47 protein-coding genes and 1 tRNA gene are annotated in these 46,317 nt (G+C 67.0%); 27 read left to right on the top strand and 21 right to left on the bottom strand.

What is annotated here, in order from left to right; all coding sequences use genetic code 11:
- Positions 1–52 precede the first annotated feature (52 nt).
- The 7 genes from AC13GF_RS20740 to AC13GF_RS20710 all read right to left on the bottom strand — a co-directional run bounded on the left by AC13GF_RS20740 (position 53) and on the right by AC13GF_RS20710 (position 5,638).
- A complete protein-coding gene (locus AC13GF_RS20740; protein WP_483005830.1) occupies positions 53–979 on the bottom strand; it encodes an alpha/beta hydrolase family protein in 927 nt (308 codons plus the stop codon).
- A complete protein-coding gene (gene thiD, locus AC13GF_RS20735; protein ID WP_483005829.1) occupies positions 976–1,785 on the bottom strand; it encodes a bifunctional hydroxymethylpyrimidine kinase/phosphomethylpyrimidine kinase in 810 nt (269 codons plus the stop codon). The genes AC13GF_RS20740 and thiD overlap by 4 nt, the downstream gene beginning before the upstream one ends.
- 64 nt (positions 1,786–1,849) lie before the next feature.
- Positions 1,850–2,518, bottom strand: a complete 669-nt coding sequence (locus tag AC13GF_RS20730) for a YoaK family protein (protein ID WP_012479756.1) — start codon at positions 2,516–2,518, stop codon at positions 1,850–1,852.
- A gap of 12 nt (positions 2,519–2,530) precedes the next feature.
- A complete protein-coding gene (locus tag AC13GF_RS20725) occupies positions 2,531–3,037 on the bottom strand; it encodes a hypothetical protein (RefSeq protein ID WP_483005828.1) in 507 nt (168 codons plus the stop codon).
- Complete coding sequence (locus AC13GF_RS20720) at positions 3,034–4,434, bottom strand: PhoH family protein (RefSeq protein WP_010484287.1); 1,401 nt, start codon at positions 4,432–4,434, stop codon at positions 3,034–3,036. The genes AC13GF_RS20725 and AC13GF_RS20720 overlap by 4 nt, the downstream gene beginning before the upstream one ends.
- A gap of 84 nt (positions 4,435–4,518) precedes the next feature.
- Positions 4,519–4,998, bottom strand: coding sequence for a peroxiredoxin (locus AC13GF_RS20715; protein ID WP_049445310.1), 480 nt, complete (start codon positions 4,996–4,998; stop codon positions 4,519–4,521).
- A 79-nt stretch (positions 4,999–5,077) separates the two neighbouring features.
- Entirely contained in the window at positions 5,078–5,638 is a 561-nt protein-coding gene (locus tag AC13GF_RS20710; protein WP_005409051.1) for a glycine cleavage system transcriptional repressor, read from the bottom strand.
- 164 nt (positions 5,639–5,802) lie between these two features.
- Between AC13GF_RS20710 and dapA the strand changes: the two genes are divergently transcribed.
- Positions 5,803–6,696 carry a 4-hydroxy-tetrahydrodipicolinate synthase gene (gene dapA, locus AC13GF_RS20705; RefSeq protein WP_126929215.1) on the top strand — a complete coding sequence of 298 codons (894 nt, stop codon included), beginning with the start codon at positions 5,803–5,805 and terminating at the stop codon, positions 6,694–6,696.
- Between the two features lie 32 nt (positions 6,697–6,728).
- Complete coding sequence (locus AC13GF_RS20700; RefSeq protein ID WP_006432432.1) at positions 6,729–7,244, top strand: hypothetical protein; 516 nt, start codon at positions 6,729–6,731, stop codon at positions 7,242–7,244.
- 218 nt (positions 7,245–7,462) lie between these two features.
- Here the strand turns inward: AC13GF_RS20700 and fdxA are convergent, their stop codons facing one another.
- Positions 7,463–7,786, bottom strand: coding sequence for a ferredoxin FdxA (gene fdxA, locus AC13GF_RS20695; RefSeq protein WP_004153066.1), 324 nt, complete (start codon positions 7,784–7,786; stop codon positions 7,463–7,465).
- A 192-nt stretch (positions 7,787–7,978) separates the two neighbouring features.
- Between fdxA and AC13GF_RS20690 the strand changes: the two genes are divergently transcribed.
- Complete coding sequence (locus tag AC13GF_RS20690) at positions 7,979–9,403, top strand: sugar porter family MFS transporter (protein WP_483005827.1); 1,425 nt, start codon at positions 7,979–7,981, stop codon at positions 9,401–9,403.
- A 531-nt stretch (positions 9,404–9,934) separates the two neighbouring features.
- Here AC13GF_RS20690 and AC13GF_RS20685 read toward each other — a convergent pair.
- Positions 9,935–10,009: transfer RNA gene (locus tag AC13GF_RS20685), tRNA-Glu, on the bottom strand.
- 52 nt (positions 10,010–10,061) lie between these two features.
- On the opposite strand from AC13GF_RS20685, the gene pcnB reads away from it, so the two are divergent.
- From pcnB to AC13GF_RS20640, 9 genes are all read left to right on the top strand, one after another.
- Positions 10,062–11,441, top strand: coding sequence for a polynucleotide adenylyltransferase PcnB (pcnB, locus tag AC13GF_RS20680; RefSeq protein WP_483005831.1), 1,380 nt, complete (start codon positions 10,062–10,064; stop codon positions 11,439–11,441).
- 3 nt (positions 11,442–11,444) lie between these two features.
- The gene (gene folK / locus AC13GF_RS20675) at positions 11,445–11,930 is read left to right on the top strand and encodes a 2-amino-4-hydroxy-6-hydroxymethyldihydropteridine diphosphokinase (protein WP_483005826.1); all 486 of its coding nucleotides are present in this window, start codon (positions 11,445–11,447) and stop codon (positions 11,928–11,930) included.
- Between the two features lie 34 nt (positions 11,931–11,964).
- Positions 11,965–12,780 (top strand): 3-methyl-2-oxobutanoate hydroxymethyltransferase, encoded by an 816-nt coding sequence (panB, locus tag AC13GF_RS20670; RefSeq protein WP_033833063.1) that lies wholly within the window; start codon positions 11,965–11,967, stop codon positions 12,778–12,780.
- Positions 12,777–13,616, top strand: a complete 840-nt coding sequence (gene panC / locus AC13GF_RS20665) for a pantoate--beta-alanine ligase (RefSeq protein ID WP_483005825.1) — start codon at positions 12,777–12,779, stop codon at positions 13,614–13,616. Before panB ends, panC begins: the two co-directional genes overlap by 4 nt.
- A 66-nt stretch (positions 13,617–13,682) precedes the next feature.
- Positions 13,683–14,180 carry a hypothetical protein gene (locus AC13GF_RS20660; RefSeq protein ID WP_483005824.1) on the top strand — a complete coding sequence of 166 codons (498 nt, stop codon included), beginning with the start codon at positions 13,683–13,685 and terminating at the stop codon, positions 14,178–14,180.
- Positions 14,181–14,267: 87 nt separating this feature from the next.
- Positions 14,268–14,648, top strand: coding sequence for an aspartate 1-decarboxylase (panD, locus tag AC13GF_RS20655; protein ID WP_005409061.1), 381 nt, complete (start codon positions 14,268–14,270; stop codon positions 14,646–14,648).
- Complete coding sequence (gene pgi, locus AC13GF_RS20650; RefSeq protein ID WP_483005823.1) at positions 14,645–16,159, top strand: glucose-6-phosphate isomerase; 1,515 nt, start codon at positions 14,645–14,647, stop codon at positions 16,157–16,159. Before panD ends, pgi begins: the two co-directional genes overlap by 4 nt.
- Positions 16,160–16,476: 317 nt before the next feature.
- A complete protein-coding gene (locus tag AC13GF_RS20645) occupies positions 16,477–16,683 on the top strand; it encodes a DUF6229 family protein (protein WP_049423517.1) in 207 nt (68 codons plus the stop codon).
- 82 nt (positions 16,684–16,765) lie between these two features.
- A complete protein-coding gene (locus AC13GF_RS20640; RefSeq protein WP_483005822.1) occupies positions 16,766–19,663 on the top strand; it encodes a type 2 lanthipeptide synthetase LanM family protein in 2,898 nt (965 codons plus the stop codon).
- A gap of 21 nt (positions 19,664–19,684) precedes the next feature.
- On the opposite strand, the gene AC13GF_RS20635 is transcribed toward AC13GF_RS20640, so the two are convergent.
- Together AC13GF_RS20635 and AC13GF_RS20630 are read right to left on the bottom strand one after the other, a co-directional pair.
- Entirely contained in the window at positions 19,685–20,254 is a 570-nt protein-coding gene (locus tag AC13GF_RS20635; RefSeq protein ID WP_012510702.1) for a response regulator transcription factor, read from the bottom strand.
- Positions 20,251–21,477, bottom strand: a complete 1,227-nt coding sequence (locus tag AC13GF_RS20630) for an ATP-binding protein (protein ID WP_094000016.1) — start codon at positions 21,475–21,477, stop codon at positions 20,251–20,253. Before AC13GF_RS20630 ends, AC13GF_RS20635 begins: the two co-directional genes overlap by 4 nt.
- Before the next feature lie 114 nt (positions 21,478–21,591).
- Between AC13GF_RS20630 and ispG the strand changes: the two genes are divergently transcribed.
- The 3 genes from ispG (at position 21,592) to AC13GF_RS20615 (ending at position 24,435) form a co-directional block, all read left to right on the top strand.
- Positions 21,592–22,857, top strand: a complete 1,266-nt coding sequence (gene ispG / locus AC13GF_RS20625) for a flavodoxin-dependent (E)-4-hydroxy-3-methylbut-2-enyl-diphosphate synthase (protein WP_088025645.1) — start codon at positions 21,592–21,594, stop codon at positions 22,855–22,857.
- The gene (locus AC13GF_RS20620) at positions 22,838–23,587 is read left to right on the top strand and encodes a phosphatase PAP2 family protein (RefSeq protein ID WP_032128858.1); all 750 of its coding nucleotides are present in this window, start codon (positions 22,838–22,840) and stop codon (positions 23,585–23,587) included. The genes ispG and AC13GF_RS20620 overlap by 20 nt, the downstream gene beginning before the upstream one ends.
- 200 nt (positions 23,588–23,787) lie before the next feature.
- Complete coding sequence (locus tag AC13GF_RS20615; protein ID WP_004153112.1) at positions 23,788–24,435, top strand: response regulator; 648 nt, start codon at positions 23,788–23,790, stop codon at positions 24,433–24,435.
- Positions 24,436–24,764: 329 nt separating this feature from the next.
- On the opposite strand, the gene eda is transcribed toward AC13GF_RS20615, so the two are convergent.
- The 5 genes from eda to zwf form a co-directional block, all read right to left on the bottom strand.
- Entirely contained in the window at positions 24,765–25,424 is a 660-nt protein-coding gene (gene eda / locus AC13GF_RS20610) for a bifunctional 4-hydroxy-2-oxoglutarate aldolase/2-dehydro-3-deoxy-phosphogluconate aldolase (protein WP_483005821.1), read from the bottom strand.
- 205 nt (positions 25,425–25,629) lie between these two features.
- On the bottom strand, positions 25,630–27,546 hold the full coding sequence (edd, locus tag AC13GF_RS20605; RefSeq protein ID WP_483005820.1) for a phosphogluconate dehydratase: 1,917 nt from the start codon (positions 27,544–27,546) through the stop codon (positions 25,630–25,632).
- A 58-nt stretch (positions 27,547–27,604) separates the two neighbouring features.
- Positions 27,605–28,327 carry a 6-phosphogluconolactonase gene (gene pgl / locus AC13GF_RS20600; RefSeq protein WP_483005819.1) on the bottom strand — a complete coding sequence of 241 codons (723 nt, stop codon included), beginning with the start codon at positions 28,325–28,327 and terminating at the stop codon, positions 27,605–27,607.
- Positions 28,324–29,331 carry a glucokinase gene (gene glk, locus AC13GF_RS20595; RefSeq protein ID WP_049400948.1) on the bottom strand — a complete coding sequence of 336 codons (1,008 nt, stop codon included), beginning with the start codon at positions 29,329–29,331 and terminating at the stop codon, positions 28,324–28,326. The genes pgl and glk overlap by 4 nt, the downstream gene beginning before the upstream one ends.
- Complete coding sequence (zwf, locus tag AC13GF_RS20590; protein WP_010484333.1) at positions 29,328–30,764, bottom strand: glucose-6-phosphate dehydrogenase; 1,437 nt, start codon at positions 30,762–30,764, stop codon at positions 29,328–29,330. The genes glk and zwf overlap by 4 nt, the downstream gene beginning before the upstream one ends.
- A 352-nt stretch (positions 30,765–31,116) precedes the next feature.
- Here zwf and AC13GF_RS20585 point away from each other — a divergent pair, with 352 nt between their 5' ends.
- On the top strand, positions 31,117–32,199 hold the full coding sequence (locus tag AC13GF_RS20585; RefSeq protein WP_483005818.1) for an ABC transporter ATP-binding protein: 1,083 nt from the start codon (positions 31,117–31,119) through the stop codon (positions 32,197–32,199).
- A 159-nt stretch (positions 32,200–32,358) separates the two neighbouring features.
- Here AC13GF_RS20585 and ygfZ read toward each other — a convergent pair whose 3' ends face one another.
- On the bottom strand, positions 32,359–33,234 hold the full coding sequence (gene ygfZ, locus AC13GF_RS20580) for a CAF17-like 4Fe-4S cluster assembly/insertion protein YgfZ (protein ID WP_483005817.1): 876 nt from the start codon (positions 33,232–33,234) through the stop codon (positions 32,359–32,361).
- Between the two features lie 39 nt (positions 33,235–33,273).
- Here ygfZ and AC13GF_RS20575 point away from each other — a divergent pair, with 39 nt between their 5' ends.
- From AC13GF_RS20575 to AC13GF_RS20530, 10 genes are all read left to right on the top strand, one after another.
- Complete coding sequence (locus AC13GF_RS20575) at positions 33,274–33,444, top strand: DUF1674 domain-containing protein (protein ID WP_005409075.1); 171 nt, start codon at positions 33,274–33,276, stop codon at positions 33,442–33,444.
- A gap of 56 nt (positions 33,445–33,500) precedes the next feature.
- A complete protein-coding gene (gene sdhC / locus AC13GF_RS20570) occupies positions 33,501–33,893 on the top strand; it encodes a succinate dehydrogenase, cytochrome b556 subunit (RefSeq protein ID WP_024958620.1) in 393 nt (130 codons plus the stop codon).
- Positions 33,890–34,276 (top strand): succinate dehydrogenase, hydrophobic membrane anchor protein, encoded by a 387-nt coding sequence (gene sdhD / locus AC13GF_RS20565; RefSeq protein WP_024958619.1) that lies wholly within the window; start codon positions 33,890–33,892, stop codon positions 34,274–34,276. Before sdhC ends, sdhD begins: the two co-directional genes overlap by 4 nt.
- Before the next feature lie 31 nt (positions 34,277–34,307).
- Positions 34,308–36,098: a succinate dehydrogenase flavoprotein subunit gene (sdhA, locus tag AC13GF_RS20560; protein WP_483005816.1), complete on the top strand. Its 1,791-nt coding sequence runs from the start codon at positions 34,308–34,310 to the stop codon at positions 36,096–36,098.
- A 66-nt stretch (positions 36,099–36,164) separates the two neighbouring features.
- A complete protein-coding gene (locus tag AC13GF_RS20555; RefSeq protein ID WP_005409079.1) occupies positions 36,165–36,950 on the top strand; it encodes a succinate dehydrogenase iron-sulfur subunit in 786 nt (261 codons plus the stop codon).
- A 98-nt stretch (positions 36,951–37,048) separates the two neighbouring features.
- Positions 37,049–37,297 (top strand): FAD assembly factor SdhE, encoded by a 249-nt coding sequence (locus tag AC13GF_RS20550; RefSeq protein WP_004153155.1) that lies wholly within the window; start codon positions 37,049–37,051, stop codon positions 37,295–37,297.
- Positions 37,248–37,697: a hypothetical protein gene (locus tag AC13GF_RS20545; protein ID WP_483005815.1), complete on the top strand. Its 450-nt coding sequence runs from the start codon at positions 37,248–37,250 to the stop codon at positions 37,695–37,697. The genes AC13GF_RS20550 and AC13GF_RS20545 overlap by 50 nt, the downstream gene beginning before the upstream one ends.
- A gap of 23 nt (positions 37,698–37,720) precedes the next feature.
- Entirely contained in the window at positions 37,721–38,962 is a 1,242-nt protein-coding gene (locus tag AC13GF_RS20540; RefSeq protein ID WP_010484346.1) for a lipoprotein-releasing ABC transporter permease subunit, read from the top strand.
- Positions 38,955–39,668 carry a lipoprotein-releasing ABC transporter ATP-binding protein LolD gene (gene lolD, locus AC13GF_RS20535; protein WP_024958615.1) on the top strand — a complete coding sequence of 238 codons (714 nt, stop codon included), beginning with the start codon at positions 38,955–38,957 and terminating at the stop codon, positions 39,666–39,668. The genes AC13GF_RS20540 and lolD overlap by 8 nt, the downstream gene beginning before the upstream one ends.
- Positions 39,669–39,889: 221 nt before the next feature.
- On the top strand, positions 39,890–40,339 hold the full coding sequence (locus AC13GF_RS20530; RefSeq protein WP_447385735.1) for a DUF6491 family protein: 450 nt from the start codon (positions 39,890–39,892) through the stop codon (positions 40,337–40,339).
- Positions 40,340–40,413: 74 nt separating this feature from the next.
- On the opposite strand, the gene AC13GF_RS20525 is transcribed toward AC13GF_RS20530, so the two are convergent.
- From AC13GF_RS20525 to ftsY, 3 genes are all read right to left on the bottom strand, one after another.
- Complete coding sequence (locus AC13GF_RS20525; protein WP_295559009.1) at positions 40,414–40,683, bottom strand: oxidative damage protection protein; 270 nt, start codon at positions 40,681–40,683, stop codon at positions 40,414–40,416.
- A 5-nt stretch (positions 40,684–40,688) separates the two neighbouring features.
- Positions 40,689–41,813, bottom strand: a complete 1,125-nt coding sequence (mutY, locus tag AC13GF_RS20520) for an A/G-specific adenine glycosylase (protein WP_483005814.1) — start codon at positions 41,811–41,813, stop codon at positions 40,689–40,691.
- 120 nt (positions 41,814–41,933) lie between these two features.
- Entirely contained in the window at positions 41,934–43,256 is a 1,323-nt protein-coding gene (ftsY, locus tag AC13GF_RS20515; RefSeq protein ID WP_483005813.1) for a signal recognition particle-docking protein FtsY, read from the bottom strand.
- Between the two features lie 129 nt (positions 43,257–43,385).
- Between ftsY and AC13GF_RS20510 the strand changes: the two genes are divergently transcribed.
- A complete protein-coding gene (locus AC13GF_RS20510) occupies positions 43,386–43,685 on the top strand; it encodes a hypothetical protein (protein ID WP_483005812.1) in 300 nt (99 codons plus the stop codon).
- A 186-nt stretch (positions 43,686–43,871) separates the two neighbouring features.
- Here the strand turns inward: AC13GF_RS20510 and htpG are convergent, their stop codons facing one another.
- Entirely contained in the window at positions 43,872–45,761 is a 1,890-nt protein-coding gene (gene htpG, locus AC13GF_RS20505) for a molecular chaperone HtpG (RefSeq protein WP_483005811.1), read from the bottom strand.
- Positions 45,762–46,317 lie beyond the last annotated feature (556 nt).

The raw sequence follows: 46,317 nt of genomic DNA, 5'->3' as shown, positions 1-46,317 counted from the left end.
GATTCGAACTCCCGACCGCCTGGTTCGTAGCCAGGTACTCTATCCAACTGAGCTACGGGCGCCCTGCGACAGGAGCGGAATTATGCGGATGTCGGCGCGTACCGTCAACAGTTTTGTGAAAATTTTCATCCAACTGAATGAAAAAGCTGTCAGCTACGGCCTCCGGCGCCTTCAGCCACGCGAAATGATCGGCGCGCGTGCCCAGTTCCTGCGCGGACAGCACGCGCAGCTGCGTGTCCACATTCGGCAGCTTCGCCAACAGCGTCTGCATCGATCCGGTGGGAGCCAACCAGTCGTGCTCCATCAGCACCGCCTGTGCGCTGCCATGCACGCGCGCCATCTGCGCATCGAGGTCTTCGTCCATGCCAGCCGCGGCGTAGTGGTTGTTCAGGCCCACGCGTGCCCAGTCGGCAATCAGTCCGCGCGCTTCGGTGCCACCAAAGCCGAGGCGACGGCCATGCAGCACGCCCTGGCGCTGCGCGATCCACGGCAGGAAGCGGTAGACCAGTGGCAGCAGCCAGCCACGTGGTGGCGGGAACCCGCGCCAGAACGGTGAGCCACTGGCGGCCAGCCACAGCCGATTGAAGCAGTGCGGGTTGCGGCCGGCATGCACGCAGGCCAGCTGCCCACCGAGGCTGTGTCCACCGATGACCCAGGGCAGGGCACCGGCGTCGTCGTCCGCTGCGGCCAGTACGGCCTGGCTGCCCGGCAGATCCTGATCGAGCACCTCGCGATAGCCCCAATCCTGTGTACGTGACGGACGCAGCGAACTGCTGCCATTGCCTCGCCACTCATGCAGGTACACCGCCACGCCTCTTGCTGCCAGCGCTTGTGCCAGCGGCACGTAGTGACGCGCGGCCACGCCCAGTGCCGGCAGCCACAGCAGGCGCGCGACGGGCTGTGCAGGCACGCAGGCGATCACTTCGTAGCGATGGCCGTCGTCGCACTGCACGGCGAGGACGCTCGGCGTCAGGCTCATGCGTGTGGTGCCGCGCCGAAGTGATCGAGCACCAGCACCTCGCTGCGGCCGGGGGCATAGCCCTGCTGCAGGCCGCGTGCAACGTAGTCGATACCGGCTTCGCAGGCGTTGGCCAGGCTCAGGCCGTTGCACAGCTGTGCGGCGATGGCCGAGGCCAGCGTGCAGCCGGTGCCATGTGCGTCCAGCGGCAGGCGGGCGTGGATGAATTCTTCGCTGCTGACGCCGTCGAAGTAACGATCGATCACGCGATTGCCCTCATGCAGGTGGCCGCCCTTCAGCAGCACGGCGCCGGCGCCGAGGTCGAGCAGGGTGGAGGCCGCCTGTTCGGCGTCATCGCTGTTGCCGATCTTCCGGCCGATCAGGAGTTCTGCTTCCGGCGTATTCGGTGTAACCAGCGTCGCCAGCGGCAGCAGGCGTTCACGCATGGCCTTGAGCGCACTTTCCTCCAGCAGGCGTGCGCCGCTGGTGGCGACCATCACCGGGTCCAGTACCACGTGCGGCGGGCGATGCTTTTCCAGTGCATCGGCGACGGCATGGATCACTTCGGCGTTGGCCAGCATGCCGAGTTTCACCGCATGGATGTCGAAGTCATCGAAGCAGGCTTCGATCTGTGCCTGCAGGAAGGCGATCGGTGGCACGTGCACGGCGGTGACGCCACGGGTGTTCTGTGCGGTCAGTGCGGCGAACACGGCCAGGCCGTGCACGCGGTGCGCGGCGAAGGCCTTGAGATCGGCAGGGACGCCAGCGCCGCCGCCGGAGTCGGAGCCGGCGATGGTGAGGGCGGAAACGGGAGTGGTCGGACTCATCGGTTGATTGTGCCGTGGTCCAGCAGGGGAAGGTAGATCCACGCCATGCGTGGATGCCTTTGATTCAATGCCGCCAGCGCGCCCACTGCTGGTACAGCACATAGCCCAGCCCGGTCAGGCCGGTCAGCAGGGCGGGGGCGAGCAGGGCGTCGTACTGCCAGCGCATGAACAGCCAGGCGCCGAGGATGCCGCCGGCGAGGAAGCCGCTGATGATCAGGCCGCTGAGGGTCAGCCGTCGTACCTGCAGCGGCAGCCCACGCAGCAGGTGGCCCAGGCCGATGCCGAGGTCGGTGAACATGCCGCTGAGGTGGGTGGTGCGCACGACTGCGCCACTGAAGGTGGTGGCCATCGCGTTCTGCAGGCCGCAGGCCATGGCGGCGGCCAGTGCGCCCCAGATCTGGTGCTGTTCGAACAGCGGAATGGCCACCAGCAGCAGCGCCGATTCCAGTGCCAGCGCCACGCCGTAGCGGCGGCCCAGCTGCAGGGCGCTGTCCTGGATCAACAGGCCGCTGAGCATCGCGCCCAGCGAGAACGCGATCAACAGTCCCCACAGGTGGCCGACCGCGCGCCAGTCACCCTGGGCCAGCGCCATGCCGAGCTGGCTGGTGCTGCCGGTCATGTGGCTGACGGCCTGGTGCTCGAAACCGAGGAAGCCGACCACGTTGACCATGCCGGCCACGCACGAGAGCGCGACCGCGCCGATCCAGACCCAGGTGGGCAGGCGTATTCCCATCGGCGGGGCCCTTCAGGGCCCGCCGAAGCCGCCGTTGAACTGCAGCTCGCTGAAAGTGTTGCTGGCCGGGTCGAACACCGCGCCCCAGAACTGCGTGCCGCCGTCACAGACGCGGATCGCTTCGCGTGCCGGATTGATGCCGCTGTCGTTGGGCAGGTGGAAGGCGTTGATGTAGATCAGCCGCTTGCCCGCGCTTTCGATGCCGACGTACTGGCGGTCGAAGTCCAGCACCTTTGGTACCTGTGCCTCCAGCGACGACAGCTGCGCTTCCAGCTGATCGATCTGCTGCCGGCTGGGCGCCCAGTAGCCGCTGACCCGCCCGGCCTCGCGGCCGGGACTGGCGCGCGAGCAGGTGTCGAGCACCTGCGCGGCGATGATCGGGCGGGTGACCACCCAGGACTGGCCGGTACGCTCGGCGGTCGGCACGCTGGCCGGGCCGCGCGTGGTGGTGCAGGCGCCGAGCACGGCTGCGAGTGTGATCGCAGCCGTGGGCAGCAGCAGGCGGGTGCAGCGTTTCACAACACCTCCGAAGCGTAATCGGCCAGGCGCGAGCGCTCGCCACGGCGCAGGGTGATGTGTGCGCTGTGCGGCCAGTTCTTGAAGCGATCCACCGCGTAGGTCAGGCCCGAGGTGGTCTCGGTCAGGTACGGGGTGTCGATCTGCTCGACGTTGCCCAGGCAGACGATCTTGGTGCCGGGGCCGGCACGGGTGATCAGCGTCTTCATCTGCTTGGGGGTGAGGTTCTGTGCTTCGTCCAGGATCAGGTAGCGTGACAGGAAGGTGCGGCCGCGCATGAAGTTCATCGAGCGGATCTTGATGCGGCTGGCCAGCAGGTCGTTGGTGGCCTGGCGGCCCCAGGTGCCGCCTTCCTGGTTGTGCGTGAGCACTTCCAGGTTGTCGGTCAGCGCGCCCATCCACGGCGTCATCTTCTCTTCCTCGGTGCCGGGCAGGAAACCGATGTCCTCGCCGACGCTGACCGTGGCGCGGGTCATGATGATCTCGCGGTAGCGCTGCTGGTCCATCGTCTGCGCCAGGCCGGCAGCCAGCGCCAGCAGGGTCTTGCCGGTGCCGGCGGTGCCCAGCAGCGTGACGAAGTCGATCTCCGGGTCCATCAGTGCATTGAGCGCGAAGTTCTGCTCACGGTTGCGTGCGCTGATGCCCCATACGGCATGGCTGCCATGGCGGAAATCATCGACCAGCGACAGCACCACCTTGCCGTCACCGACCACGCGGCTGACGCGCAGTTCGACTTCGTCTTCGCCGGGCAGGTAGACGTACTGGTTCGGGTACCACTCCTCGCCGTCCTGCGCCAGGATTTCGTAATGCGTGCGGCCCTTGTCGCTCCAGCTGCGCAGGTCGTCGCCGTGGCGCTTCCAGAAGTCTTCCGGCAGCTCGGTGGCGCCGGTGTAGAGCAGGCTGAAATCGTCCAGCGCGCGGTCGTTCTCGTAGTCCTCGGACACGATGCCGGCGATGGCGGCCTTGATCCGCAGGTTGATGTCCTTGGAAACGAACACCACCGGCAGGTCCGGGGTTTCTTCCTTCAGGGCCAGGATCGCGCCGAGGATGGCATTGTCGGGAATGACCTTGCCAAAGCTCTTGCCCGCGTCGAAATGGCTGGTCTGGAAGCGCAGCTTGCCGGCGCTCTGCTTGCCGCGCAGCTGCAGGCCATTGGGGCGCTGCAGCGGAATGCCGTCGGCCAGGTTGTCCAGGCCGGATTCCTGCACCAGCTCATTGAGGAAGCGGCTCACCTGGCGGGCGTTGCGGCTCGCCTCGGAAGTGCCCTTCTTGCCGTTGTCCAGCTCCTCGATCACCTGCATGGGCAGGTAGACGTCGTGCTCCTCGAATTTGAACAGCGCGGTGGGATCGTGCATCAGCACGTTGGTATCCAGCACGTAGATGCGCTTGCCTCGGGTCATCGTCGATTCCTGGTTACGGACAGGGAAAAACCACCACGGCCTGCTGCGGGGCAGGGTGATGGCAGACACAGTAGGCAGTGGGACTCACTTGGACTGGGAGGCCTTCAGTTCGGCGAGAACGGCATCGGCATGGCCGGCAACCTTGACCTTGCGCCAGGACTGCACGATGCGGCTGTCGGGGGAAATCAGGAAGGTGCTGCGTTCGATGCCACGTACCTGCTTGCCGTACATGTTCTTCATCTTGATCACGTCGAAGGCGCTGCACAGCGCTTCGTCGCCATCGCTGACCAGCGGGAAGTTGAAGCCCTGCTTGGCACAGAAGTTGTCGTGCGACTTCACCGAGTCGCGCGAGACACCGAGTACCACCGCGCCTGCCTTCTTGAACTTCGGCAGCAGTGCGTTGAAGTCGATGCCTTCGGTGGTGCAGCCGGGGGTGCTGTCCTTGGGATAGAAGTACAGCACCAGCCAGTGGCCGGCGTAGTCGCCGAGAGTGGCCTGTTCGCCACCGGACAGCGCCAGCGGCAGGGAGAGGGTGGTGCTGTCCAGGGTATCGCCGTTGTTCATGAGGTCCTTCTGTCGAGCCTGGGTTCTTTCTACGACAATTGCATGAAACGCCACGCGCCCGTGAGAGGCGCGCGAAGAATCAGAATTTCATCGGGTCCATGATCGCGTCCAGGTTCAGGTGGTCGCAGAATTCAAGGAAATCGTCGCGCAGCGCGGCGATGTGCATGTTGGCCGGCACGCCGATGGTGACCTGTGCACTGAACATCTCCGCACCGGTCTGCATGGCGCGGTAGCGCGTGCTCTGCAGGTTCTCGATGGTGATGCCCTGGCGGTCGAAGAAATCGGCCAGCTGGAACAGGATGCCCGGCTTGTCGGCGGCGATCACCTCGACGATGTACGGCAGCAGGTTGGACTGCGCCTGTTTGGCCGCGGTGCGGTACCAGACCAGCTTCAGGCCTTCCTCGCGCTCCAGCCGGGTCAGCATCGCCTCCAGCTTGGCCACCGAGTCCCACGAGCCGGTGGCCAGGGCGGTGACCGAGACATCGCGGCCGACCGTGGCCAGGCGTGCGTCCACCAGATTGCAGCCGCTGTCGGCGATGCGGCGGGTCACGGACAGCAGGGGGGACTCCGGATGCGTCGTGTAGGCGTTGATCAGGAGGTGGTTTTCGCTCGGCGCGGGGCGCGGGGTGGTGTCGGTCAAGGCGATTCCGGGTAATGCATGCGTTAGTCTGAATGCCCGCCAGAGGCGGGGATCCACCGGTGTCCAGCATACTTGCCCGTGCTTTCGCGCCGCAAGTAACATTCAGGTCAGCCCCGGCCTTTCGTGGCGGGCGTTTTCCCTTCCCAGCCAAGAGCAGCACGTCCTTGTCCCTTTCCGGCCTCATCACCGCGCTGGCGACCCCGTTCCGGGCCGACGGCGCCCTCGATCCCGACGGTTGGCAGCGCCTGCTGCACCTGCAACTGGAAGGTGGCGTCCATGGCGTTGTCGTTGCCGGCTCGACCGGCGAAGCGGCCACCCTCACCGATGCCGAGTACGACCTGCTGCTGGCCAGTGCGGTCGAGCGCATCGGCGGCCGCATCCCGGTCATGGCCGGCACCGGCCTGTCCGGTACCGCCAAAACCATCGAACAGACCCGTCGTGCGGCCGCGCTCGGCGCCAGCCACGCGCTGGTGGTCACCCCGCCGTACGTACGGCCGACCCAGGCCGGCCTGATTGCCCACTACCGCGCGGTCGCCGACCAGGGCGGGTTGCCGGTCGTGCTGTACAACGTGCCCGGCCGTACCGGTTGCGACATGCAGCCGGAGACCGTGGCCGAACTCGCCAGCCACCCCAACATCGTCGGCATCAAGGAGGCGGTGGGCGACACCGGCCGGGTGCAGGCGCTGCTCGCCCTGCGCAGCCCGCAGTTCGCCGTGCTCAGTGGCGACGACGGCACGGCGGCGCGCTCGATCCAGGCCGGTATCGATGGCCTGATCTCGGTCGGCTCCAACGTGCTGCCCGGCGCCTACCGCCGGATGTGCGAGCTGGCCGCCGCCCACGACCACGAAGCCACCGGGTCCTGGGATGCGCGCCTGCAGCCATTCCATGATTTCTGCGGTGTCGAGCCGAACCCGATTCCGGTCAAGGCGCTGCTGCGCCGCATCGGCATCGGCCACGACCTGCGCCTGCCGCTGCTGCCGCTGTCGGCGCCGCATCATCCGGCGGCCGACCACCTTGCCGGCGACATCGCCGCCCTCGAAGCCCTTTCCAGCCACTGACCTTCCGTCTTGGTCTGACCCAGGAGATTCACATGCGTCAATCCGTATCCACCGTCCGCGTGCTGTCCTACGCCCTGCTTGCGGTGGCCGTTGCCGCCGGCACCACCGGCTGCTTCAAGCGTGGCGTCAAGGGCGACTACGCCCTGGCCCCGGAAATGCGTCCGCTGGAAGTGCCGCCGGACCTGAACCTGCCCAACGCCACCAGTGACAACAAGGTGCCGACCCTTGCCTCGGCGACCAAGCCGGCGGCCCCGGTGGCTGCGGCCCCGGCCGTGGGAAACACCGGTTTCACCATCGCCGGCGGCAAGGACGAGGCTTTCGCCAAGGTCGGTACCGCGCTGGAAGGCGTGGAAGGCGTGACCATCGCCAGCCGCGCACAGCTGCTGGGCTCGTACGACGTGGCCTACGAAGGCAGCAACTTCCTGGTCCGCGTAGTCGCCGTCGATGCCGGCGCCTACATCTCCGCGGTCGACCCGCGTGGCCTGCCGGCCACCGCCGAAGCGCCGGTGAAGCTGATCGCCGCGCTGAAGGCGAAGCTGGCCCAGTAAGGGCCGGTCGGGTCGGTGGGGGCCCAGGTCCGCACCTGCCCGGGTAGAGGCCGACCTTGGTCGGCGCTTCTGTGCCAACCAAGGTTGGCACCTACCGGATCGCGCGGTTGGCAGATACCGGATCGCAAGATTGGCATACCGGATCTTGCGGTTGGCGGTTACCGGAAAACAGAAAAGGGCGCCCGTGGGCGCCCTTTCGTTGCCGCCGTCGGCGCTTCTCAGCGCTCGAGCAGCTTCAGCTTGTCCGGCTTGCCGTCCCATTCGCCGGCGTCGGCGGGCGGGTCCTTGCGCACGGTCAGCACCGGCCACTCCTTCGCCAGCTCGGCGTTGAGGGCGACGAAGCTTTCCTGGCCGGCAGGAACATCGTCCTCCGGGAAGATCGCGTTGACCGGGCATTCCGGTTCGCAGAGGGTGCAGTCGATGCACTCATCCGGGTCGATCACCAGGAAGTTCGGGCCTTCGTGGAAGCAATCCACGGGGCATACTTCCACGCAATCGGTGTGTTTGCACTTGATGCAGTTTTCGGTGACGACAAAGGGCATGGGCTGGGGGTGGATCGATTCCTGAACCCGCCAATTCTAGAACAGGTTGGCCCCCGGTGTCGGTGCGGGGCGGAAATCGGGCGTCTGGCAGGCGCGGCCGTGGTGGTCATTGGCGGCAGGGCGAGGCCTGTGCGACGCTGCCGGTCAGCCGGCTGCGTCGGATGGCCGGACCCCTTCCCAGCAGGATCGTCCATGTCACCAGCCCAGCCCAACATCGCCTCCCATGGCGGTGAGAACACTGCATTCATCGTCCTGATCAGCTGCGTGGCCACCCTGGGTGGATTCCTGTTCGGCTTCGACAGTGGTGTCATCAATGGCACGGTCGATGGCCTGCGCCAGGCCTTCAACTCCAGTGAGGCGGCGCTCGGTTTCGAAGTCGCCTCGATGCTGCTGGGCTGCGCGATCGGCGCGTTCCTGGCGGGTTGGCTGGGTGATCGCCTGGGCCGTCGTGGCGTGCTGATCGTGTCGGCGCTGCTGTTCCTGGTCTCGGCGCTGGGCGCCGGCGCCGCCCATGCCTCCTGGCTGTTCATTGCCGCACGCGTGCTTGGCGGCTTCGCGGTGGGCGCGGCCAGTGTGATGTCGCCGGCCTACATTGCCGAGGTGGCCTCGGCGCGCTATCGCGGGCGCTTGGCCACGGTGCAGCAGATGGCGATCATCTGCGGCCTGTTTGCGGCCTTCCTCAGCAATTACCTGCTGGCCCGTGCCGCTGGGGCGTCGACCGAGCCGCTATGGCTGGGCCATGAGGCCTGGCGCTGGATGTTCTGGATGCAGGCGTTGCCGTCCGGGCTGTTCCTGCTGTTGTTGCTGGTGATTCCGGAAAGCCCGCGCTTCCTGGTCCTGAAGGGGCGCCAGCAGCAGGCGAGGGCAGTACTGTCGCGGCTGTACGGCGAGGCCGCAGCGGCGGCCAAGCAGGCCGAGATCGAAGCCAGCCTGGCCCAGGACCAGCACAAGCCGCGCTTCAGTGACCTGCGCGACACGGTCAGCGGCAAGCTGCGGCCGATCCTCTGGGTGGGCATCGGCCTGGCCATGTTCCAGCAGCTGGTCGGCATCAACGTGGTGTTCTACTACGGCGCAGTGCTGTGGCAGGCGGTCGGCTTTTCGGAAAGCGACGCGCTGCTGATCAACGTGCTGTCCGGCGCGCTGAGCATCGGTGCCTGCCTGCTGACGGTGCTGCTGATTGACCGCATCGGGCGCAAGCCGCTGCTGTGGATCGGCTCGGTCGGCATGTCGGTGGCGCTGGTGCTGATGGTGGTCGCGTTCGCCAGTGGCAGCCTGGCCGACGGTCGACTGCAGTTGTCCGACGGCATGGGCCGGCTGGCACTGGTCGCGGCCAACGTCTACGTGGTGTTCTTCAACATGTCCTGGGGCCCGGTGATGTGGGTGATGCTGGGCGAGATGTTCCCCAACCAGATCCGCGGCCCGGCATTGGCCGTTGCCGGTGCGGCGCAGTGGACGTCGAATTTCGCGATCACCGTGACCTTCCCGATGCTGCTGGCCGGCATCGGCCTGGCTGGCGCCTACGGCATCTACGCCGTCGTAGCGATCCTCTCGGTCTTCTTCGTGGTCCGCTACGTAGGCGAGACCAAGGGCAAGGAGCTGGAGCAGATGGAAGGCTGACGCAGCCCGGCTTCGGTTGCATTCCGTTGGCGCCTCAGTGGCATCGAGGGCGAAGGCGGGGCAGCCCAATCCGGAACACGCCGTAAACCCTTCCATGGGGGCTCGATGGCGCCTTGCTCGCGTGCGCTGTCCTGCGCACACGGCAAGACCGGGGTTGGGCTCCTGCCCAACCCGTCGGGCGCATGCGCCCAACCCATGGCGCCAACGGTCCCGGCTTGAGCTGCCCCGCCTTCGCGTCAGGCATTGCGGTTCCGGCGGATTTTCCGAAGCGCGTCGTCTGGGTGGTTGCGACCGCCGCCGCGGGAAACTGTCAGGAGGGGGCGGGTCACCCTTGACTGGACCGTTGGCGCCATGGATGGCGCCATCGAGCACCATGGATGGGCTTTTGCGTGTCCAGGCAAGGGTGACCGGCCCCCTCCCGCGCAGGGACAGGCAGGCGCCAAAGCGACCAAGCCGATCGATGCCATTGCAAACCCCGGAAAACAGAAAAGCCCGCACAGGGCGGGCTTTTTCGGTTCCTGCTGCGGCGACTGGCGCTCCCTAGGGGACTCGAACCCCTGTTTTAGCCTTGAGAGGGCCACGTCCTAACCACTAGACGAAGGGAGCGTAACTGTGTCGCTGCCGAGGCAGGAGCGCTAGTATATGCACCTCGATGCCATTGGGCAATCCCGAAACTTCAACCGGAAGCGCCAACATCATTTCCCCTGCTACATCACCGTTCAGCCTGCGCGTCATCCCGCGCGACCAGCACACGATCTCCCGCAAGGACATCAGCCCGAACGCCCTGCGCGTGCTTTATCGCCTGCGCGATGCCGGCTTCGGCGCCTACCTTGTCGGCGGCGCGGTGCGCGACCTGCTGGTCAATGGCCAACCCAAGGATTTCGACGTGGCCACCGATGCCACGCCCGAACAGGTCAAGCAGCTGTTCCGCAACTGCCGCCTGATCGGCCGCCGGTTCCGCCTCGCCCACGTCGTGTTCGGCCGCGAGATCATCGAAGTCGCCACCTTCCGCGCCAACAGCGATGACGGCAGTGGCGACCGCGAGATGGAAAACGGCATGCTCGTGCGCGACAACGTGTACGGCACCATCGAAGACGACGCCATCCGCCGCGATTTCACCTGCAACGCCCTGTACTACGCCATCGAGGACTTCTCGGTACGTGACTACACCGGCGGCTTCGAAGACGTGCAGGCGCGCCTGATGAAGCTCATCGGCGACCCGGTGCAGCGCTACCAGGAAGATCCGGTGCGCATGCTGCGTGCGGTGCGCCTGGCGGCCAAGCTCGGCTTCCAGATCGAAGAGGGCACCGCCGCGCCTATCCCGCACCTGGCGGGCCTGCTCAACGAAGCCGCGCCGGCACGCCTGTTCGAGGAAGTGCTCAAGCTGTTCCTGTCCGGGCACGGCGTGGCCAGCTTCGAAGGCCTGGAGCGCTACGGCCTGCTCGACGTGCTGTTCCCGGAGAGCGCCAAGGCACTGAAGTCCAACCGCACCGGCGCGCTGCGCCGCATGCTGGTCGAGGGCCTGGCCAACACCGATGCGCGCGTGGCCAACGACGAGCCGGTCTCGCCGGCGTTCCTGTTCGCGCTGCTGCTGTGGCCGGCGTTCTGCCGCGCCCAGGCGACCCTGCTCAAGCAGGGCGTGGCACCGGAGGAGGCACAGCGTCGTGCTGCCGACCGGGTGACCGTGCAGCAGCTGAGCACCATCGCATTGCCGCGCCGCTTCTCGCTGCCGATGCAGGAGATCTGGCTGCTGCAGTCGCGCTTCGGCTCGCGCCAGCGCAAACGCGTGTTCCGTACGCTCACCCACCCGCGTTTCCGGGCCGCGTTTGACTTCCTCAGCCTGCGCCAGGTGGCCTCGGCCGAGCACGCCGCCGATGTCGAGTTCTGGCGCGAAGCACAGGCGCAGTCCGGCCGCGAACTGGAATCGTCGCTGGACGTGATGCACAGCGAAGAGGGTGATGACGAGAGCGGGGCACCGCGCAAGCGCCGCCGTCGCCGCCGTCGTCCGGGCGCCCCGGCCGGTGCGGCTGGCGAGTAAACGATGACCCTTGCCTGGATCGGCCTCGGCGCCAACCTTGGCGACGCGGCCGCCACCGTCGGCGCGGCGATTGCCGCGCTCGACGGGCTGCCCGGTACCCACCTGCGCCAGGCCTCGAGGCTGTACGCCACGCCGGCCTGGGGCAATGAGGACCAGCCGCCGTTCGTCAACGCGGTGGCTGCGGTCGACACCACGTTGCCGGCCGACACGCTGCTGCAGGCAATGCTGGCGCTGGAGCAGCGCTTTGGTCGCGTACGCGATCCGGCGGTGCACTGGGGCCCGCGCGCGCTGGACCTGGACCTGCTGCTGTATGGCGCGCAGGTGCTCGACCAGCCCGGTCTGCAGGTGCCGCATCCCTACATGCACGAGCGTGCCTTCGTCCTGGTGCCGCTGGCCGAAATCGCGCCGGATCTGGCCATTCCCGGCCATGGTCGCGTGCAGGATGCAGTGATGCGGGTGGATGCCTGCGGGATCGCGCCGATAGGGTGATAATGCCCGGGTTATCTCCCCCGGTTATCAGCACATGAGCACCCACGCAGACAGCAAGCCCTGGACCGTTCCCGCCCTGGCCGAGGCCAAGCGCAATGGCCAGAAGCTGGTCATGTTGACCGCCTACGACGCCGGCTTTGCCCGCACTTTCGACGCCAATGGCGTTGACCTGATCCTGATCGGCGATTCGCTGGGCATGGTCGTGCAGGGGCATGACTCCACCTTGCCGGTGACCGTGGCCGACATGGTCTACCACACCCGCGCCGTAGCCCGTGTGCTGCAGCGTGCGCTGCTGGTGGCCGACCTGCCGTTCGGCGCCGATGCCACTCCGGAGCGCGCGCTGGATGCTTCGCTGCAGCTGCTGCAGGCCGGTGCCGAGATGGTCAAGATCGAAGGTGCCGGCTTCAAGGTCGACATCATCCGTTACCTGGTCGAGCGCGAGATTCCGGTCTGCGCACATCTGGGCCTGACCCCGCAGTCGGTGCTGCGCCTGGGCGGCTTCAAGATCCAGGGCCGTGGCGATGCCGCGCGCCAACTGGTGGAAGATGCCAGGGCCGTGGCCGCTGCCGGCGCCAGCATCATGGTGCTCGAATGCGTGCCGACCCCGGTTGCCGCCGAAGTGACCGCTGCGGTGGAAGTGCCGACCATCGGCATCGGTGCCGGCCCGCAGTGCGATGGCCAGGTGCTGGTGCTGCACGATTTCCTTGGCCTGGACAGTGGCCATCGCCGTCCCAAGTTCGTCAAGGATTTCCTTGCAGAAGGCGGTTCGGTGGCCGGTGCCACCCGCGCCTATGCCGACGCCGTGCGCGACGGCAGCTTCCCCGACGAACAGCACGCCTACGCCCAATGATCCAGACCTTCAACGAGCTCGGCGCACTGCGCGAGCAGATCGCCCAGTGGAAGCGCGAGGGTCTGCGCGTGGCGCTGGTGCCGACCATGGGCAACCTGCACGGTGGCCACCATTCGCTGGTGACCCTGGCCCGCCAGTATGCCGACAAGGTGGTGGCGAGCATCTTCGTCAACCCGACCCAGTTCGGGCCGAATGAAGACTTCAGCCGCTACCCGCGTACGCCCGAGGCCGACGTGGCCGGGCTGGAGCAGGCCGGTTGCGAAGCGGTGTGGCTGCCCAGCGTCGAGGCGATGTATCCGCTGGGCGTGGACAAGACCACGCGCATGCACGCGCCGGGTGTCAGTGAAGTGCTGGAAGGCGCCAGCCGACCGGGTCACTTCGATGGCGTCTGCACGGTGGTGGCGCGCCTGTTCCTGCAGGTGCAGCCTGACGTGGCCGTGTTCGGCCGCAAGGACTACCAGCAGCTGGCGGTGATCCGGCAGATGGTGGCTGAGCTGTCGTTCCCGATCCAGATCGTCGGTGCTGACATCGTGCGCGACGAGGATGGCCTGGCCAAGAGTTCGCGCAACCAGTACCTGAGCGCCGAACAGCGCCCGGTCGCGACCACCATTCACCGCACCCTGCTGGGCATGCGCGAAGGCTACGTGGCCGGGCAGGCACGTGATCGCATCGAGGCCGACGCCACGGCGGCATTGCAGGCGGCCGGTTTCCAGGTCGACTATGCGGTGCTGCGCACCCCGGAGCTGGCCGAGCCGACCTTCGATGGCGGTGGCCGCGTAGCGCTGATCGCCGCACGCTTGGGCACCACCCGCCTGATCGACAACCTGGAGTTCTGAGCCGCATGCGGCTCCGGGGCGCCCGCAACCGGCGCCTCTCCACATCCCAGGGACGGGAGACGGGAAATGAAGACCCCCAGCACTGATACCGGCCGTCTTTTCCAGGCCTCGATCCTGGCGGTGCTGGCGGCTGGCATGCTGCCGGCCCAGCTGTTTGGCGGCCTGTTGTTCGCGCTCGAATTCAGGCGTACGCCGATGCCTGCGCTCACGGGTGGTGGGCTGATGTTCGTGCTGGCCGCCTGCAATGCCATCGCGGTGTTGCTGCCGATGGCGCTGCTCCTGCAGTCTCAGCAGCGCCTGCGCCGGGCGGGATTCGTGCTGGTCGGCTTCGCACTGGGCGCGCTGGCCATGGCCACCTGCACCTGGCCGGGCGCGGACAATGGTCCGCTGCTGCAGCGCCTGCGCTATGTCGACACCTTCGACGTGATCAGCTACGCCTTGCAGGTGCTGGCTGCGGGCGGCTTCGGGCTGGTCGCCGGGCTGGCCTTCCATACGGTGTTCCGGCTATCCCTGGAGGGCAGTTCCGGGCATGTCGCGGCGTCACCGCCGGGGGAGGGCGCCTGAACGGCCTTCAGCGTCCTGCTGCAGCCCGCTGACGACGGCCAAGCGGGTGCTAGAATCCGCTCTTTCCTTTGCCGTTGCAGCGCCCCCATGCACCTGTCCCTGCTCAAGACCAAGATCCACCGCGCCACCGTCACCCATTCCGAGCTGAACTACGAAGGCTCGATCGCCATCGATGACAACCTGCTGGCTGCCACCGGCATCCGCGAGTTCGAGCAGGTGCACATCTGGGACGTGACCAACGGTGCGCGCTTCTCGACCTATGCGATCCGCGCCGAAGCCGGCAGCGGCGTTGTCTCGCTCAACGGTGGCGCCGCGCGCCACGTGCAGGTCGGTGACATCATCATCATCGCCGCGTTCGCCAGCATGACCGAGCAGGAAGCGGACAGCTTCAAGCCGAAGCTGGTGTACGTTGATGGCAAGAACCAGATCACCCACACCAACGACACGATCCCGACCCAGGCCGCATGACAACGAACAACGGATTCGACTCGCTGCACTCCCACGCCCAGCGCCTGAAGGGCGCAAGCATTCCCAGCCTGCTCGCCGCCGAACCCGGCCGCGTGCAGGATCTGGCACTGCGGGTCGGTCCGTTGTACGTCAACTTCGCGCGGCAGAAATACGATGCCGCGGCGCTGCAGGCGTTGCTGGCGCTGGCTGCCGAGCGTGATGTCGGTGGCGCCATCACCCGCCTGTTTCGTGGCGAGCAGGTCAACCTGACCGAAGGCCGCGCCGCGCTGCATACCGCGCTGCGTGGCGACGTGGTCGACGCGCCGGTGGCGGCCGAGGCCTATGCCACCGCGCGCGACATCCGCCAGCGCATGGGCGTGCTGGTGCGCACGTTGGAAGACAGTGGCGTGACCGATGTGGTCAGTGTCGGCATCGGTGGTTCCGACCTTGGCCCGCGCCTGGTCGCCGACGCGCTGCGCCCGGTCACCGGTGCGCGTCTGCGCGTGCATTTCGTCTCGAACGTGGACGGCGCGGCCATGCAGCGTACGCTGGCCACGCTGGATCCGGCGAAGACCGCCGGAATCCTGATCTCCAAGACTTTCGGCACGCAGGAAACCCTGCTCAACGGCCAGATCCTGCACGACTGGCTGGGGGGCAGCGAGCGCCTGTATGCGGTCAGCGCCAACCCGGAACGCGCCGCCAAGGCCTTCGCGATCGCCGCCGATCGCGTGCTGCCGATGTGGGACTGGGTGGGGGGCCGTTATTCGCTGTGGTCGGCCGTTGGTTTCCCGATCGCGCTGGCGATCGGTTTCGAGCGCTTTGAACAGCTGCTGGACGGTGCCGCGCAGATGGATGCGCATGCGCTGGATGCACCGCTGGAGCGCAACCTGCCGGTGCTGCACGGCCTGACCGACATCTGGAACCGCAACCTGCTGGGCCACGCCACGCACGCGGTGATGACCTACGACCAGCGCCTGGCGCTGCTGCCGGCCTACCTGCAGCAGCTGGTGATGGAAAGCCTGGGCAAGCGCGTGCAGCGTGACGGCCAGCCGGTCACCACCGATACCGTGCCGGTATGGTGGGGCGGCGCGGGCACCGATGTGCAGCACAGCTTCTTCCAGGCACTGCACCAGGGCACCAGCATCGTTCCGGCCGACTTCATCGGCTGCGTGCACAACGATGATCCCTACACGATCAATCATCAGGCCCTGCTGGCCAATCTGCTGGCGCAGACCGAAGCACTGGCCAATGGCCAGAGCAGCGACGACCCGCACCGTGATTATCCGGGCGGCCGCCCGAGCACGCTGATCCTGCTTGACGCGCTGACCCCGCAGGCGCTGGGCGCACTGATCGCCATGTACGAACACGCCGTGTACGTGCAGTCGGTGATCTGGAACATCAATGCCTTCGACCAGTTCGGTGTCGAGCTTGGCAAGCAGCTGGCCAGTGGCCTGCTGCCGGCGCTGCAGGGTGAGGATGTGGCGATTGCCGATCCGATGACCCGCGAGATCCTGGCGCAGCTGAAGGGCTGACCCGGCCTGCGGATGTGCCGGCGCCGGCCGGCCATCCCATGCCTCTCCGGCTGCCTTCGATCCGGTCGCGCATGAATGGCTGCGCGGCCACTCATTCCATGTCACTTCCGTACTGCACATGCAGCGTGTTCGTGCGTCCTGCCGCAGCGCAGCTTGACGGCACTTCACACGCGGAGGCAGTGTGCACGGGCGGCTGTACCTGTCATCCAGTATCGCTCGCAGCATGATGTTGATGCCAGGGACTGGCCGTATCCGAAGGGACGTGGAATCGATCCATGTCCTCAACGCCTCATGTTGTGAATGACAGGAGATTGCGAATGGATCTGAATGACGATGTTGTGTCCGGCTGGCTCAATGGCTCGGATGATGTGGATGGGTGCGCCAACCCTGCGGGTTCGCTGTTCATCTATGGCGCTGCGGCTACCGAGTCCGCACTCACGTCGGCCTCCGACACCCTGATCACCGGTGGTGGCACCGAGTGCACCACCACGATGTCCGTGGTCAATCACTGCCTGTGTTGCTGATGTAACCCGAGCCGGCACGCAGCGCCTTGCGGCTGCGTGCCGGCAACTGGAACAGACTTCCCGATACCTTGCAGGGGGCGTAATGACCGCTTCTCCGGCTGCGGCCGCGTTTGCGCGCATCACCGAACATTTCCTTGCCCAGGCGCGCGCTGCGCTGGTTGCTGGCCTGCATGATCCCGCCATCGCTCTGCAGCCTGGCGAGCGCGATCTGCTGCATGCACGCGGCGATGCGGCACTGCGTGAACATGCCCAGCTCAAGCTCAACCGCGTGCTGCTGCTGGAACTGCACGCCGCTGCGCGCAGCGGTGACATCGGCCCGCTTGACAGCGCTGGGGTGCTCGACGAATTCGTTGCCCTGGCCACCAACGAGGGCTTCCGCACGCATCTGCAGCGACGCTACCCGGTGCTGCTGCCGCGCCTGACGCGCATGCTCGAAGGGCAATGTGCGGCGGTGGTGGAGCTCGCTGTTCGCATCGGCAGTGATCGTGCGGCGCTGGCGGAACTGCTGGGTGCGCCGGCGGGCACGCTGCATGCCGTTGCATTGGGACGGGGTGACCTGCATGGTGGCGGCCGGACCGTGGCACGGCTGCAGTTCGACGGCGGCGTGCTGATGTACAAGCCGCGCTCGCTGCGCATCGATGCGGCGCTCGATGGCCTGCTCGCTGCAGTCTTTGGCGAGGGCCGGGATCGGGTGCGTGTACCGCGTGTAGTTGATCGTGGCAGCCATGGCTGGGCCGCGTTTGCCACGCACCGTCATTGCGCCGATGACGAAGAACTGCGTGCCTACTACCGCGGTCTTGGGCATTGGCTGGCAATTCTGCGCCTGGTTGGTGGTACCGACATCCATCTGGAGAACCTGATCGCTGTCGGGCCAGTGCCCGTCGTGATCGATGCAGAAAGTGTGTTCTCGCAGGTGATCGACGTCGAGCCGTCGGGCCTGGGCGACGCCTACGATACGGCCATCAAGTTGATGCGCAATTCCGTTCTGCGCACCGGCATTGTGCCGTTCCGCACCACCGGCCTCGGCATGGAAGGTGTGGACCTGTCGGCCGCCGGCGCATTGCCGGGCGAGCAGCCGCGGGTACAGGTGCCGGTGATTGTCGAGGACGGGACGGGGCCGGCCCGGCTGGGCATGGTCGAGGCTGAAGTCGCCATCGCACAGAACCACCCCAGTCCACAGCCGGACGTTTCGTTGTACTGGGACCACATCAGCGAGGGCTTCATCGACGCCAGTGGGCGCCTGCGCGCGCTCGATGCGAAGGGCGAACTGATGCCACTCCTGGCGGCCTTCGAAGGCTGCCAGGTGCGAGATGTGCGGCGGCCTACAATGGCCTACGCCGAGCTCGGGCGGATGCTCTGGCATCCAGCCTCGCTGCACAAGGAAGCCCAGGCGGTTGAACGCGCGATCGATCTGCTGGTGCGCAATGCAGCGGTGTCACCGGCTGCGCCATCGGACCTGGAAACCGTACGTGGAGAAGTGGACGACCTGCTCCACGGTGACATTCCGATCTTCACTTCGCAGCTGGACGCAGCCCGCATCCGCTCCATCGCCGACAACTGGCGTGCGATGCGCATCGACCTCGAAGACGTGACCATCCGCAGCACGTTGGTGGCCACCGATCTGAACCAGCACGCGCTGGCCCGCGCCGAGGCTCGGTCCGGCTACAGCTATGCCGCGCAGCAGCCTCGCGCGGACGATCTGGACCTGCGCCGACGAACGCTTGCGGCACGCGCGGTGGAGAATCTTCTGCGTCTGGCCGTGCACGGTGAAGATGGTTCGATGACGTGGATCACGCCCGAGGTGACCCGCACAGGATGGACCGTCCAGCCGGTGCAGCCCGACCTGTATTTCGGGCTGGGGGGCATTGCGTTCGCGCTGGCGGCCTACCGCCGGGAAGTAGAGCAGGGACGTGCCGATCCGGTGGCTGGGCTGGATCCGGCCATTGAAGGCGCCATTGCCGTGTTCCAGACCATGTGCGAGCGCCATCCCGCCGGGATCGATGGTGGCTTCGTCGGCACAGGCTCGCAGATCTGGACCCTGCTGGCATTGCATGATCTGCTGCAGCGCCCCGCACTGCTTGCGCTGGCCGAGCGCTGTGCGGAAGGAGTGGAGCGTCGTGGTTTCCAGGGGCCGGTGAAATTCGAACTGATTGATGGCGTGTCCGGCATGATCCTGCCGCTGCTGGCGCTGGCCGAGGCCACCGGCAGAACGCGCTGGCTGGAGTTGGCGGCTGCGGCCGGGCGCCGCATGCAGGAAGCGGCGATCGTCGATGCCGACGGCGCACGCTGGCCGACGCCACAGTTCCGCGAGCCGATCGGTGGCTTTGGCCACGGCGCGATGGGCATGGGCTGGGCGTTGGCACGGCTGGCGCGTTCGGATGCCGGCAGCGTGCCTGAGCGCGCGGCCTGGCGGCAGTTGGCCGAAGGAGCGTTTGCGTTCCAGGCGGCACTGTTCGAACCGCATACCGGGCACTGGCGCGACATCCACCTGCAGGATGGGCAGAAGAACTTCCCGACCTGGTGCCATGGCAGTGTTGGCATCGGTCTGGCGGCGGCGGATCTGTATGCCCGCACCGGCGATCCCGCGCAGTTGCGTGACATGCGGCGGGCTGTGGCCGACGCGCGCGGCAAATGGGGGTTCAGCCACACCCTGTGCCACGGCGATGTGTCCACCCGGGAGCTGCTGGTGCTGGCGGCTGCGCTGGATCCGGAGGGATGTCCCTATCCGCAGGATGAGGCCGCCATCGAGATCGTTTCTTCGATCGAGGAGCACCAGGGCATGGTCGGCGGACTGACCCGCGCGGCCTTTACTCCGGGCCTGATGATCGGCCTGGCAGGTGCGATCTATGGCTTCCTGCGCATGCATCCAGCCTGCGTGCTGCCGTCGCCGTTGCTGCAGGAGACGTCAGCGGCGCGGGTCGATGCCCCGGCATCGCGTTCCAGTGCCGCGCAGGACCGACCGGCACTGGCGGAGGTCTGAGCCGGACCGGTCCGGTCGCGATCAGCGGCTGGGATCGCGTTCCGGGCTTGGCCGCTTTGCCAGCTTGCGCTGCAGCGAACGCCGGTGCATGCCGAGCAGGCGCGCTGCCGCGGACACGTTACCGCCGGTCTCGTGCATCGCCTGCTGGATGTGTTCCCACTGCAGGCGGCTGATCGGCGTCATCGCGTCCGGCACTTCCATTTCGCCATCGTCGGCCGGGCCGTCGTCTTCCTCGCCGAGGGCGCGCAGGATCATCGGCACCGTGGCCGGCTTCGGCAGGTAGTCGTCGGCGCCGAGCTTGATCGCCTCCACGGCGGTGGCGATGCTGGCGTAGCCGGTCACCAGCAGGATCCGCATGTCCGCGCGCAGTGCGCGCAGCGGCTGGATCAGGGCCAGGCCGGAATCGCTGCCCAGCTTCAGGTCGATCAGCGCGAACGCCGGCGGGTGCTGGCGGGCCAGCGCCAGTGCACTGGCGGCGTCCTGCGCGGTCTGCGTTTCCAGCCCCTTGCGGGCCAGGCTGCGCTGCAGGGTACGCAGGTACAGCTCGTCGTCGTCGACCAGCAGGCCCAGGGTGGAGTGGTGAAGGCTCATGGGGTGTCCTCGCGTGGGGCCAGCGGCAGGCGGAAGCCGACGCGGCTGCCGGCCCCCTGGGCCGGGCGCATCCACATCTCGCCGTCGAGGCGTTCGATGGTGGCATGGGACAGGGCCAGGCCGACACCCATGCCCTCGCTTTTGCTGCTGCCGAACAGCTTGCCCGGCAGCACCGCGGCACGTGCGTCGAAGCCGTGGCCGTAATCGCGGACTTCGCCGATCAGGTCGTCACCTTCGATACGCAGGTCCAGGTCCACGCGTGGCCGGCCGGCCTGTTCGCCGGCATCGGCGGCATTGTTGAGCAGGACCATCAGCAGATGGCCCACGCCCGGGTCCAGTGGCAGCCGCAGCGGCGCATCGTCGTTGCGGTGCAGGTCGATGGTCGGCCGCACCAGGCGCCACTGTTCCAGTACCTGCTGGGCACTGGAGTGGCTGCGCCCCGGCGCATCGGCCGAGGCTGGCGCGGCCAGCGCCAGCACGCGCTCGCGGCACTGCACCAGCAGCTCGCGCAGGGTTTCCATGTCTTCGCGTACTTCGGGCTCTTCGCTGCGCTCGGCGACGTCATCGGCGAGCAGGGTCATGGTCGCCAGCGGCGTGTTCAGTTCATGTGCCACCGAGGCGGCATGGGTGGCCAGGGCGACGATGCCCTCGTTGCGGGCGAAGCGTTCGCGCAGGGCCGACAGTTCCAGTTCGCGCTGGCGCAGCGCCAGCGCCAGGCGGGTGGAGAAGGTCAGCACGACCGCCGCGGAAATCAGGAAATTGGCGACCACGCCCCAGCGGTTGAGGTCTTGCGCGCGGAAATAGCCATCCGGCAGCGACTGGCCGAAGATGCCGCTGGCGGCATAGCCGAGCAGGCAGGCCAGCGCGACCGCCAGCGCCCAGCGCAGGGGCAGGGCGAACGCGGCCAGTGCGATCAGGATCAGGAACAGTGAACTGAACGGATTGGCCATGCCGCCACTCCAGCCCACCATCCAGGTCAGGATGATCACGTCCACCAGGATGTGGCCGAATGCGGTCAGTGGCGCGGTGTCGGCCGCCTCCGGGCGCAGCTGGGTATAGATGTTGAACAGGGTCAGCACGGCCACGCCCGCCCACAACGGCAGCTGCGGCAACGGCAGGCCCAGCACCCAGGTGGCAACCAGGATGGTGGCGGCCTGGCCGCCTACGGCAAGCCAGCGCAGGCTGCACAGGGTTCGGAGAAACGGGGCGTCGGGACCGGTCATTCACGCTCATCGTATGCGTTCAGGCGTGACCGCGCCTGCGACAATCGGCCGCAGCTGTGCCGCCGGCTGAATGCGAGTCACCCGGAATGCGGGGGCGGGCGGTAGAATGCGCCCATGCACGACGCCGTCACCCGCCCGACTCCCCCCTCCGATGCCACCTCCTGGCCCCGCCGCCAGACCCATGCCGTGCAGATCGGCGGGGTCACCGTAGGTGGAGGCAAGCCGGTCGTGGTGCAGTCGATGACCAACACCGACACCTCCGACGTGGCCTCCAGCGTCAAGCAGGTGGCCGAGTTGTGGCGTGCGGGTTCGGAAATGGTGCGTTTGACCGTCAACACCGTTGAAGCCGCTGCGGCGATCCCGCGCATCGTCGACAAGCTGGCGATGATGGGCATCGACGTGCCGCTGATCGGTGACTTCCACTACAACGGCCACCAGCTGCTGACCGCCGAGCCGGCGTGTGCCGAAGCGCTGGCCAAGTACCGCATCAACCCGGGCAACGTCGGCTTCGGCAAGAAGAAGGACCTGCAGTTCGCCCAGTTGATCGAGTTCGCGATCCGCTACAACAAGCCGGTGCGCATCGGCGCCAACTGGGGCTCGCTGGACCAGGCCCTGGCGGCGAAGCTGATGGACGAGAACAACCATCGCGAACAGCCCTGGGATGCCGGCCGCGTGCTGCGCGAGGCGCTGATCCGCTCGGCGCTGGATTCGGCCGAGCAGGCGGTGGAGCTCGGTCTGCCGCGCGACCGCATCGTGCTGTCGGCCAAGGTCAGTGGCGTGCAGGAGCTGATCGCGGTGTACCGCGACCTGGCCCAGCGCTCGGACTTCGCCCTGCACCTGGGCCTGACCGAGGCCGGTATCGGCAGCAAGGGCATCGTCGCCTCGTCCGCGGCGCTGAGCGTGCTGCTGCAGGAAGGCATCGGTGACACCATCCGCATCTCGCTGACCCCGGAACCGGGCCAGTCGCGTACGCAGGAAGTGATCGTCGCCCAGGAACTGCTGCAGACCACCGGCCAGCGTGCCTTCACGCCGCTTGTCACGGCCTGCCCGGGCTGCGGCCGCACCACCTCCGAGTTCTTCCAGGAGCTGGCCAAGGTGGTGCAGAACCACGTGCGCGAGAAGATGCCGCTGTGGAAGATCCACCACCCGGGTGCAGAGAACATGACCCTGGCGGTGATGGGCTGCATCGTCAACGGACCGGGTGAGTCGCGTCATGCCAACATCGGCATCTCGTTGCCGGGCACGGGTGAAACGCCTGCAGCGCCGGTGTTCGTCGATGGCGAGAAGAAGGTGACCCTGCGTGGCGACAACATCGCCCAGGAGTTCGTCGCCCTGATCGACGATTACGTCGAACACAAGTATGTCCGAAGCGCCGGATAAGCCTGCGATCCTCGCTGCACCGGAGTCCGCCTCCGGCTTCCGCCACTGGATGGCGCGCAATGCCTGGCGCCTGGTCCTGCTGTTCGGTGGCGTGCTGCTGCCGCTGGCCGGCTTCGTCGCACTGGCCGACGAGGTGCACGAGTTTGAATCGTTCCATTTCGACGCGCCGCTGCTGTGGCAGATGCATGGCCTGCATTCGCCGCTGCTGGACCGCTTCTTCGTGCTCATTTCCAGGCTGGGCTACGAATGGTTCCTGATCCCGGCCGACGTGCTGATCATCGGCGTACTGCTGGGCTACCGGCGTTGGCGCGAGGCCACCTTCGTGGCGGTCAGCTTCGTCGGCTCGGCGCTGCTGAACATGGGCAGCAAGCACTTCTTCCAGCGCCAGCGCCCCAGCCTGTGGGAATCGATCGCGCCGGAATCGACGTTCAGCTTCCCCAGCGGCCACGCGATGGGTTCGATGACCCTGGCGGTGACCCTGGTACTGCTGGCCTGGAACACCCGCTGGCGCTGGCCGGTGCTGCTGCTGGCACCGGCATTCAGCCTGCTGGTCAGCGTGTCCCGGGTCTACCTGGGGGTGCATTACCCCTCCGATATCCTGGCCGGATGGTGTGCCGCGCTGGTTTGGGTGGTAGGGTGCTATCTGGTCATGTTCAGTCGCCGGCACCCATGGCGACGTCACGGCTCGCCGCCAGCGAAGGCCAGCGAAGCATCATCACAGGGGGATTGACGTGGATGGCCCTTGAGGGACGTCTACGTGATAGATCAGTTGTTTCGTTGCAGCAGGTTCTGCAAGACAGGGGGCAAGCACAACGCGCCGTACTGTGATGCGCAAGGCAGATCGCTGCCGCCGCATTCCAGACGCGCTTGCAGGGTATCGGCACCCTGCCTAGCTTGACCTGCAATGGCCGCATTCGAAGAGGTACGTGAATGACGATTCGAGTCTACCTGGTGGATGACCACGCGCTGGTCCGCACCGGGATGAAGATGATTCTGTCGGGGGAAACCGACATCGAGGTGGTGGGCGAAGCCGAGACCGGCGAAGACGCGCTGCGTGAAGTCCGCCAGCTGCTGCCGGATGTGGTGCTGTGTGACCTGCACCTGCCGGGTGTGAGCGGGATGGAAGTGACCGAGCGCATCGTGCGCAGCCACCGCAATACCCGCGTGGTGATCGTGTCGGTGCTGGAAGATGGCCCGCTGCCGAAGCGGCTGCTCGAAGCCGGTGCTGCCGGCTACATCGGCAAGGGCTGTGATGCGCAGGAGCTGTTGCGCGCGGTGCGTGACGTGGCCGGTGGCCGTCGCTACCTGGGCACCAGCATCGCGCAGAACCTGGCGCTGTCGACGGTGGAAGGCAACGGTTCGCCGTTCGACAGCCTGTCGCCGCGCGAGCTGGAAGTGGCGTTGCTGCTGACCCAGGGCCTGCGCCAGGAAGACATCGCGCGGCGGCTGAGCCTGAGTGCGAAGACGGTGAACACGCACAAGGCGCGGTTGTTCGAGAAGATGGGGATCCACGACAACATCGCGTTGGCGCGGATGGCCAGCCAGTACGGGCTGGTGGATCCGGCACGGCCGCTGTAAGGGATTCGGCCAACGGCGAAGCCCCTCGCGGTGTGCGGCAGGATTCGTGGGGTTGGCCCTGCGGAGCGATTGCGCAGGGGACGCCGTGAATCCATCCCTGGAGGCTCGGGCGCGCCATCCATGGCGCTTACGCCCCTGCGCAATCCCTCCGCAGGGCCACGGACAGTTTCCGTGCGCCGCCACCGCGGAATGAAGAAGGAAGAGCAGGAGCGGGTCGCGCGCTTTGCGCGCTCGTTGCCCGGGGGCGGATCACTTTCCCGGTGGGAAAGGCTCTGACCCCTGATGATGCCGGAGCCGAGCATGGGCTCGGCTCTACACCTTTGTCGGGCTCAGTGGCCGCGCACGCGCTGGATGATCTTGGCGGCGTCGGCGGCGCTGGCGCGCACCTTGTCCCATTCGCCATTGGCGATCCAGTTGCCCGGCACCATCCACGAACCGCCGATGCAGACCACGTTCTTCTGCTCGAGGTATTCGGCGGCGGTGTTTTCGGTGATGCCGCCGGTCGGGCACAGCTTCAGGTCCGCCACCGGCCCGGCCAGTCCCTTGATCATCGCCAGCCCGCCCACGGCCGTGGCCGGGAACAGCTTGCACACGCGGAAGCCACGCGCATACAGCGACAGCAGTTCGGTTGGCGTCGCCGCACCCGGCACCACCGGCAACGGAGCAGCGGCCAGTGCGTCGGCCAGTACCGGCGGCGTACCCGGGGTCACCAGGAAGTCCGCGCCCGCATCGATCGACTGCTGCATCTGCTCCACGGTCAGCACCGTACCGGCACCCACCACCACATCCGGCAGCTCACGCTTGAGCATTGCCAGCGCTTCCATCGCCACCGGCGTACGCAGCGTCAGCTCGATCGCCGGCAAACCACCTTCCAGCAGCGCCGCACTGACCGCCCGTGCCTGGTCCAGCGTATGAATCGTCACCACCGGCAGGATGCCCGCTGCATGCAACAGCTCCGCCGCCTTAACCTGATGTTGTTCGATACCCATGCTTTTGCCCTTGCCTTTGCTCTTCTTGATTCAGTGGCCGCAGCGCAAATGACGCGCCGGGAATTGTCCAAGGGCAGTAGAGTGCCCTGGCCGGGACCGTGAGCGGCATGGATGCCGCGACCGAGCCCCCATGGATGGGTTTACGGCGTGTCCCGGCCAAGGCGCTCTACTGCCCAAGCCGGGAAGCCTGCCGCGGCTTTTCGCTTCAGGCGTCCTTCGCCTCATGCGGCGCCGCCGCCGCCGCGGCATCGTGCCCCAGCTCGTATTCCGCGTCGTACTCCCACGGCCCGCCATCGGCCGCCGCCGGCCCGCACGAAATCGAAATCGCACCCTGGTCGGCCGGACCCACCACGCGGCGGTTGATCGCGAACAGATTGCGGCCCAGGTCATGCGCGGCCGGCGCAGTGTTCGGCGCCAGCGGGCGTGCGGCCCATTCGGCTGCATCCACCAGCACTTCCAGCGTGCCGGCCTCACCATCCAGGCGGATCATGTCGCCCTCGCGGACCTTGGCCAGCGGACCGCCACGCGCGGCTTCCGGCGTCACGTGGATCGCTGCCGGAATCTTGCCCGATGCGCCGGACAGGCGGCCGTCGGTGACCAGCGCCACGCGCCGGCCCTGGTTCTGCAACAGGCCCAGCAGCGGCGCCAGCGAATGCAGTTCCGGCATGCCGTTCGCTCGCGGGCCCTGGTAACGCACCACCGCCACGAAATGCTCGGGCAGCAGGCCGCCGGCATGCAGCTTGTTCAACACCTGAGGCGCATCGACCACCACCGCCGGTGCTTCGATCGTGCGGTACTGCGGCTTCACCGCCGACAGCTTGATCAGCGACTTGCCCAGGTTGCCGCGCAGCAGGCGCAGGCCGCCCTGGTGCTCGAACGGATTGTCGACGCCACGCACCACTTCGTCATCGGCGCTGCGTTCCAGGCCCGGCAGATAGACCAGTTGGCCGTCGCGCAGTTGCGGTTCGCGTGCGTAGTCGGCCATGCCGCCACGGGCCACGCTGACCAGGTCGCCGTGCATCAGGCCCGCCTTGATCAGCTCGCCGAACACGAAGGCCGGGCCGCCAGCGGCCGCGAAACGGTTCACGTCGGCGTCGCCGTTCGGATAGACGCGGGCCAGCAGCGGGATCAGCTGCGACAGTTCGTCGAAGTCGTCCCAGGTCAGCACGATGCCGGCCGCACGCGCCACCGCGATCCAGTGGATGGTGTGGTTGGTCGAACCGCCGGTGGCCATCAGCGCGATGACCGCGTTGATGATCGCGCGCTCGTCGATGATCCGGCCCAGCGGACGGAAGTCGTCACCGAGCGCGGTGATGTCCAGTGCACGTTCGGTCGCTTCGCGGGTCAGTGCATCGCGCAGCGGCGTGCCCGGATTGACGAACGACGCGCCCGGCAGCTGCACGCCCATCGCTTCCAGCAGTACCTGGTTGGAATTGGCGGTGCCGTAGAAGGTGCAGGTGCCGGCGCCGTGGTACGAGGCGGACTCGGCTTCCAGCAGTTCTTCGCGGGTAGCTTCGCCGGCAGCGTAGCGCTCGCGCACTTCGGCCTTCTGCTTGTTGGGGATGCCCGGGGTCATCGGGCCGGCCGGCACGAACACCGCCGGCAGATGGCCGAAGGCCAGTGCACCGATCAGCAGGCCCGGCACGATCTTGTCGCACACACCGAGGTAGACGGTGGTATCGAACATGTCATGGCTGAGGCCGATCGCCGTGGCCTGCGCAATGACATCGCGCGAGAACAGCGACAGTTCCATGCCACCACGGCCCTGGGTGACGCCGTCGCACATTGCCGGCACGCCGCCGGCCACCTGTGCGGTAGCACCGAGCTCGCGGGCGATGTCGCGGATCTGTTCCGGATAGGTCTCGAACGGCTGATGCGCCGACAGCATGTCGTTGTAGGCGGTGATGATGCCGAGGTTCGGCGTCACCCCGCCGCGCAGGCGGCTCTTGTCGGTGCCGCCGCAGGCGGCGAACCCGTGGGCGAGGTTGCCGCAGCTCAGGCGGCTGCGGAACGGGCCCTCGCGCAGGGAGGCGTCGATCGCGGCCAGGTAGGCGGCACGCGAGGCGGCGCTGCGGCGGATGACACGCTCAGTGATGGCTTGCAGTTGCGGATGGAGGCTCATTGGCTACCGGCGTTCGTGGTGGCGAGAGGCAAGCGGCGGCACGGCGCCGCCGCCGACATCAATCAGCCCAGTGGACGCGCAGGCGCGCGCCATCCAGGTTGATCGCGTTGAGGATCGGGTACTGCTGGGCGTCGTTGCTGTCCAGTGCCTGGCGCAGCACCTGCAGCTTCTGCTTGCCGCGCAGCAGCAGCAGGCGCTGGCGGCACTGGCGCAGGCCGTGCGGGGTCAGCGTGATGCGCAGCGGCCACTGGTTCGCGCCCGGGCAGCCGGTGGCATCCAGTGCCGCGTAGGGCAGCGTGCTTTCCAGTGCACGGGCCAGGTCCCTGGAGCCCGGGAACAGCGAGGCGGTGTGGCCATCGTTGCCCATGCCCAGTGCCACCAGGCTCGGCGGCTGGCTGTGCTGGGCCTGCAGGTTGGCGGTGTAGACGCATTCCGGCAGCGGCTTGCCGATCCGTACCAGCGGATCGAAATGCGCACCTTCGGCGCGCTTGAGCAGGTTCTCGCGCACCAGCCAGGCATTGCTGTCGCGATCCTGCGGCGACAGCCAGCGCTCGTCGGCCAGGCTCACTTCCACCCGGTCCCAGTGCACGTCCAGTTCGGCCAGCGCCTGGTAGACCGGCGCCGGCGTGGTGCCGCCAGACAACAGGATGCGGGCGCGGCCCACTTCGTTGATGTCGTGGTTGAGGGTCTGCGCCATCTCGGCGGCCACCGCCTCGATCCAGCCATCGGCATCGCCGTGGTTGATGAACTCGATGCGGTCGTCGTGGAAGGTGGGGCTCATGCGGCAACTCCAGGTGCGTCACGTTCGGCGTCGGCAGCATAGGCGGCAGCGCCCAGCAAGCCGGCATGGGGATGCATCACGGCCAACGAGGGAACCCGCGCCATGATCGAAGAGAACCGCCCCTTGTGTTCGAAGCGTTGGCGGAAACCGGAGTGCTGCAGTGAATCGAGCATCTTCGGGGTCAGGCCGCCGGTCAGGAACACGCCGTCCCAGGCACCCTGGGTCAGCACCAGGTCACCGGCAATGGCGCCGAACACCGCGCAGAACACGTCCACGGTGCGCATCGCCTGCGGATCACCGTGCAGGGCGCGGGCGGTCACGTCCACCGGCTGCAGCTGGCCCGGGTCGATACCGGCCATCTCGCACACTGCGCGATGGATGTTGACCAGGCCGGGGCCGCAGATCAGGCGCTCGTTGGAGACGCGACCGAACTGTTCGGACAGGATTTCCAGGATGCGGATCTCCTCCGGGGTTCCCGGCGGGAAGCTGACATGGCCGCCTTCGGTTTCCAGCGGATAGCAGCGGCCGTGGCGCAGGATCAGGCCACCGACACCCAGGCCGGTACCCGGCCCGATCACCGCGTAGTTGCGCGGCTGGCCGGGCTTGCCCGGGACCCAGGCAGCACCGCCGACCTGGACCACGTCGTCGGGCTGCAGCAGTGAAATCGCCATTGCCTGCGCGGCGAAGTCGTTGATCAGGTGGAGCTCATTGAAACCGAGCATCGCTGCGGTACGACTGCGCGAGATCACCCACGGATGGTTGGTGATGCGGGCTTCGTCACCATCAACGCGACCGGCAACCGCGAACACGCCGCGGCTTGCAGTGGCACCGATCTGTTCCAGATGGTGGCGTGCGGCATCACCCAGCGAGGGAAACTCCGCCACCGCGTACTCGCGGATGCTGTCCTTCTGCAGCGGTGCGTCCTGTGAGGTGTCGGCCAGGGCGAAGCGGGCATTGGTGCCACCGATGTCGGCGACCAGCACCGGCTGCGAGCTGGCACTCATGCCGACGCTCCGCTGTCCGGCGCGTCCACGCCCTGCGGCAGGAACTCGCCGGCATTGCTCGGCCCCCATTGGCCGGCGGGGTAGGGCTCCAGCGGCAGCTTGGCGTCCTTCCAGGCGTCGGCGACGCTGTCGATCCAGGCCCACGCTGCACGCACTTCGTCGTCGCGCACGAACAGCGTGTGATTGCCGTTGAAGGCATCCAGGAACAGGCGTTCGTACGCGATGCGGCGGTGCAGGCCGGTCGGCACCGACAGTTCCAGTTCCAGTGGATGCAGTTCCAGCGCGCCCCATTCCGGGCCGGCCAGGCTGCTCATCAGGCCCAGTTCGATGTTTTCCTGCGGCTGCAGCTGGAACACCAGGCGGTTCGGCGCGGCTTGCGCACGCTGTGGGCGCTCGAACAGCCAGTGGGTGACCGGCTTCAGCGTGACCACCACGCGGGTGGTGCGCTCGGGCAGGCGCTTGCCGGTGACCAGGTGGAACGGCACGCCGCTCCAGCGCCAGTTGTCGATATGCGCAGTGACACCGGCGAAGGTTTCCACGTCGCTGCCTTCCGGCGGCTGGTAGGCCTGGGCCGGCTGGCCGTTGATGGTGCCGGCGGTGTAGCGGCCGCGGATGCTGTCACGCGCGGCGTGCTTGGCATCAAGCGGACGCAGGGCGCGCAGCACCTTGACCTTCTCGTCGCGGATGCGGTCGGCTTCCAGTGAGGCCGGCGGTTCCATCGCCACCATGCACAGCAGCTGCAGGATGTGGCTCTGCACCATGTCGCGCAGCGCGCCGGAGCGCGCGTAGTAGGCGTCGCGGCCATCCACGCCTTCGCTCTCGGCCACCAGGATGTGCACCGATTCGATGTAGTTGCGGTTCCACACTGCTTCCAGCAGCGTGTTGCCGAAGCGCAGCGCGATCAGGTTCTGCACCGCGGCCTTGCCCAGGTAATGGTCGAGACGGAACACGCGGTCCTCGTCGATCCACTGGCCGATGGTGCTGATGATTTCCTCGGCGCTCTCGCTGTCGCTGCCGATCGGCTTCTCCAGCATCAGGCGTGCCGGTGCGGCGAGCGCACCGCCCTTGGCCAGGCCTTCGCAGGTGGAGATGTACAGGCCCGGCGGGATGGCCAGGTAGCTGACGCACTTGCGGTGCACCAGGTCGGAGACCGCGGCGGCGACCGAGTCGACGTCGCGCAGGTCCACCGAACGGTAGTCGATGCGGCGCAGCAGGGCGCTGATGTCGTCCTGCGTGGCCATCGGCATGGCCTGCTGCAGGCGCGGCCGCAGGATGTCATGGAAGGCTTCGGTGTCATGCCCGGACAGGGCCAGCGCACGGATGCGGAAGTCCTCCGGCAGCAGGCCGTCGCCAAGCAGGCGAAGCAGCGAAGGGAACAGGTAGCGCTGGGCCAGATCACCTGTGGCACCGAACAGGAAGAGGGTGTCGTGCATCGCTCGAGTTTCAGATCCGGGTGACATCGTTGTCAATCGCTTCATGGCTGGGTTCGGGGGACATCCGCGCAACTGCCTGTCCGAGGTTCGTCCGGGGCGTTCTCCGGGGCACCGGAAGACCGTTCCATTCGAAACCACTACCTCGGCGGAACCTTCGTTCAACCGCCGACGCAGATCGGTGCGCACCGATCATCGGATAGTGCCACGTGAAAACGTTTACATGGCAGAATGGGCAACTGTATTCGATTGCAGTGCTCGCCGTCATGCGGCAGGCGCGCAATCATCACTGCCATCGGGAGGGCCGAGGCAGTCCCAAAAGACAGCCCGGCTTCGGGCGGACCGGATAGGTGATATGGCAAAAGTGCAGTTGCAGGGTGTGCGCAAGGTCTATGACAACGGCCAGGTCGCGGTGAAGGACGCCAGCTTCGAGGTCGCCGATGGCGAGCTGATGGTGCTGGTCGGTCCGTCCGGCTGTGGCAAGTCGACCCTGCTGCGGATGGTGGCTGGCCTGGAAGAGATCAGTGGTGGCACGCTGACCATCGGCGATCGCGTGGTCAACGACGTGGCGCCGAAGGATCGCGACATCGCCATGGTGTTCCAGAGCTATGCGCTGTACCCGCACATGACCGTGGCCGAGAACCTGGCCTTCGGCCTGAAGCTGCGCGGGCATGACAAGGCGACCATCGACAAGCGCATCGCCGAAGCCGCACAGACGCTGGGCCTGACCGAGATGATGGACAAGCTGCCCAAGGCGATGTCCGGTGGGCAGCGCCAGCGTGTTGCGCTGGGCCGGGCGCTGGTGCGCGAGCCGGCGGTGTTCCTGCTCGACGAACCGCTGTCCAATCTGGATGCCAAGCTGCGCCACAGCGTGCGCACCGAGATCGCGCAGCTGCACCGCAAGCTGGGCACCACCATGATCTACGTGACGCACGATCAGGTCGAAGCGATGACCTTGGGCCAGCGCATCGTGGTGCTGAAGGATGGCGTCATCCAGCAGATCGATACGCCGATGGCGCTGTACGACCGCCCGGCCAATCTGTTCGTGGCGGGTTTCCTCGGCAGCCCGGCAATGAACGTGCTGCGTGGCACGCTGCAGGGCGATGCCGGTGGCGTGACCGTGGTCGACGGCGAGTGGCGTGCACCGCTGGGCCAGGCCACGATCGATCCTGCGTGGTTGCAGAAGCCGATCGCGGTGGGCGTGCGCCCGGAGCACCTGCAGCCGGCGGCTACCGATGATGCGCATGCGTTTACCGCGCGCATCGAAGGCATTGAACCAGTCGGCAACGAAATCTTCGTCAATCTGAGCAGCGGCCAGCATGCGCTGACCATGCGCGTGGCGCCGCAGACGCTGCCGGCGGTGGGCGAGCAGATCCGCGTGGCGATCCACCCGCAGGGCCTGCATTTCTTCAGCCCGGAAACCGGCGAGCGCCTGTAAGGGGTAGTGCCGGCCGCTGGCCGGCAACCTCAACCGTGCGTGGTTGCCGGCCAGCGGCTGGCACTACCACTCCTGCGCCGAAGGCGTGCGGACCAACGGTCCGCACCCACCGGGCTGGTCAGAAGATCCACGCCATGCGTGGATGAGAGCCCTTCAGATTCAGCGTGCCAGCCCATCCAGCAACGGCATGCGCTGCGCCACGGCACCACTCACCTGCAGATCCGCATCGCTGGCCTCCAGCGGCAGCACTGCCAGTGCCAGGTCGCCGGCCACGCAGGCAATCGTGCCCAGCGCCGCGCCGTCCTGCTGCACACCATCGCCGGCCTGCGCCGGTGCTGCGGTATGCAGCAGCTGCACCGCGCGCTTGGCCTTGCCGAGGAAGTGGGTGCGGGCAACGATTTCCTGGCCCGGGTAGCAGCCCTTCTTCACGCTGTAGCCGTTCAGGCGGTCCAGGCCCAGCTGCTGCGGGGTCCACACTTCGCGCTGGCTTTCTTCCAGCCGCGGCAGGCCGTAGCGCAGGTCGGCCTGGCGCCAGGCCAGGGCGAAAGCGGCCTCATCGTCTTCACTGCCGGCGGCGAAGGCCTCGGCGGTGCCAATGCGCAGGGTGCGTGGGAGTGCATCGCTGCCCAGATCCAGTTCCCAGCCGTCACCTGCAGTCTGCGCAATCGCGGCGCCGCTGGCGGCCTCGGGCGCGGTAAACGCGCCGGCCGCGGCCAGGTCGCTGCGCACTGCCACCTTCACCTTGCGGCGGAACACGAAGCGCTGCAGTTGCGACGCAATCGCATCGGCATCGCCGTCGGCCAGCACCAGCAGTACGTGGTCTTCGGCCAGCCGCAGCAGCTGGAACACCGCCAGTGTGCGGCCCTTGGCGCTCAACCAGGCGCTCCACTGCCAGTGAAGCAGGGGCAGGGCGGTGACGTCGCTGCTGAACTGGGCATGGGCGAAAACGGCCGCATCCACGCCCTGCAGGCTCAGCAACTGGTGGCCGGGCAGGCGCGGATATCCGACGAAAGCAGGGGGCAGGTTGTCAGGCACGTGAACGAGGTCTAAAATTTGTGCGTTGCGAGACCGAACATGATAGGCCAAACAACCCCCACTCCCGACGACGAATCTGAAGCCCCGCTGGTCCCCGCGGCACCCGTGCCCGTGGAACAGGAAAAAGCAGAGGAATTCGGCGGCCGCGGCGGACTTGATCCGGTGCGGTACGGCGATTGGGAGAAAAACGGACGCTGCATCGATTTCTGATCAGCATTGAGCCAACGCGGCCGCGTGCCGCCCAGCCGAGACAACGAGCCCAGCGAATGGCGACCAGACAACGCCCACTTTCCCCGCACCTTCAGGTGTATCGCTGGCAGATTCAGATGGCCACCTCGATCCTGCATCGAGCCACTGGCGTCTTTCTGTCTGTTGGTGCCCTCATCATCGCCGCCGGCCTGCTGGCCCTGATGATGGGGCCCGAGTCCTGGAACTGCTTCACCGGCCATGCCGGGGCCTGGTATGGCCGCGTGTTCCTGTTCGCGTGGACATGGTCGTTCGCCTATCACCTGTGCAATGGCATCCGCCATGTGGTGCAGGACTTCGCCATCGGCTTCAGCATCCCCGCCTTCATCCGCAGCAGCTGGCTGTCGGTCATCGGCAGCCTGGTGATCACCCTGCTGGTGTGGGCCTATGTGATGTTCGGAGGTGCCGCGTGAGCAAGTTCCGTACCCCGTTGAAGAGCGTGCGCGGCCTTGGTTCGGCCAAGACCGGCACCGAGCACTTCGTGCACCAGCGCCTGACCGCCGCCGCCCTGGTGGCACTGGGCATCTGGTTCCTGGTCTTCGTGCTGAGCCTGCTGGGCTCGGACTACGCGACCGCTGCCGCTGCCGTGGCCAAGCCGTGGAATGCCGTGCCGCTGATCGGCCTGCTGATCGCCATGTTCTGGCACGCGCAGCTCGGCATGCAGGTCGTGCTGGAAGATTACATCCACGAATCGCTGCTGGCCCTGGTGCTGCAGACCGCGGTGAAGTTCGTCGCCGTGCTCGGCATGATCGTCAGTGTGTTTGCGGTGGGCCGCATCGCCCTCGGCGTTGCCTGAGCCCAGGCACCAACACAGGAATCCAGATTAGATGTCCGCTTACAAGATCACCGAACACAAGTACGACATGGTCGTGGTCGGCGCCGGCGGTGCCGGCCTGCGCGCCACGTTCGGCCTGGCCGCCAAGGGCCTGCAGACCGTGTGCCTGACCAAGGTCTTCCCGACCCGTTCGCATACCGTTGCCGCCCAGGGCGGTATCTCGGCCGCGCTCGCCAACATGGGCGAGGACGACTGGCGTTACCACTTCTTCGACACCATCAAGGGTTCGGACTGGCTGGGCGACCAGGACGCCATCGAATACATGTGCCGTGAGGCCATCCCGGCCATCATCGAGCTCGAACACTACGGCGTGCCGTTCTCGCGCACCGCTGAAGGCAAGATCTACCAGCGTCCGTTCGGTGGCATGACCACCAAGTACGGCGAAGGCCCGGCGGCGCAGCGTACCTGCGCGGCGGCCGACCGTACCGGTCACGCGATGCTGCACACCCTGTACCAGCAGTCGCTGAAGCACGACGCGCGCTTCATGATCGAGTACTTCGCGCTCGACCTGATCTTCGACGATGAAGGCGCCTGCCGCGGCGTGCTGGCCCTGGACATGTCCGACGGCACCCTGCACCTGTTCCGCGCCCAGGGCGTGGTGCTGGCCACCGGCGGCTACGGCCGTGCCTACTTCAGCGCCACCTCGGCGCACACCTGCACCGGCGACGGTGGCGGCCTGGCCATGCGTGCCGGCATCGCCATGCAGGACATGGAGTTCGTGCAGTTCCACCCGACCGGCATCTACGGCGCCGGCTGCCTGATCACCGAGGGTGTCCGCGGTGAAGGTGGCATCCTGCGCAACAGCGGCGGCGAGCGCTTCATGGAGCGCTACGCACCGCACTACAAGGATCTGGCCTCGCGCGACGTGGTCAGCCGTTCGATGACCATCGAGATCCGCGAAGGCCGCGGCGTCGGCGAGCACAAGGACCACATCCTGCTCGACCTGACCCACCTCGGCCCGGGCGTGATCGACGAGAAGCTGCCGGGCATCGCTGAAAGCGCCCGCATCTTCGCCGGCGTCGACGTGCACAAGCAGCCGATTCCGGTCATCCCGACCGTGCACTACAACATGGGCGGCATCCCGACCAACTACCACGGCGAAGTCGTGCGCAAGGTCGGCGACAACCCCGATGCCGTGGTGCCGGGCCTGTACGCCATCGGCGAAGCGGCCTGCGTGTCGGTGCACGGCGCCAACCGCCTGGGCTCGAACTCGCTGCTGGATCTGGTGGTGTTCGGTCGTGCGGTGGCCAATCGCTGCGCCGAGACCATCAAGCCGGGCGCATCGCACAAGCCGCTGCCGGCCGATGCCTGCGACAAGGCGCTGGGCCTGCTGGACAAGCTGCGCCACGCCAACGGCGATACCCCGACCTCGGTCATCCGCGATCGCATGCAGCGCACCATGCAGGCCGACGCGGCGGTCTTCCGCACCAGCCAGACGCTGAAGGAAGGCTGCGAGAAGATGGACAAGATCTTCGACTCGTTCCAGGACGTGAAGGTCTCCGACCGTTCGCTGGTGTGGAACTCGGACCTGATCGAGACCTACGAGCTGAACAACCTGCTGCTCAACGCGGTGGCGACGATCAACTCGGCCGAACAGCGCAAGGAAAGCCGCGGCGCGCATGCGCACGAGGACTTCCCGGACCGCGACGACGTCAACTGGCAGAAGCACACCCTGGTCAGCGTCGACGAGAAGGGCAAGTGCAGCTTCGACTACCGTCCGGTGCACATGTACACGTTGACCGACGACGTGTCCGTAGTGCCGCCGAAGCCGCGCGTGTACTGATCCGACCCCGCCTACCATGCAATCCGCGCCCACGGGCGCGGGCCGCCTGAGCCAACGAGAGCAGCCATGGCCGAGTTTTCACTCCCCAAGAATTCCAAGATCACGAAGGGCAAGCACTTCCCCGTCAAGAACGGCGGCAAGAACGTGCGCACCTTCAAGATCTACCGCTGGAGTCCGGACGACGACAGCAACCCGCGCACCGATACCTATGAAGTTGATCTGGACGCCTGTGGCCCGATGGTCCTGGACGCCCTGATCAAGATCAAGAACGAGATCGACCCGACCCTGACCTTCCGCCGCTCCTGCCGCGAAGGTATCTGTGGTTCGTGCGCGATGAACATCGACGGCACCAACACCCTGGCCTGCACCCGAGCCATCTCGGACTGCGGCAAGAAGGAAGTGCCGATCTACCCGCTGCCGCACATGAACGTGGTCAAGGATCTGGTTCCGGACCTGACCCACTTCTACGCGCAGTACGCGTCGATCAAGCCGTGGATCCGCACCCAGACCCCGGCACCGCCGGACCGCGAGCGCCTGCAGTCGCCGGAAGACCGCAAGAAGCTGGACGGCCTGTACGAGTGCATCCTGTGCGCCTGCTGCTCGACCAGCTGCCCGAGCTACTGGTGGAACGGCGAGCGTTACCTGGGCCCGGCGATCCTGCTGCAGGCCTACCGCTGGATCATCGACTCGCGCGATGAGGACACCGGTGCGCGCCTGGACGATCTGGAAGATCCGTTCAAGCTGTACCGCTGCCACACCATCATGAACTGCGCCCGGACCTGCCCGAAGGGCCTGAACCCGGCGCTGGCGATCGCCGAGATCAAGAAGCTGATGATGGAACGCCGCGCCTGATCAGGCCTGGCTGTACCGGGTAGAGCCACGCCATGCGTGGCTGTGCCGCCCCAGTAGAGCCACGCCATGCGTGGCTTTGCTGTATCTGGAGAAACATGATGGAAGAAGACGTTCTGCTGAAGAAGCTGCGCTGGCGTTGCCGTCGCGGCATGCGCGAACTGGACCAGCTGTTCGGCCGCTACCTGGACCGTGAGTGGAGCACTGCGCCGACCGAAGAGCGCGAGGTTTTCCTGTTCCTGCTCGATTGCGAGGACGATAAGTTGTGGCGCTGGTTCATGGGCTATGAGGCCTGCCCGCATGCGCACGCGATCCCCCTCATGCAGAAGATCCTCGCCCTCAAGCCTTGAGTGGCGCCCCTCGCGGCTGCAGGCCGCCGCCCAGTTGGCGGTGCTGCTGGCTGCGCCCTGGCTGCTGCGCGCATCGGATCTGCCTTCACGGTTGCTGATGCCCGCGGTGGTGCTGGCCTGGGTCATCGGGTTGGCTGAACTGGCCTGGCGCCAGCGCAGGCCACGCGTGCAGGTGCTTCTGCCGGTACCACCCGAGCCGCTGCAGGTGGCCGGGCAGGACGCCGATGCACCACAGCTGGTCGTGCGTGGCCCATGGCTGTTGTTGCTCTGGCGTGAGGATAGGCGCCGCCGGCGCCTGCTGTTCTGGCCGGATGTGCTCGATTCCGGGCAGCGACGTGAACTGCGACTGGCCGTGGCCGCACGCGGCGTTTCCCGTAGGCCCCGGTCGATGGCACCATAAGCTGAATTGACCGGCGTGCCTGCATGTTCAAACCCATTCCCGTGGCCATTGGCCTGCGCTACCTGCGCGCCAAGCGCCGCAACGGCTTCATCTCCTTCATCTCGATGGCATCGATCCTGGGCATCGCGCTCGGCGTTACGGTGCTGATCACCACGCTGGCGGTGATGAGCGGTTTCCAGAAGGAAATCCGCAGCCGCCTGCTGCAGATGACCGCCCACACCACCATCAGCCGTGACGGCGAGCCGATGCCGGACTGGATGCGCGTGGTCGATGTGGCCCGCAAGGATCCGCGCGTGGCCGGTGCCGCGCCGTACATCGAGATCCAGTCGATGATCAGCGGCCCGCGCGTGCAGGGTGCGATCATCCAGGGCATCGATCCGGCGCTGGAGCCGAAAGTCTCGGTGATCGACAAGAAGGTCACCAAGGGCAGCTATGACAGCCTCACGCCGGGCAGCTTCAACCTGCTGCTGGGCAAGGAGCTGGCGATCTGGCTGGGCGTGGACGTGGGTGATCAGGTACTGGTGACGTTCGCCGAAGTGCAGGGCACGCCTGCCGGCGCGGTGCCACGAATGAAACGCTTCACCGTAAGCGGCATCTTCGAGGCCGGCTACAACGAGGTCGACCGCGGCGTCGGCTTCGCCAACATGAAGGACCTGGAGCGCGTGCTGCGTTCCGATGGCGCCACCGGCGTGCGGCTGAAGCTGCACGACATGGACCGCTCGCTGGAAGTGGGTGTGGACCTGGCGCAGAACCTTGGTGGCGCGTACCGCGTGAGTGACTGGACCCAGCAGAACGCCAACCTCTACCACTCGCTGCGCATGGAGAAGGTGGTGATGGGCATCCTGCTGTCGCTGATCATCGCCATGGGCGCCTTCAATCTGGTGTCCTCGCAGGTGATGCTGGTCACCGACAAGCAGGCCGACATCGCCATCCTGCGCACCCTTGGCCTGACCCCGGGCGGGGTGATGCAGGTGTTCATGGTGCAGGGTTCGCTGATCGGCATCTTCGGCACGCTGGCCGGCCTGATCGGCGGCATTACCCTGACCCTCAACCTGGAGCGCATCCTCGGCGCCATCGAGAGCGTGTTCAACGTCAAGCTGCTGCCGGAGGATGTGTACTACATCACCGGCCTGCCGACCGACATGCAGACCGGCGACGTGGTGGCGATCACCGTGGTCGCGCTGCTGATGAGCTTCCTGGCCACCCTGTATCCCGCCTGGCGGGCAGCACGCACCCAGCCGGCGGAGGCCCTGCGTTATGAATAAGGTCTTCAACCGCGGCGATGAGGTGATCCGCGCCGAAGCACTGGGCAAGACCTACGCCGAAGGGCGCATGCAGACCCCGGTGTTCGACGGCCTGGGCCTGACCGTGACCGCCGGCGAAACCGTGGCGATCATCGGTGCTTCCGGCGCCGGCAAGAGCACGCTGCTGCACCTGCTGGGCGGCCTCGACATTCCGACCGCCGGCGAGGTCTATGTGACCGGCCAGCGCATGTCGGCGCTGTCGGACACCGCGCGTGGCCTGCTGCGCAACCAGGCGCTGGGCTTCGTCTACCAGTTCCATCACCTGCTTCCGGAGTTCACGGCGCTGGAAAACGTGATGATGCCGGTGCTTCTGGCCGGCACCGCGGTGGCCGAAGCGAGCAGCCGGGCCACCACGCTGCTGGAAGCGGTCGGCCTCGGCCATCGCCTGGACCACAAGCCGGGCGAGCTGTCCGGTGGCGAGCGCCAGCGTGCTGCGGTGGCACGAGCACTGGTCAATCACCCGGCCTGCGTGCTCGGTGACGAGCCGACCGGCAACCTGGATGACCGCACGGCGGCCACGGTGTTCGAGCTGATGCTGGAACTGAATCGTGCGCGTCACACCAGCCTGGTGCTGGTGACCCACGACCGCAGCCTGGCACGCCGCCTGGACCGGGTGCTGGAGCTGCGCGAAGGGCGCCTGCACGCACTGGCCCACGCCGACGTCTGAGGCGCCGGGCCCGCTTTGGTAGAAGCCGACCTTGGTCGGCTGCTCCTGTAGGGCAAGCGCCAACCAAGGTTGGTGACTACCGGAATCCGGAGCCTTGGGTCTGCTTTGGTAGAGGTCGACCTTGGTCGACCGCCGACCGGCGCCTGAATGGGGCTGCCGGTCGTCGCGCCGGCATTGCCGGCCCAGGCGCATGATGGCGACAGTTCCCCGAGGAGATCGCCATGAAGACCCCGATCCTGATGGCCGGACTCTGCCTGGCCCTGGCCGCCTGCGCGACCACCGGCCGGCTCAGCAGCGCCGAGAAGCTTGACCTTTACCGTGCCCACGCCGGCGCGCCACAGAATGACATGCAGTTCTTCGGTACCCTCAATGGCTGGACCGAACTGGGCGACAGCGCGCTGGCGGTATGGACGCGTCCCAGTGAAGCCTATCTGCTGGAATTGAGAGGCGCGTGCCAGGATCTGCCATATGCCACCGCCATCGGCCTGACCAGTCAGATGAATCGTGTTTCGGCGCGCTTCGACAAGGTGCTGGTGCGCGACCCCACGGGCGGCCCGCGCATGCCGTGCTTCATCGACAGCATCCGCAAGCTGGACGTGAAGGCGCTGCGCACGTCGGAGCAGGAGCTGCGCCAGGCGCAGGTGCAGGAGCGCGAGGAAAACACGAAATAGCGCGGTAGTGCCGGCCGCCGGCCGGCATCGCGCAGATGCCAAGTTGCCGGCCAGCGGCCGGCACTACCTGTGCGTCAGGCTTCCGGGGTGAAGCCTGCCGGCTTTTCCGCGTCCTTCTCGAACAGGAACTTGACCAGTTCGCCTTCAAGGAACGCGCGATGTTCCGGCGTGCGCGGCGACAGGCGGTTTTCGTTGATCAGCATGGTCTGGTGCGCCAGCCATGCGGCCCAGGCCTGCTTGCCGATGTGGTTGAAGATGCGCTGGCCCAGCTCGCCGGGGTAGGGCACGAAGTCCAAACCTTCGGCATCGCGTTGTTCGTACTGGCAGAAGACGGTTCGGGGCATGGCACTCACTCGTGGTTGCGGGGTTTCTTGGTAGTTCGTTTCGGCGTCTTGATCGTGGCGCCGTCGAGCAGTTTGCGGATCGGCGCCGGCAGGCCCAGCGCGGGCAGTTCGTCGCTGGCGACCCAGCGCAGCGTGGGTGCTTCCACGCGCAGGCCGTTCACCCGGCGCGACAGTACCTGCAGATGCAGCTTGTAGTGGCTGAAGGTGTGCTGCAGTACCGGCAGCTCTTCGGCATCTTCCAGCGAGCCGTCGACATGGGCATCGAACCAGTCCTGCAGCACGCTGCCGGCGTCGGCCTGCGGCAGCGTCCACAGCTGCGCCCAGATGCCGGTGTCCGGTCGCTTCTGCAGCAGCACGCGCTGCTGGGCGTCGCGCAGCAGTAGGGCCACTGCTTCGCGCTCGGGCAGGGTCTTGCTGGGCTTGGGCGTGGGTAGTTCAGCGGTGCGGCCTTCACGGCGCGCCACGCACGCGTCCTGCAGCGGGCAGATCACGCAGGCGGGTTTAGCGCGGCTGCATACGGTCGCGCCCAGGTCCATCTGCGCCTGGGTGTAATCGGCCATGCGCCCGGCCGGCACCTGCGCTACGTGTGCTTCGGCCATCGCCCACAACTGCTTCTCGATGGCCGGCAGGCCCGGGAAGCCGTCGACGCCGTGGTAACGGCTGAGCACCCGTTTGACGTTGCCGTCGAGGATCGCGAACGGGTCGTTCCAGGCCTGGCTGAGGATCGCACCGGCAGTGCTGCGGCCGATGCCGGGCAGGGCATGCAGCGCGTCGAAGTCACGTGGCAGGTCGCCGTCGTGCAGTTCCACGCAGCGCTTGGCTGCCGCGTGCAGGTTACGTGCGCGGGCGTAGTAGCCGAGTCCGGCCCACTGCGCCATCACCGCGTCGTTGCTGGCGGCGGCGAGGTCGGGCAGGGTCGGGAAGTGCTGCAGGAACCGCTGGAAGTACGGGATGACCGTGGTCACCTGGGTCTGCTGCAGCATGATTTCCGACAACCAGACCCGATAGGGGCTGCGCGGATGCTGCCAGGGCAGATCGTGGCGGCCGTGGTCGTCGAACCAGTGCAGCAGGCGGGCGACGAAGTCGTCGGTCTGCGTGGTTCCGGCGCTGGCGTGCGGCTGGCGGGGCATCGGTGTACCGGAGTTGGGCAGCCACCCATGGGGTGGCTCTACTGTGGTGGGTGTCGCGGCGATGAACCCCGCGCGGCCCGGAGCGCAGTAGAGCCACGCCGTGCGTGGCTGCACGGTGTATCAGCCGCCCAGCGCTTCGGGCAGCAGGGCGTCGACGAAGGCTTCCGGGTCGAACACGCGCAGGTCTTCCGGGCGCTCGCCGATGCCGGCGAAACGGATCGGAATGCCGAACTCGCGGGCCAGCGCGAACACCACGCCACCCTTGGCGGTGCCGTCCAGCTTGGTCACCACCAAACCGGTCACGTTCACCGCGGCATTGAACTGGCGCAGCTGCGACAGCGCGTTCTGGCCGGTGGTGCCGTCGATCACCATCAACACCTCGTGCGGTGCAGTAGCGTCGATCTTGCCGAGCACGCGGCGGATCTTGCCCAGCTCGTTCATCAGGCCGGACTGGGTGTGCAGGCGGCCGGCGGTATCGGCGATCAGCACCGAGGTGCCACGCGCCTTGCCGGCCTGCAGCGCGTCGAACGCCACCGAAGCGGCATCGGCGTTCTGCCCCTGCGCGACCACGGCCACGCCGTTGCGCTCGCCCCAGGCCTGCAGCTGGGCCACGGCGGCGGCGCGGAAGGTGTCGCCGGCAGCCAGCATCAGGCTGTGGCCCTCATCCTTGAAGCGCTTGGCCAGCTTGCCGATGGTGGTGGTCTTGCCGACGCCGTTGACGCCGACGATCAGCACCACGAAGGGCTTGGCGTTGCGGTCGATCACCAGCGGCTTTGCGACCGGCTGCAGGATCGCGATCAGCTCGGCGCGCAGTGCGGCCAGCAGCGCATTGGCGTCGGCGAACTCGCGCGACTTCATGCGCTTGCGCAGGCCCTCGACCAGGTCGGTGGTGGCACCCACGCCGACGTCAGCGGTGATCAGTGCGGTTTCCAGCTCGTCCAGCAGGTCGTCGTCGAGCTTGGGGTTGCGCGAGAACAGGCCACCGAAGCTGCGCGCGATGACGCTGTTGCGCAGGCGCTCGCGCCAGCCGGGCTTGCCGGCAGTTGCAGGCACGGCGTCGACCGAGGCGGCGGCCGGCAGGTCGTCGGTGACCGGTGCCGGTACCGGAGTGGGCTCAGGCTGCGGTGCGGGTGCCGGTTCGATGGCCGGGGTCGCGATGGGGGCGACGTCGATCTGCGCCGTCGGCGCAGGAGCTGCCGGAACCGGTGCGGCTGGGGCCGGAATCACCGGGGTGGGCTCGACAGCGACCGGAATGGCGGCCGCCGGGGGCGGCTCGACCGGTGCAGGCTCGGCCGGCACGGCTACCGGTGCCGGCTCCTTGTCCTCGACCGGCGCGGCCGACGGGAACGCCGCCGCCAGCTCTTCAGCCGAGTAGTGCTGGGTCTTGGGAGCCTCCGTAGCGGGGGCATCCTGGGGCTTCTTGCGGCGGAAAAAACTGAGCATTGGCAAAAGGCGCTGAAATCAGAGGGATATGCTACCACTCGGGCCTGTCGGGCCGATGTGGACTCAAGGTCGCGGCCCGCCGGCCGTTAACCGGTCCGGAGGGCTGCGCGCAGCGGCCCGGAGACCGCCATGAACAACGTGATGGGAATCACCCTCAGCGGGATGCGCGCGGCCCAGCAGGGCGTGCAGGTGGCCGCGCATAACGTGGCCAACCTGGCGACTCCCGATGCCCAGCGCCTGCAGTTGCAGCGCAGTGCCGCCGAGCAGAGTGGAGTGCAGGCCTCGGTGATTCCCGCCGGCGCCGATGCCGCCGCGCCGCTGGGTGATCTGCTGGCAGCGAAAGCCGAGGTGGTGGCCTTCGCCGCCAATGCCACGGTGATCCGACGCCAGGACCAGATGCTGGGCTCGCTGCTGGATCGGGAGGTCTGAGCCGCCCGGCTTTGGTGGGTGTCAACCTTGGTTGGCACGCTCGCCCCCCTGGTAGGTGCCAACCTTGGTTGGCACGCTCGACCCGCCTGGTAGGTGCCAACCTTGGTTGGCACGCTTTTGGGGCGCCAACCAAGGTTGGCCTCTACCAGAGCGTCGCCGGGCCATGCCCGGCGACCACCCTGTCGATCAGGCCGACAGCTCCAGCAGCAGCTTGTTCAGGCGCGCCACATAGGCGCCCGGGTCTTTCAGGCTGTCACCGGCGGCCAGTGCGGCCTGGTCGAACAGCACCCGGCCCAGATCGTCGAAACGCGCGCCATCGGCTTCGGCATCGAGCTTGGCGATCAGCGGGTGGCCCGGGTTGATCTCCAGCACCGGCTTGCTGTCCGGCACCTTCTGCCCGCTGGCTTCCAGGATCTGGCGCATCTGCAGGCCCAGGTCCTGTTCGCCGATGGCCAGCACCGCCGGCGAATCGGTCAGGCGGTGCGAGACGCGCACTTCGGCCACGTCATCGCCCAGCACCGTCTTCAGTCGCTCGACCAGGCCCTGCTTGTCCTTCGCTGCTGCTTCCTGTTCCTGCTTGTCGGCCTCGCTTTCCAGCGCGCCCAGGTCCAGGTCGCCACGGGCGATGTCGACGAAGCTCTTGCCGTCGAAATCGGTCAGGTAGCCCATCAGCCACTCGTCGATGCGGTCGGTCAGCAGCAGCACTTCCACGCCCTTCTTGCGGAACACTTCCAGGTGCGGGCTGTTGCGCACCTGGCTGTAGCTCTCGCCGGTCAGGTAATAGATCTTGTCCTGGCCTTCGGTCATGCGGCCGATGTAATCGGCCAGCGACACGCTCTGCGCATCGCCGTCGCCACGGGTGGAGGCGAAGCGCAGCAGGCCGGCCACCTTCTCGCGGTTGTTGTAGTCCTCGGCCGGGCCTTCCTTGAGCACCTGGCCGAATTCCTTCCAGAACGTGGCGTACTGTTCCGGCTTGTCGGCGGCCAGCTTTTCCAGCATGTCCAGCGAGCGCTTGGTCAGCGCGGCCTTCATCGAATCGATGACCGGGCCGGACTGCAGGATCTCGCGCGAGACGTTCAGCGACAGGTCGTTGGAATCGACCACGCCCTTGATGAAGCGCAGGTACAGCGGCAGGAACTGCTCGGCCTGGTCCATCACGAACACGCGCTGCACGTACAGCTTCAGGCCCTTGGGCGCATCGCGGTGATACAGGTCGAACGGCGCGCGGCCGGGCACATACAGCAGCGAGGTGTACTCCAGCTTGCCTTCGACCTTGTTGTGGCTCCACGCCAGCGGATCGCTGTGGTCGTGTGCCACGTGCTTGTAGAACTCGGTGTACTCGGCGTCGCTGATCTCGGTGCGCGGGCGGGTCCACAGCGCGCTGGCGCGGTTGACGGTTTCCCACTCGCCGGCAGCGCCTTCTTCGCCTTCCTTCGGCATCTGGATCGGCAGGCCGATGTGGTCCGAATACTTCTTGAGAATGCTGCGCAGGCGCCAGCCATCGGCGAAGTCGTGCTCGCCATCCTTCAGGTGCAGCACGATCTGGGTGCCGCGTTCGGCCTTGTCGATGGTGGCCACTTCGAAATCGCCTTCGCCGCGCGAGGTCCAGCGCACGCCTTCGCCTGCCGCCAGGCCGGCGCGGCGCGAGGTCACTTCCACTTGGTCTGCAACGATGAAGGCGCTGTAGAAGCCGACGCCGAACTGGCCGATCAGCTGCGAATCCTTCTTCTGGTCGCCGGACAGCTGGCGGAGGAAATCGCCGGTGCCGGACTTGGCGATCGTGCCGAGGTGGGCGATGGCTTCGGCGCGGCTCATGCCGATGCCGTTGTCTTCGATGGTGATGGTGTGGGCGGCGGGGTCGAAGCTGGCGCGCACGCGCAGTTCGCTGTCGCCTTCCAGCAGAGCCGGCTGGGTCAGGGCCTCGAAGCGCAGCTTGTCGGCGGCGTCGGCGGCGTTGGAGACCAGCTCGCGGAGGAAGATTTCCTTGTTGGAGTACAGCGAGTGGATCATCAGCTGCAGCAGCTGCTTGACTTCGGTCTGGAAGCCAAGGGTTTCGGTCTGGGTGGTCTCGGTCATCGATAAGGCTCCGTGTGCAATGCCGCGCCAGCGCGTGCGGCCTCGCCAAGGGGTATGGCTGATTGTCCCGAAATCAAGGGGTTGGTCGGCAGGGCTTGCAGCCCTGCACCTGCAGAGGCCGAAGCAACAGCAACAGCGGGCTATCCGTGGGATGGCGGGGTGGTGTGGGTGGGCAGGACACGCCGTGAACCCGTCCCTGGGGGCTCGATGGCGCCATCCATGGCGCCAACGGTCCTGCCCACCCACACCGCCCCGCCTCTGACAGGTTCCCGGTGACGGTGGCAACGGCTGGGCTTTTGATCTCATCAATTCCTTCGATATCTGACAGATGTTCATCCACGCATGGCGTGGATCTACTGCAGATCGCAGGAAACTGTCGAAGGCGGGGTGGGTCAGGTTGTGGGGGTGTCCGCGGCATGGATGCCGCGGCCAAGCCCCCATGGACGGGTTGCGGTGGTCTAATCAACCTGGACACTCGATAGGATCAATTTCAAGCATCGAGGTAGACCCATGGCAAAACAGATCACTCAGGGCATGAGGGACGAGGCGGTCCGCC

Source organism: Stenotrophomonas sp. 22LJNL06-5-1 (genome assembly GCF_056861455.1).
Note: the sequence above shows the minus strand (reverse complement) of the source record. Positions and strands in the feature narration are given on the sequence as shown.

Coding starts and splice junctions, on each gene's coding strand:
- AC13GF_RS20740 (WP_483005830.1), bottom strand. CDS start 979: ATGAGCCTGACGCCGAGCGTCCTCGCCGTGCAGTGCGACGACGGCCAT.
- thiD (WP_483005829.1), bottom strand. CDS start 1,785: ATGAGTCCGACCACTCCCGTTTCCGCCCTCACCATCGCCGGCTCCGAC.
- AC13GF_RS20730 (WP_012479756.1), bottom strand. CDS start 2,518: ATGGGAATACGCCTGCCCACCTGGGTCTGGATCGGCGCGGTCGCGCTC.
- AC13GF_RS20720 (WP_010484287.1), bottom strand. CDS start 4,434: ATGACCCGAGGCAAGCGCATCTACGTGCTGGATACCAACGTGCTGATG.
- AC13GF_RS20715 (WP_049445310.1), bottom strand. CDS start 4,998: ATGAACAACGGCGATACCCTGGACAGCACCACCCTCTCCCTGCCGCTG.
- AC13GF_RS20700 (WP_006432432.1), top strand. CDS start 6,729: ATGCGTCAATCCGTATCCACCGTCCGCGTGCTGTCCTACGCCCTGCTT.
- fdxA (WP_004153066.1), bottom strand. CDS start 7,786: ATGCCCTTTGTCGTCACCGAAAACTGCATCAAGTGCAAACACACCGAT.
- AC13GF_RS20690 (WP_483005827.1), top strand. CDS start 7,979: ATGTCACCAGCCCAGCCCAACATCGCCTCCCATGGCGGTGAGAACACT.
- folK (WP_483005826.1), top strand. CDS start 11,445: ATGACCCTTGCCTGGATCGGCCTCGGCGCCAACCTTGGCGACGCGGCC.
- panB (WP_033833063.1), top strand. CDS start 11,965: ATGAGCACCCACGCAGACAGCAAGCCCTGGACCGTTCCCGCCCTGGCC.
- panC (WP_483005825.1), top strand. CDS start 12,777: ATGATCCAGACCTTCAACGAGCTCGGCGCACTGCGCGAGCAGATCGCC.
- AC13GF_RS20660 (WP_483005824.1), top strand. CDS start 13,683: ATGAAGACCCCCAGCACTGATACCGGCCGTCTTTTCCAGGCCTCGATC.
- panD (WP_005409061.1), top strand. CDS start 14,268: ATGCACCTGTCCCTGCTCAAGACCAAGATCCACCGCGCCACCGTCACC.
- pgi (WP_483005823.1), top strand. CDS start 14,645: ATGACAACGAACAACGGATTCGACTCGCTGCACTCCCACGCCCAGCGC.
- AC13GF_RS20645 (WP_049423517.1), top strand. CDS start 16,477: ATGGATCTGAATGACGATGTTGTGTCCGGCTGGCTCAATGGCTCGGAT.
- AC13GF_RS20640 (WP_483005822.1), top strand. CDS start 16,766: ATGACCGCTTCTCCGGCTGCGGCCGCGTTTGCGCGCATCACCGAACAT.
- AC13GF_RS20635 (WP_012510702.1), bottom strand. CDS start 20,254: ATGAGCCTTCACCACTCCACCCTGGGCCTGCTGGTCGACGACGACGAG.
- AC13GF_RS20630 (WP_094000016.1), bottom strand. CDS start 21,477: ATGACCGGTCCCGACGCCCCGTTTCTCCGAACCCTGTGCAGCCTGCGC.
- ispG (WP_088025645.1), top strand. CDS start 21,592: ATGCACGACGCCGTCACCCGCCCGACTCCCCCCTCCGATGCCACCTCC.
- AC13GF_RS20620 (WP_032128858.1), top strand. CDS start 22,838: ATGTCCGAAGCGCCGGATAAGCCTGCGATCCTCGCTGCACCGGAGTCC.
- AC13GF_RS20615 (WP_004153112.1), top strand. CDS start 23,788: ATGACGATTCGAGTCTACCTGGTGGATGACCACGCGCTGGTCCGCACC.
- eda (WP_483005821.1), bottom strand. CDS start 25,424: ATGGGTATCGAACAACATCAGGTTAAGGCGGCGGAGCTGTTGCATGCA.
- edd (WP_483005820.1), bottom strand. CDS start 27,546: ATGAGCCTCCATCCGCAACTGCAAGCCATCACTGAGCGTGTCATCCGC.
- pgl (WP_483005819.1), bottom strand. CDS start 28,327: ATGAGCCCCACCTTCCACGACGACCGCATCGAGTTCATCAACCACGGC.
- glk (WP_049400948.1), bottom strand. CDS start 29,331: ATGAGTGCCAGCTCGCAGCCGGTGCTGGTCGCCGACATCGGTGGCACC.
- zwf (WP_010484333.1), bottom strand. CDS start 30,764: ATGCACGACACCCTCTTCCTGTTCGGTGCCACAGGTGATCTGGCCCAG.
- AC13GF_RS20585 (WP_483005818.1), top strand. CDS start 31,117: ATGGCAAAAGTGCAGTTGCAGGGTGTGCGCAAGGTCTATGACAACGGC.
- AC13GF_RS20575 (WP_005409075.1), top strand. CDS start 33,274: ATGATAGGCCAAACAACCCCCACTCCCGACGACGAATCTGAAGCCCCG.
- sdhC (WP_024958620.1), top strand. CDS start 33,501: ATGGCGACCAGACAACGCCCACTTTCCCCGCACCTTCAGGTGTATCGC.
- sdhA (WP_483005816.1), top strand. CDS start 34,308: ATGTCCGCTTACAAGATCACCGAACACAAGTACGACATGGTCGTGGTC.
- AC13GF_RS20555 (WP_005409079.1), top strand. CDS start 36,165: ATGGCCGAGTTTTCACTCCCCAAGAATTCCAAGATCACGAAGGGCAAG.
- AC13GF_RS20550 (WP_004153155.1), top strand. CDS start 37,049: ATGGAAGAAGACGTTCTGCTGAAGAAGCTGCGCTGGCGTTGCCGTCGC.
- AC13GF_RS20545 (WP_483005815.1), top strand. CDS start 37,248: ATGCGCACGCGATCCCCCTCATGCAGAAGATCCTCGCCCTCAAGCCTT.
- AC13GF_RS20540 (WP_010484346.1), top strand. CDS start 37,721: ATGTTCAAACCCATTCCCGTGGCCATTGGCCTGCGCTACCTGCGCGCC.
- lolD (WP_024958615.1), top strand. CDS start 38,955: ATGAATAAGGTCTTCAACCGCGGCGATGAGGTGATCCGCGCCGAAGCA.
- AC13GF_RS20530 (WP_447385735.1), top strand. CDS start 39,890: ATGAAGACCCCGATCCTGATGGCCGGACTCTGCCTGGCCCTGGCCGCC.
- AC13GF_RS20525 (WP_295559009.1), bottom strand. CDS start 40,683: ATGCCCCGAACCGTCTTCTGCCAGTACGAACAACGCGATGCCGAAGGT.
- mutY (WP_483005814.1), bottom strand. CDS start 41,813: ATGCCCCGCCAGCCGCACGCCAGCGCCGGAACCACGCAGACCGACGAC.
- ftsY (WP_483005813.1), bottom strand. CDS start 43,256: ATGCTCAGTTTTTTCCGCCGCAAGAAGCCCCAGGATGCCCCCGCTACG.
- AC13GF_RS20510 (WP_483005812.1), top strand. CDS start 43,386: ATGAACAACGTGATGGGAATCACCCTCAGCGGGATGCGCGCGGCCCAG.
- htpG (WP_483005811.1), bottom strand. CDS start 45,761: ATGACCGAGACCACCCAGACCGAAACCCTTGGCTTCCAGACCGAAGTC.